The sequence below is a fragment of the Paenarthrobacter sp. 10L412 genome, from assembly GCF_056395565.1.
This window is the reverse complement of sequence record NZ_JBFTJT010000015.1, coordinates 1-57,671: the sequence shown is the minus strand read 5'-3', so window position 1 is coordinate 57,671 and position 57,671 is coordinate 1. Positions and strand designations below refer to the sequence as shown.

45 protein-coding genes and 1 pseudogene (1 of these 46 running past the window's edge) are annotated in these 57,671 nt (G+C 62.7%); 21 read left to right on the top strand and 25 right to left on the bottom strand.

What is annotated here, in order from left to right; all coding sequences use genetic code 11:
- Nucleotides 1-754, bottom strand: the 5' portion of a protein-coding gene (locus tag AC1DD7_RS19600) for a helix-turn-helix transcriptional regulator (RefSeq protein ID WP_477516250.1). 143 nt of this gene lie to the left of the window's left edge; only the first 754 of its 897 coding nucleotides appear in the window; the start codon lies at nt 752-754; its stop codon lies beyond the left edge, outside the window.
- A gap of 133 nt (nt 755-887) precedes the next feature.
- Between AC1DD7_RS19600 and AC1DD7_RS19595 the strand changes: the two genes are divergently transcribed.
- The 3 genes from AC1DD7_RS19595 to AC1DD7_RS19585 all read left to right on the top strand — a co-directional run bounded on the left by AC1DD7_RS19595 (nt 888) and on the right by AC1DD7_RS19585 (nt 3,115).
- Nucleotides 888-1,223 carry a carboxymuconolactone decarboxylase family protein gene (locus AC1DD7_RS19595; protein ID WP_431119745.1) on the top strand — a complete coding sequence of 112 codons (336 nt, stop codon included), beginning with the start codon at nt 888-890 and terminating at the stop codon, nt 1,221-1,223.
- A gap of 172 nt (nt 1,224-1,395) precedes the next feature.
- Nucleotides 1,396-2,235, top strand: coding sequence for a shikimate dehydrogenase family protein (locus AC1DD7_RS19590; RefSeq protein ID WP_477516249.1), 840 nt, complete (start codon nt 1,396-1,398; stop codon nt 2,233-2,235).
- A 40-nt stretch (nt 2,236-2,275) separates the two neighbouring features.
- The gene (locus AC1DD7_RS19585; protein WP_477516248.1) at nt 2,276-3,115 is read left to right on the top strand and encodes an MBL fold metallo-hydrolase; all 840 of its coding nucleotides are present in this window, start codon (nt 2,276-2,278) and stop codon (nt 3,113-3,115) included.
- Between the two features lie 228 nt (nt 3,116-3,343).
- Here AC1DD7_RS19585 and acnA read toward each other — a convergent pair whose 3' ends face one another.
- The 3 genes from acnA to AC1DD7_RS19570 all read right to left on the bottom strand — a co-directional run bounded on the left by acnA (nt 3,344) and on the right by AC1DD7_RS19570 (nt 9,760).
- Nucleotides 3,344-6,154, bottom strand: a complete 2,811-nt coding sequence (acnA, locus tag AC1DD7_RS19580; RefSeq protein ID WP_477516247.1) for an aconitate hydratase AcnA — start codon at nt 6,152-6,154, stop codon at nt 3,344-3,346.
- 265 nt (nt 6,155-6,419) lie between these two features.
- A complete protein-coding gene (locus AC1DD7_RS19575) occupies nt 6,420-7,787 on the bottom strand; it encodes a class I SAM-dependent RNA methyltransferase (RefSeq protein WP_477516246.1) in 1,368 nt (455 codons plus the stop codon).
- Complete coding sequence (locus tag AC1DD7_RS19570; RefSeq protein ID WP_477516245.1) at nt 7,784-9,760, bottom strand: APC family permease; 1,977 nt, start codon at nt 9,758-9,760, stop codon at nt 7,784-7,786. Before AC1DD7_RS19570 ends, AC1DD7_RS19575 begins: the two co-directional genes overlap by 4 nt.
- Before the next feature lie 115 nt (nt 9,761-9,875).
- Between AC1DD7_RS19570 and AC1DD7_RS19565 the strand changes: the two genes are divergently transcribed.
- Complete coding sequence (locus AC1DD7_RS19565) at nt 9,876-10,547, top strand: potassium channel family protein (RefSeq protein WP_442017531.1); 672 nt, start codon at nt 9,876-9,878, stop codon at nt 10,545-10,547.
- Entirely contained in the window at nt 10,547-11,281 is a 735-nt protein-coding gene (locus AC1DD7_RS19560) for a potassium channel family protein (protein ID WP_477516244.1), read from the top strand. The genes AC1DD7_RS19565 and AC1DD7_RS19560 overlap by 1 nt, the downstream gene beginning before the upstream one ends.
- Here AC1DD7_RS19560 and AC1DD7_RS19555 read toward each other — a convergent pair.
- The 4 genes from AC1DD7_RS19555 to dut are packed head-to-tail and all read right to left on the bottom strand — an operon-like array spanning nt 11,251 to nt 13,739.
- Nucleotides 11,251-12,033 (bottom strand): DUF3159 domain-containing protein, encoded by a 783-nt coding sequence (locus AC1DD7_RS19555; protein WP_477516243.1) that lies wholly within the window; start codon nt 12,031-12,033, stop codon nt 11,251-11,253. The genes AC1DD7_RS19560 and AC1DD7_RS19555 overlap by 31 nt on opposite strands.
- On the bottom strand, nt 12,030-12,407 hold the full coding sequence (locus tag AC1DD7_RS19550; RefSeq protein ID WP_477516242.1) for a hypothetical protein: 378 nt from the start codon (nt 12,405-12,407) through the stop codon (nt 12,030-12,032). Before AC1DD7_RS19550 ends, AC1DD7_RS19555 begins: the two co-directional genes overlap by 4 nt.
- Nucleotides 12,400-13,173: a DUF3710 domain-containing protein gene (locus tag AC1DD7_RS19545; RefSeq protein ID WP_477516241.1), complete on the bottom strand. Its 774-nt coding sequence runs from the start codon at nt 13,171-13,173 to the stop codon at nt 12,400-12,402. The genes AC1DD7_RS19550 and AC1DD7_RS19545 overlap by 8 nt, the downstream gene beginning before the upstream one ends.
- A gap of 56 nt (nt 13,174-13,229) precedes the next feature.
- A complete protein-coding gene (dut, locus tag AC1DD7_RS19540) occupies nt 13,230-13,739 on the bottom strand; it encodes a dUTP diphosphatase (protein ID WP_477516240.1) in 510 nt (169 codons plus the stop codon).
- 79 nt (nt 13,740-13,818) lie between these two features.
- On the opposite strand from dut, the gene AC1DD7_RS19535 reads away from it, so the two are divergent.
- Complete coding sequence (locus AC1DD7_RS19535) at nt 13,819-14,310, top strand: DUF3093 domain-containing protein (protein WP_477516239.1); 492 nt, start codon at nt 13,819-13,821, stop codon at nt 14,308-14,310.
- A 38-nt stretch (nt 14,311-14,348) separates the two neighbouring features.
- On the opposite strand, the gene AC1DD7_RS19530 is transcribed toward AC1DD7_RS19535, so the two are convergent.
- Nucleotides 14,349-14,648 carry a DUF4193 domain-containing protein gene (locus AC1DD7_RS19530; protein ID WP_216923072.1) on the bottom strand — a complete coding sequence of 100 codons (300 nt, stop codon included), beginning with the start codon at nt 14,646-14,648 and terminating at the stop codon, nt 14,349-14,351.
- Nucleotides 14,649-14,954: 306 nt separating this feature from the next.
- Here AC1DD7_RS19530 and sepH point away from each other — a divergent pair, with 306 nt between their 5' ends.
- Entirely contained in the window at nt 14,955-16,346 is a 1,392-nt protein-coding gene (sepH, locus tag AC1DD7_RS19525; RefSeq protein ID WP_477516238.1) for a septation protein SepH, read from the top strand.
- Nucleotides 16,347-16,348: 2 nt separating this feature from the next.
- Here the strand turns inward: sepH and AC1DD7_RS19520 are convergent, their stop codons facing one another.
- The 4 genes from AC1DD7_RS19520 to AC1DD7_RS19505 all read right to left on the bottom strand — a co-directional run bounded on the left by AC1DD7_RS19520 (nt 16,349) and on the right by AC1DD7_RS19505 (nt 21,826).
- On the bottom strand, nt 16,349-17,113 hold the full coding sequence (locus tag AC1DD7_RS19520; protein WP_477516237.1) for a thymidine kinase: 765 nt from the start codon (nt 17,111-17,113) through the stop codon (nt 16,349-16,351).
- Nucleotides 17,106-18,335: an alkaline phosphatase family protein gene (locus AC1DD7_RS19515; RefSeq protein ID WP_477516236.1), complete on the bottom strand. Its 1,230-nt coding sequence runs from the start codon at nt 18,333-18,335 to the stop codon at nt 17,106-17,108. Before AC1DD7_RS19515 ends, AC1DD7_RS19520 begins: the two co-directional genes overlap by 8 nt.
- Nucleotides 18,332-19,057, bottom strand: a complete 726-nt coding sequence (locus tag AC1DD7_RS19510; RefSeq protein WP_477516235.1) for a DUF5998 family protein — start codon at nt 19,055-19,057, stop codon at nt 18,332-18,334. The genes AC1DD7_RS19515 and AC1DD7_RS19510 overlap by 4 nt, the downstream gene beginning before the upstream one ends.
- An 81-nt stretch (nt 19,058-19,138) precedes the next feature.
- Complete coding sequence (locus AC1DD7_RS19505) at nt 19,139-21,826, bottom strand: bifunctional acetate--CoA ligase family protein/GNAT family N-acetyltransferase (RefSeq protein WP_477516234.1); 2,688 nt, start codon at nt 21,824-21,826, stop codon at nt 19,139-19,141.
- Between the two features lie 54 nt (nt 21,827-21,880).
- Between AC1DD7_RS19505 and AC1DD7_RS19500 the strand changes: the two genes are divergently transcribed.
- A complete protein-coding gene (locus AC1DD7_RS19500; RefSeq protein WP_477516233.1) occupies nt 21,881-24,406 on the top strand; it encodes a DNA gyrase/topoisomerase IV subunit A in 2,526 nt (841 codons plus the stop codon).
- Nucleotides 24,407-24,496: 90 nt separating this feature from the next.
- Here the strand turns inward: AC1DD7_RS19500 and AC1DD7_RS19495 are convergent, their stop codons facing one another.
- A complete protein-coding gene (locus tag AC1DD7_RS19495; protein WP_477516232.1) occupies nt 24,497-24,880 on the bottom strand; it encodes a VOC family protein in 384 nt (127 codons plus the stop codon).
- Nucleotides 24,881-25,008: 128 nt separating this feature from the next.
- On the opposite strand from AC1DD7_RS19495, the gene AC1DD7_RS19490 reads away from it, so the two are divergent.
- Nucleotides 25,009-25,527: a DinB family protein gene (locus tag AC1DD7_RS19490; RefSeq protein ID WP_431119716.1), complete on the top strand. Its 519-nt coding sequence runs from the start codon at nt 25,009-25,011 to the stop codon at nt 25,525-25,527.
- A gap of 10 nt (nt 25,528-25,537) precedes the next feature.
- Here the strand turns inward: AC1DD7_RS19490 and AC1DD7_RS19485 are convergent, their stop codons facing one another.
- The 4 genes from AC1DD7_RS19485 to AC1DD7_RS19470 are packed head-to-tail and all read right to left on the bottom strand — an operon-like array spanning nt 25,538 to nt 32,722.
- Nucleotides 25,538-26,560: a GNAT family N-acetyltransferase gene (locus AC1DD7_RS19485; protein ID WP_477516231.1), complete on the bottom strand. Its 1,023-nt coding sequence runs from the start codon at nt 26,558-26,560 to the stop codon at nt 25,538-25,540.
- A 9-nt stretch (nt 26,561-26,569) separates the two neighbouring features.
- Nucleotides 26,570-30,010, bottom strand: coding sequence for a thiol reductant ABC exporter subunit CydD (cydD, locus tag AC1DD7_RS19480; protein ID WP_477516230.1), 3,441 nt, complete (start codon nt 30,008-30,010; stop codon nt 26,570-26,572).
- 7 nt (nt 30,011-30,017) lie between these two features.
- Complete coding sequence (cydB, locus tag AC1DD7_RS19475) at nt 30,018-31,094, bottom strand: cytochrome d ubiquinol oxidase subunit II (RefSeq protein ID WP_477516229.1); 1,077 nt, start codon at nt 31,092-31,094, stop codon at nt 30,018-30,020.
- A 17-nt stretch (nt 31,095-31,111) separates the two neighbouring features.
- The gene (locus AC1DD7_RS19470) at nt 31,112-32,722 is read right to left on the bottom strand and encodes a cytochrome ubiquinol oxidase subunit I (protein ID WP_477516228.1); all 1,611 of its coding nucleotides are present in this window, start codon (nt 32,720-32,722) and stop codon (nt 31,112-31,114) included.
- Nucleotides 32,723-33,003: 281 nt separating this feature from the next.
- On the opposite strand from AC1DD7_RS19470, the gene AC1DD7_RS19465 reads away from it, so the two are divergent.
- Genes AC1DD7_RS19465 through AC1DD7_RS19455 form a run of 3 tightly spaced genes read left to right on the top strand, consistent with a single transcriptional unit; the run spans nt 33,004 to nt 35,702 of the window.
- Nucleotides 33,004-33,390 (top strand): BlaI/MecI/CopY family transcriptional regulator, encoded by a 387-nt coding sequence (locus AC1DD7_RS19465; protein ID WP_189016115.1) that lies wholly within the window; start codon nt 33,004-33,006, stop codon nt 33,388-33,390.
- Nucleotides 33,391-33,395: 5 nt separating this feature from the next.
- Complete coding sequence (locus tag AC1DD7_RS19460) at nt 33,396-34,397, top strand: M56 family metallopeptidase (protein WP_477516227.1); 1,002 nt, start codon at nt 33,396-33,398, stop codon at nt 34,395-34,397.
- A 57-nt stretch (nt 34,398-34,454) separates the two neighbouring features.
- The gene (locus tag AC1DD7_RS19455; protein ID WP_477516226.1) at nt 34,455-35,702 is read left to right on the top strand and encodes an MFS transporter; all 1,248 of its coding nucleotides are present in this window, start codon (nt 34,455-34,457) and stop codon (nt 35,700-35,702) included.
- A gap of 2 nt (nt 35,703-35,704) precedes the next feature.
- Here AC1DD7_RS19455 and AC1DD7_RS19450 read toward each other — a convergent pair whose 3' ends face one another.
- Nucleotides 35,705-37,813 (bottom strand): DNA gyrase/topoisomerase IV subunit B, encoded by a 2,109-nt coding sequence (locus tag AC1DD7_RS19450; protein ID WP_442006487.1) that lies wholly within the window; start codon nt 37,811-37,813, stop codon nt 35,705-35,707.
- A 220-nt stretch (nt 37,814-38,033) separates the two neighbouring features.
- Between AC1DD7_RS19450 and AC1DD7_RS19445 the strand changes: the two genes are divergently transcribed.
- Nucleotides 38,034-38,255: a DUF7455 domain-containing protein gene (locus AC1DD7_RS19445; protein ID WP_021473125.1), complete on the top strand. Its 222-nt coding sequence runs from the start codon at nt 38,034-38,036 to the stop codon at nt 38,253-38,255.
- A gap of 228 nt (nt 38,256-38,483) precedes the next feature.
- Here the strand turns inward: AC1DD7_RS19445 and AC1DD7_RS19440 are convergent, their stop codons facing one another.
- From AC1DD7_RS19440 to AC1DD7_RS19425, 4 genes are all read right to left on the bottom strand, one after another.
- Complete coding sequence (locus AC1DD7_RS19440) at nt 38,484-39,803, bottom strand: RNA polymerase sigma factor (protein ID WP_431119705.1); 1,320 nt, start codon at nt 39,801-39,803, stop codon at nt 38,484-38,486.
- Between the two features lie 254 nt (nt 39,804-40,057).
- Entirely contained in the window at nt 40,058-41,326 is a 1,269-nt protein-coding gene (locus AC1DD7_RS19435) for a DUF4192 domain-containing protein (protein ID WP_477516225.1), read from the bottom strand.
- Between the two features lie 120 nt (nt 41,327-41,446).
- Nucleotides 41,447-42,808, bottom strand: a complete 1,362-nt coding sequence (locus tag AC1DD7_RS19430; RefSeq protein WP_431119703.1) for an MFS transporter — start codon at nt 42,806-42,808, stop codon at nt 41,447-41,449.
- Between the two features lie 35 nt (nt 42,809-42,843).
- Nucleotides 42,844-43,782: a proteasome assembly chaperone family protein gene (locus AC1DD7_RS19425; protein ID WP_216923036.1), complete on the bottom strand. Its 939-nt coding sequence runs from the start codon at nt 43,780-43,782 to the stop codon at nt 42,844-42,846.
- Nucleotides 43,783-44,117: 335 nt separating this feature from the next.
- Between AC1DD7_RS19425 and AC1DD7_RS19420 the strand changes: the two genes are divergently transcribed.
- The 5 genes from AC1DD7_RS19420 to AC1DD7_RS19400 all read left to right on the top strand — a co-directional run bounded on the left by AC1DD7_RS19420 (nt 44,118) and on the right by AC1DD7_RS19400 (nt 50,346).
- Complete coding sequence (locus AC1DD7_RS19420) at nt 44,118-45,641, top strand: leucyl aminopeptidase (RefSeq protein WP_477516224.1); 1,524 nt, start codon at nt 44,118-44,120, stop codon at nt 45,639-45,641.
- A gap of 298 nt (nt 45,642-45,939) precedes the next feature.
- Nucleotides 45,940-47,322: a dihydrolipoyl dehydrogenase gene (gene lpdA / locus AC1DD7_RS19415; RefSeq protein ID WP_431119701.1), complete on the top strand. Its 1,383-nt coding sequence runs from the start codon at nt 45,940-45,942 to the stop codon at nt 47,320-47,322.
- 114 nt (nt 47,323-47,436) lie between these two features.
- Nucleotides 47,437-49,194 (top strand): 2-oxoglutarate dehydrogenase, E2 component, dihydrolipoamide succinyltransferase, encoded by a 1,758-nt coding sequence (gene sucB, locus AC1DD7_RS19410; protein WP_477516223.1) that lies wholly within the window; start codon nt 47,437-47,439, stop codon nt 49,192-49,194.
- A 182-nt stretch (nt 49,195-49,376) separates the two neighbouring features.
- The gene (locus tag AC1DD7_RS19405) at nt 49,377-49,730 is read left to right on the top strand and encodes a hypothetical protein (protein ID WP_477516222.1); all 354 of its coding nucleotides are present in this window, start codon (nt 49,377-49,379) and stop codon (nt 49,728-49,730) included.
- A gap of 187 nt (nt 49,731-49,917) precedes the next feature.
- Nucleotides 49,918-50,346: an OsmC family protein gene (locus tag AC1DD7_RS19400; RefSeq protein WP_026005506.1), complete on the top strand. Its 429-nt coding sequence runs from the start codon at nt 49,918-49,920 to the stop codon at nt 50,344-50,346.
- Nucleotides 50,347-50,420: 74 nt separating this feature from the next.
- Here the strand turns inward: AC1DD7_RS19400 and AC1DD7_RS19395 are convergent, their stop codons facing one another.
- Nucleotides 50,421-53,930 (bottom strand): S41 family peptidase, encoded by a 3,510-nt coding sequence (locus tag AC1DD7_RS19395; RefSeq protein WP_477516221.1) that lies wholly within the window; start codon nt 53,928-53,930, stop codon nt 50,421-50,423.
- Nucleotides 53,931-54,027: 97 nt separating this feature from the next.
- Between AC1DD7_RS19395 and AC1DD7_RS19390 the strand changes: the two genes are divergently transcribed.
- Nucleotides 54,028-54,927, top strand: coding sequence for a TIGR01777 family oxidoreductase (locus AC1DD7_RS19390; RefSeq protein WP_477516220.1), 900 nt, complete (start codon nt 54,028-54,030; stop codon nt 54,925-54,927).
- 56 nt (nt 54,928-54,983) lie between these two features.
- On the opposite strand, the gene AC1DD7_RS19385 is transcribed toward AC1DD7_RS19390, so the two are convergent.
- A complete protein-coding gene (locus AC1DD7_RS19385; RefSeq protein ID WP_477516219.1) occupies nt 54,984-56,621 on the bottom strand; it encodes a serine/threonine protein kinase in 1,638 nt (545 codons plus the stop codon).
- 149 nt (nt 56,622-56,770) lie between these two features.
- On the opposite strand from AC1DD7_RS19385, the gene lipB reads away from it, so the two are divergent.
- Together lipB and AC1DD7_RS19375 are read left to right on the top strand one after the other, a co-directional pair.
- Nucleotides 56,771-57,439, top strand: a complete 669-nt coding sequence (gene lipB / locus AC1DD7_RS19380; RefSeq protein ID WP_431119695.1) for a lipoyl(octanoyl) transferase LipB — start codon at nt 56,771-56,773, stop codon at nt 57,437-57,439.
- Nucleotides 57,436-57,671, top strand: a pseudogene (locus AC1DD7_RS19375) (lipoyl synthase); the annotation flags it as partial. The gene lipB and the pseudogene AC1DD7_RS19375, both read left to right, overlap by 4 nt.

Here is a 57,671-nt window from a genome sequence, read left to right as displayed (position 1 = left end):
GCTCGGCGGTCAGCTCGAGTCCTTCGTACGTGAGGGTGAGGTCGCCGACCTCGTGGTGGTGAAAGTCCTTCGTGCCCGAGCCGTGGCGGCGGACGTTGTGCGCACCCCACCGCGTACGGAACGCGTCACTGCGGGTGGAGAGTTCACCGACAAGGTCATGCAACTGCTTGTCACGAGGATCATGACCGGCCTCCGTGCGCAGGATCGCCACGGTGACGTCGGCCGCCGCCTCCCAGTCCGGGTAGAACGTCTTTGCTCGCTCGTCGAAGAAGCAGTACCGGGCGAGGTTCCCCTGCCCGGGCCCGTCGAAGACCTCGTCATAGAAGGCGCGACCCAGGGCGTTGGTCGCCAAGATGTCCATCCGTCCGTTGCGGACGAACGCCGGACCGTTCACGATGACGTCCAGCGCACGGGTCAGGCTATCCCGCGCCACCCATGTCTTCGACTTGCGCCGGCGCACGTGCTGCGCTCCTCCGTTTGCGGCCCGGGCGAGATCAAAAAGGTGCTCGCGCTCGGCATCGTCGAGCTGCAGGGCCTGGGCGACCGACTCCAGCACGGAGTCGGACACCCCGGCGAGGTTGCCTCGCTCGATCTTGGCATAGTACTCCGGACTCACGTCCGCAAGCATCGCAACCTCCCCCCGCCTCAAGCCCGCGACGCGACGGTGCCCCGAGACGGTCAGTCCGGCCTGCTCGGGGCTGATGTTCGCCCGACGGGATATGAGGAACTCCCGTGCTTCGTCCTTGGTGTTCATGCAGGCAACGCTATTCGGGTCACCGGCTTGGAGGGAGTCCCCGCTGGTACACCCTTCACTAGAGACTCCCCTCCCCTGCCGCAGTGGCGATGGAATAGAGGCATTCGTGCAACTACGACGAAGGAGAAAGACGATGAGCAATGAAGAGCAGAGCACCGGCTGGAGCGGCGGGAACAACGCCTTCGGCGACTTCGCACCCGGAATGGTCCATTACACCGACCGTGTCCTCTTCGATGAGGTCTGGGAGCGAGAGGAGCTGTCCAAGCGCGATCGGAGCCTGATCACGGTCGCTGCGCTGACCGCACTGGGCAAGATGGACCAGCTGAAGTTCCATCTCGGTTTCGCCCGCCAGAACGGCGTCACCGACGAGGAACTCAAGGAGGCCTTACTGCACCTTTCCTTCTACGCCGGCTGGCCCAACGGGATGGGCGCGACGACCGTGCTGAAGAACGTCGTGGAGGACGCCTGACACCGGGCTCTGGATACACGCGAAACACCCGACGCGGCGGGGAAACCCTCACCGCACGGCCCGGCACCGGCCGCGGTGCTGTGGCTGTGCAGCCCGGCAGCCAGCTTCGTCGTCCGCGTCGCGTTGCCCGTCGACGGCGGCTACACCACCCACTAAGAAGGAGACACCACCCATGACCACATGGATCCCGGACGGAACAGCAGAGACGCCGCAACGTCTCAGCGGAGCCACCCGCTTGTTTCCCATCATCGGAGACCCCATCACGCACGTGCAGTCCCCCATATGGCTCACGCGGACTTTCGCCGAGCGCGGCCATAACGGGATCTGCATACCGATGCATGTACCCGAGGGCGCACTCGATGCTGTCATGACCGGACTCACAGCAACGCCGAACGTCGACGGGATCCTGGTCACGATGCCGCACAAGCACGACGCCTTCACCTATTGCTCCACCAGCACCGACCGTGCGGGCCGCTCTGGCGTCGTCAGCGTCATGCGCCGCAACCCGGACGGCACCTGGCACGGGGACATGCTCGACGGCCTCGCGTTCGTAAAGGCGCAGCAGGACCACGGCGCGACCATCCACGGCTCACGAGCGCTGCTAGTAGGCACCGGAAGCGCGGGCAGCGCGATCGCAATCGCCCTCATCGACGCCGGGGTGCGGGAGCTCGTGGTCCACGACGCTGACCTGTCGCGCGTGAACGGTGTACTGGACCTGCTGGAGATGATGGATCCTGGCCGGGCGCGTGCCGGGACGGCCGACCCAACGGGCTTCGACCTGGTCTTCAACGCGACCCCTCTGGGGATGGGAGCCAAGGACCCGTTGCCGGTGGATCGCTCATTGCTGACCTCCTCAATGTTCGTCGGCGACGTCGTCTCGGGACACGGCACTACACCTCTCATTGCTGCAGCCCGTTCTGTTGGCTGCGGAACTGCCGCCGGTGAGCATATGGTTGAGGCCGTGCAAGATCTTATGGCTGATTTCATGCTCGGTCGCCGGAGTGAACAGTGACCACTCCCATTGCACCGGAGAACAGACCCAAGGAGACACGATGAACCATGCGCACCCACCGCTCCGGCACAGCCCCCGCGGGCAGGCCATGGCCCCGACAACTATGCCAATTCGTGCTGATGCCTTCGATGACCCGCACGGCACCGTCCTTTACTGGCTCGGCATGGCGGGATTTCTGATCAATGCACGGGGGACGCTGATTATGGTCGATCCGCTGCTCCAGGACTTTGACATGCCTGTGCTCATCGACTTCCCGCTCCAGGCGGCAGACGTCCCCCGACTCGATGGGATCCTGGTCACTCACGCGGACAATGACCACTTCAGCGTGCCGACATGTAATGCCTTGAATGAAGTCACCCAGCGGTTCCACTCGACCCGCTACGTCTCCGATCTGATGCAGGAACTGGGCATGCCCGCCGAGGGCCACGGCATCGGCGATGCCTTCTCCATTGGCGGGGTCCGGGTAACGGTCACACCGGCCGACCATGCCTGGCAGAATGCCGCGCCCCAGCCGGGGCAGCGCACCTTCCGCGATGAGGACTCGTGCGGCTTCTGGATCGAGACCCGTGACGGCGTGATCTGGGCACCAGGGGACTCACGGCTGATCCGCGAACACCATCTGACCATGCCGACCCCGGATGCGCTGCTGTTCGACTTCTCGGACAGCGAGTGGCACTTCACCTTCGACGGCGCCGTCGAGATAGCCAATGCCTATCCCGACGCGGACCTGCTCCTGCACCACTGGGGCTCGGTGGACTCCCCCGATTTCTCCCCGTTCAACGCCGACCCGGACACGCTCTGGGACGTCGTGGTCAACCCCAAGCGCATCCGTGTACTCGCACCGGGCGAGCCTTTCCGGCTGGGCGGCGCGTCCGCGTAGGCGCGAAACAGTCAGCGGTTGAGGCAACCGAGGTGGCGGCCGTGACGGTTGCCGCTGCCAATTCACGAATGGGTCGAGCACCCCGGCACCCTGAACCGCGAGTCGGACCGACAAAGCACAGGTGCCCCGCCAAGCCGAAGCCTGACGGGGCACTTATGCGAGACTCCAGTGTGACCGCCGGTGACAGCAAGTCAGCACCCAGATCCTCTGGTATCCGAGCCAATCAGCTCAAGAACCGCTAATTTGCCGAAGCACGTACTGCAGGATGCCACCGTTGCGGTAGTAGTCCGCTTCACCCGGCGTATCGATGCGCAGGACGGCGTCGAAGGACTTGGACGTGCCGTCCTCGGCCGTTGCCGTCACCTTGAGCGTCTTGGGCGTGGTGCCGTTGTTCAGCCCCGTGACGCCTTCAACCGAGAACGTCTCCGTACCGGTAAGTCCCAGCGTTGCTGCAGACTCGCCAGCGGGGAACTGCAGGGGAAGAACGCCCATGCCGATGAGGTTGGAGCGGTGGATGCGCTCGTAGCTCTCGGCGACGACGGCCTTGACACCCAGGAGCGCAGTACCTTTGGCTGCCCAGTCACGGGAGGATCCGGAACCGTATTCCTTGCCTGCCAGGACAACCAGCGGCGTTCCCGCGGCCTGGTAGTTCTGGGCGGCATCGTAGACGTAAGCCTGCGGTGCACCTTCCTGGCTGAAGTCGCGGGTAAAGCCACCCTCGACGCCGTCCAGGAGCTGGTTCTTGATGCGGATGTTGGCGAAGGTACCGCGGATCATGACTTCGTGGTTGCCACGGCGCGAGCCGTAGGAGTTGAAGTCCTTGCGCTCCACACCATTGGCCAGGAGGTACTGCCCTGCCGGTGTGTCCGACTTGAAGGAACCAGCCGGGGAGATGTGGTCCGTGGTGACGGAATCGCCCAGCTTCAGCAACACACGGGCGCCCTGGATGTCCTGGACGGGGTCCGGCTGTGCCTTCATGCCCTCGAAGTATGGGGGCTTGCGGACATACGTGGAGTCCTCGGCCCAAGCGAAGGTGTCGCCTGCAGGAGTGTCCAGTGCCTTCCAGCGCTCGTCGCCGTCGAAGACGCCCTCGTAACCCTTGGCGAACATGGCCTTGTCGATGGAGGAGTCAATGACTTCCTGCACCTCGATGGGGTTGGGCCAGATGTCCTTCAGGAAGACTTCATTGCCCTCGGAGTCGGTGCCCAGGGCATCGGTGTCGAAATCGAAGTCCATGGAACCGGCCAAGGCGTAAGCGATGACCAACGGCGGAGAAGCCAGGTAGTTCATCTTGACGTCCGGGTTGATACGGCCTTCGAAGTTGCGGTTGCCCGAGAGGACAGCCGTCACGGAGAGGTCGTTGGCCTGGATGGCTTCGGAGATCTCCGGCTCCAGAGGGCCGGAGTTGCCGATGCACGTTGCGCAGCCGTAGCCCACGATGTAGAAGCCAAGCTTCTCCAGGTACGGGGTCAGGCCGGACTTCTCGTAGTAGTCCGTGACAACCTTCGAGCCCGGGGCGACGGAAGTCTTGACCCACGGCTTGGACGTCAGGCCCTTGTCAACAGCGTTGCGTGCAAGCAGGGCTGCAGCCAACATGACAGACGGGTTGGAGGTGTTGGTGCAGGAAGTGATCGAGGCGATCGACACTGCACCGTGGTCCAACTCAAACTCGCGGCCGTCGGCGGTCTTCACGTGCACCGGGGAGGACGGGCGGCCATGCGCACCATTGGCGGCGGACGCAACGCGTGCCGTCTCCGTGGTGTGCGAGTCGGCGTGCGTGAACGACGGTGAATCGGAAGCCGGGAACGATTCATCCAATGACTCGTCCACACTGCCGTCTTCGATTGCAACGTAGTTGTGGATGTCCTTACGGAACTGCTCCTTGGCATCCGTCAGCTCGATGCGGTCCTGCGGACGCTTCGGACCGGAGATGGACGGAACAACGGTGGACAGGTCCAACTCGAGGAACTCGGAGAAGCGCAGCTCGCGGGAAGGATCGTGCCAGAGGCCCTGTTCCTTGGTGTATGCCTCCACAAGGGCGACATTCTCCTCGGAGCGGCCGGTGAGGCGCAGGTATTCAAGGGTGACGTCATCGATCGGGAACATGGCGGCCGTTGAGCCGAATTCCGGGCTCATGTTGCCGATGGTGGCGCGGTTTGCCAGCGGCACAGCGGCAACGCCTTCACCGTAGAATTCGACGAACTTGCCCACCACGCCGTGCTTGCGCAGCATTTCGGTGATGGTCAGCACAACGTCCGTTGCGGTGGCACCGGCCGGGATGCTGCCGCTGAGCTTGAAGCCCACGACGCGGGGAATCAGCATGGAGACGGGCTGGCCAAGCATGGCAGCCTCGGCTTCGATGCCGCCGACGCCCCAACCCAGGATGCCCAGGCCGTTGACCATGGTGGTGTGGGAGTCGGTTCCGACGCAGGTGTCCGGGTAGGCACGAAGCACGCCGTCGATCTCACGGGTCATGACGGTGCGGGCCAGGTACTCGATGTTGACCTGGTGGACAATGCCGGTTCCCGGGGGAACAACCTTGAAGTCATCAAAGGCCGTCTGGCCCCACCGCAGGAATTGGTAGCGCTCACCATTGCGCTGGTACTCGATCTCCATGTTGCGCTCCAGTGCGCCGGAGTTACCGAAGGCGTCGATCTGGACGGAGTGGTCGATGACCATTTCGGCGGGTGCCAGGGGGTTAACGCGCTTGGGGTCGCCGCCAAGTTCTTTCACGGCCTCGCGCATGGTGGCGAGGTCTACAACGCAAGGTACGCCGGTGAAGTCCTGCATGATGACCCGGGCAGGGGTGAACTGGATTTCCGTGTCGGGCTCCGCATTGGGGTCCCAACCGGCCAGGGCGCGGACGTGGTCAGCCGTTATATTGGCGCCATCCTCAGTCCGCAGGAGGTTTTCAAGCAATACCTTGAGGCTGAACGGAAGGCTGTCTGCGCCCTCTACGGAGTTCAACCGGAAAATTTCATAATCGGTGCCGGCTACATTCAGTACGCCTTTGGAACCGAAGCTGTCCACAGTGCTCATGGCAGGACTCCTCTCGCAACAGTTTCATCTTTGTCGCGTGGTTGGCCGCTAGCCAGTTAGGCGCACCTTACTTAGCCGGGCGGCACTCTCAGTTGGTCAACCCCTGTCCCCGCGCGGAACCATGCGGAGTGGGGCTGCTATGTGGGACTACTATGCCCATCGTAGTGGCATCGATCATGTTCAAGCACCGCTCCAGGGCAGCTCCACGAAATGCCGCACCCCACGCATCGCCCGCCATCTGGTGGCGTGGCGGGCGATAGCCGGCCTAACCGGCGGGAACGATGAGGCTGACGGTCTCCAAGTGATGCGTGTGGGGGTACAGATCGAATGCCCTCAACGACTCTAGGCGCCAACCGCCTTGCTGGAAGTAACCCAGATCACGTGCAAAAGAAGCCGGATCACAGGACACATAGGCAATTGCGCGGGGGTGTGAGGCCATGAGTTGGTTTATCACGGCTTTTCCAGCCCCCACGCGCGGCGGGTCCAGCACCAGGGAATCGAAGTTCCGGGGACGCTGGTGCAATACCCGCTCCACTCGTCCCTGCACGATCTCAACATGGGATTCTCCATGCAGGTTCTTGCGCGCATCACGGCTGGTGCCGGGCGATCCTTCAACGGACAATACCGAACCCGTAACGCCTACCGCATCAGCCAGGGGTGCAGTAAACAGGCCGGCACCGGCGTAGAGGTCCGCCACCGCAGCACCGGGTTGGAGATACCCTCCACCTGCGAGGTAGCCGGTCACCGCGTCCACCAGGGTGTCCGGCGCGTCCTTATGAATCTGCCAGAAGCCCTCGCCTGTCACACGGTATTCATGCCCTGCCGCAGATTCCTGTACCCAGGTCCGTCCCCGAAGCTGCAACACCTGGCCCTTGCCGGGATCGAAGCTGGCTACGGAAACTTCGTGCGGCAATTGCGAAAGGATGCTGTGCAGCCGCTTGGGACTGGTCGTTTCCTCCGGCGCCAGCAACACCAGCGGCCTGGAGCCATTGGCCGGCGCCGCCACTTCTACGCGTGCTATCCCGCTGAGATCGAGGTCCCACAACTTGAGGTCGTTGATTCCGGGAAGCGCCAACGGCATCTCCCGGATGGGCACCACGACGTCGGAACGGTGGGCATGCATACCCAGCCGCCCCTTGGAGGTCACAGCAAAGCTGGCGCGCGTACGCCAGCCGAGTCCGCCGTCGTCGTTGGCACCTACGCCCTCAACCTCGACCGCGAGGTCCAGGCCAGCGAGTCTCTTGAGCTGTTCGGACAACACTTCAGCCTTCAGGGCACGCTGCCGCTGCAGGGAAATGTGGCCGAGCTCGGCACCGCCCACGGGTGGATTCCCGTGCTGCCAGGCCGTCAACGAATCGGCCGGCTTCCAGAAGTGCTGCACGCGGTCCGGCGAGGCTTCCAGGACCTCCACGACGTCGGCACGCCAGAAGCGCGACGAGTCGCCGGAGTCGGTCAACCGGATCCGGACCTTCTCCCCCGGAATGCCGTGGCGTACAAAGATGACGCGGCCCTCATGGCGTGCGACGAAATGCCCGCCGTGCGCGATCGGGCCAACGTCAGCAGTCAGTTCGGTGCCGGGCGTACCTTGGCCTCCGCTGTTGTCGGTAAGGGGGGAAATGCTGTGGGAGGTCATTGGGTATCCTGCAGTGCCTTTGCTTCTTCGGAGGACTTGAGCTGCCACGGAACGCTGGCAACCATGACTCCAGGTTCAAAGTGGAGCCGCGTCTTGATTCTGAGTGCCGTCTGGTTGTGGACCAGCTGCTCCCACCATTTGCCCACGACGTACTCAGGGATGTACACGACGATCAAGTCCCGGGGTGAGTCTCGTCTCATGTTCTTGATGTACTCCATGATGGGAGTCACGGTCTCACGGTAGGGGCTGGCCAGGACGGTGAGCGGTACTGGAATTTCCAGCTTCTCCCAATCCCGAACGGTATGTTCTGTCTCTTCGGAGTTGATATCCACGGTAATCGCATCCAGTCGCGACGGCCGGGACGCCCGTGCGTAAGCCAATGCCCGCAGTACAGGCTTGCGGACGTGCGAAACAAGCAGGACAGCGTGGACACGGGTAGGTAGCGCGCGGGGCGATGAATCCTCGTCGACAGCCAACTCCTTGGCAACATTGTCATAGTGCGCCCGGATACTCCACATGATGAGGAACAGCACGAACATTGCCAGTAGCGCAATCCAGGCACCCTGCTCAAACTTCGTGATGAGGACGATGACCAAGACCAGTGCGGTCATGCCGAAGCCCACCATGTTGATGGTCCTGGACTTGATGATCCTGCGGCGGACCGCTTTGTCCCGCGCCAGTTTCAATTCACGGCCCCAGTGCCGGACCATGCCGAGCTGGCTGGCGGTGAAGGAAATGAAGACACCCACGATATACAGCTGGATGAGCTTGGTGACATCGGCGTTGAACGAAAGGATGAGGACCAGCGCCCCGGCAGCCAACGCCAGCACGCCATTGCTGAAGGCCAACCTGTCGCCGCGGGTGCGGAGCTGGCGGGGCAGGTAGCCGTCCTGGGCCAGGATGGACCCAAGCACCGGGAAGCCATTAAACGCGGTGTTGGAAGCGAACACAAGAATAACGCCGGTGGCAGCCACCACTATGTAGAACGGAATGGAACCGGCCCCAAAAATGGTGTCGGCGATCTGGCTGATGGCCGGATTCTGGATATAGCCCTCGGGCAGCGGCTTGCCGTCAAGGAGGAATTCCTTGGCGGGATCCAGAACAATGTGGACCTTCGTGGCGTTGGCCAGGTAAAGGATCCCGGCAAGCATGGCTGCTGCGATCGCGCCAAGTAACAGCAAAGTAGTGGCAGCGTTCTTGCTCTTGGGCTTTTGGAAGTTGGGCACGCCGTTACTGATCGCCTCCACACCCGTCAAGGCAGCAGCACCCGAGGAAAAGGCACGCAGCAACAGGAACGCACCGGCAAGGCCAACGAGGCCTTCATCGAAGCCGGCCTCGGGCACGATGGTGAAGTTGGCGGACGGCGCCTGGCCCAGTTGTCCCGTCAGCGCCTGGAAGATGCCCACGAGGGTCATGCCCAGGATGGACGCCATGAAGATGTAGGTGGGAACGGCGAAGACCGTGCCGGCCTCCTTGATTCCCCGCAGGTTGACCAAGGCGAGAATGATCACGCCCACAGTCGCGATCATCGCCTGTTGGCCGTGCAACGAAGGGATCGCCGTGGTGAGATAGGCGGCGGCGGAGGACATCGACACCGCAACGGTCAGGACGTAGTCCACCAGAAGGGCCGCAGCGACAGTGAGCCCGGCATATTTGCCCAGGTTGACGTTGGCGATCTCATAGTCGCCTCCGCCCGATGGGTAGGCGTGCACGTTCTGCCGATAGGAGGCGACCACTGTGAGCAACACCACCATCACGGCCAAGCCGACGAAGGGGGAGAACGCCACGGCGCTGACACCGGCCAAAGCCAGGGTCAGCAGGATTTCATCCGGCGCATATGCCACTGAAGACAGGGCGTCCGAGGCGAAGATCGGCAAAGCGATGCGTTTGGGCAAGAGGGTGTGGGATAGGCGGTCATTCCGGACTGGCCGGCCCACCAACACACGCTTCGCAGCATTCAGTATTGTCAACACTTTCGCAAAACTACTCTGAATCCCCAGCGATGTCATGACGGCGGTCTCCGCCTTACGCCCATCGCACCGGTAAAGTCATACGCAGCGGCACGGTAAACACACATAAGGAGACACGGTGGCTCACTTCGTGATCATGGGTTGCGGCCGTGTTGGCGCAACCCTGGCACACACTTTGGAAGACGCCGGCCATTCGGTGGCCATCATCGACCAGGACGAGCGGGCGTTCCGTCGGCTTCGCAACACGTTTACCGGCCGCAAGGTCACCGGCGTAGGTTTCGACAGGGACACGCTCAAGCAGGCAGGCGTGGAAGAGGCTTACGCCTTCGCCGCAGTTTCCAGTGGCGACAATTCCAATATCCTGGCCACCCGGGTAGCACGTGAGACCTTCCACGTTGGACACGTCGTGGCGCGGATCTACGATCCCGGACGCGCCGAAATTTACCAACGCCTCGGCATTCCCACCGTGGCCGCCGTGCGCTGGAGCGCGGACCAGGTCCTCAGGCGCATCCTTCCCGAACAGCATCTCGCCGGCGATTACCGGGAGCCATCCGGGCGGCTCGTCCTGGCGGAGGTGGACCTGCACGAGGGATGGATTGGCCATAGCGTGACGTCCATTGAAGCTGCCGCGGGCATCCGTGTCGCCTTCCTGACGCGTTTTGGTGAAGGCCTCCTGCCCCTGCCGGGCACGGCCTACCAGGAAGGCGATACCGTCCACGCAATGTTGAGCCTGGACAGGACCTCGGAGATCAGCCGCGTCCTCGCCAAAGCACCGGCCAAGGAGTCTTAGTGAAAGTTGTCATCGTTGGCGCAGGCAGCGTCGGCTCGTCCATTGCCCGTGAGCTCCTGGCCCACAACCATCAAATCCTGCTCATCGACCTCAAGCCTGAAGTCATTGGCCGCAGCGGCCTTCGGGGTGCGCGCTGGCTGGTGGGCGACGCCTGCGAACTCAGCACGCTGCAGGACGCCAAACTTGAGGATGCCGACGTCGTGGTTTCCGCTACGGGTGATGACAAAGTGAACCTCGTGGTGTCCCTGCTGGCCAAGACGGAATTCGCCGTAGGCCGCACTGTCGGACGCGTCAACAACCCCAAGAACGACTGGATGTTCAATGACTCCTGGGGTGTGGACGTCGCCGTCAATACTCCCCAGCTCATGACTGCCCTGGTTGAGGAAGCCGTGGAAATCGGCGACATCGTACGGCTCTTGACTTTGCAGACCGGCGTCGCCTCGATCGTGGAATTCACCGTTCCCCACGACTCCCACGTCATTGGGAGCACAGTGGGCGCCATTGACTGGCCGGAAGACGCCACGTTGGTGGCCATCCTGCGCGATCAGGCACCCATCACCCCAAGCCGGGACGATGTCCTCGACGGTGGTGACGAACTGTTCTTCGTCACCACCATCCAGGCAGAGGACGGCCTGCGGGCACTGTTGTCACCGGCGTCGATGGCTGGCCAAGGACCCCGTGACGGCGCTGGCGACGTCGCGGATCAGGCGGAGGACGACGGCTTCGACGGTTGAGGTGCGGGCTTGGTAACAAGCCAGGCCACCCAAAGGCCGAGGATGTAGAGCGGCGCACCCATGAGGAGCCGGGTAGTGGCCAACGCCGTCAAGCCTGGCTCACCCAGGAAGTACAGCGGCACCTGCACCACCAGCCGCAGCGCAAGCACCGCCACAACAATCCAGGTGCCAAGCTGGTACGCCCGCAGGCGTTCCGGATCCTTGCGCCATTCGAGACCCTCGTTGCGGACGAATCCGAACAGCAACCCGGCAAGGGGCCATTTGAGGACGACGGAAAGCACCATGCCCGCGATATAGGCAATGTTGGTGAAGAAGCCGAGAACGTAGAAATCCTCAGCCTTCCCTGTGGTGTTGGCCAACCAGGCAGAAATCCCGACGCCGACCACACCGGCAAGTGCCTGCGTCAACGGGCGTCGTTGGATCAGGCGGACAACTGTGAAGATTGCTGCCGTCGCCAACGCCGCGACCAGGGAAACCGTCAAGTCGCGGCTTATGGTGAAGGCCACGAGGAAAACGAGGCCCGGCAGGATACTCTCCGCGATGCCTTGCACTCCCCCTGCAGACTTCAACATGTCTACATGGCCGGCACTGTTGCGCTGAAGCCCTGCCTTTTCTGCATAGCCCGCAGCCAAATCCGCGACCCCCGGGGTTTCGGCCACCGGGGTCTTGGCTGACCCTGTGGCCGTGGTTTCATCCCCGCCTGGCGTAGGCTGTGCGGAATCCTTCGGCTCTGATCCATTGGCCACGGTCATAGGTGCTCCTGACGGGAAAGTATTTCGTAGCGTGGATTGAACATCGCAGGCAGGCCGTCCAGTTGCGTCACCATGCCGTTCAAGCGCAGCTCCACTCCTGCTTCAATCCCAGGTACACGGTTCCTGCCCAACCAGATCACGCGCAACCGTGCATCCTGCCTTTTCACTCCCCCGCCACCAACTGATGGTTGGGAACTGTGCTCCAGCGCGTCCACGACAACCGCTGAAAAGAAGGGTTGCTCACTTGGCGGCTGGTACGTGACGGATTCGATGAATCCAGTGCAGGTGGCCCTGCCGCGTGCAGGGAGATCACGGACGCCGTGTTGCTGGGACTGCTGCCCGGCGGATCCTGGCGAGCCGGGCGTATCAGCCAATCTGGGTGATCTCCGGTCCCCGCTCCGGCTGGTGCAGGGCGGGACCACCTTGCTGTGCACCGGGGTCTGGGGCTCCAGCGGGGGCCTGGGCTGGGGCTTGGGTAGCAGCGTCCTTGGGCAGACGCAGCTGCAACAGTTCGCGCGGCGGCATCGGATTGTTGCCGCGGACAACAACTACGCGCCGGAAGAGCTCCTCGAGGGCTGCCGCGGCGTCCCGGTCCAGGGCGGCTTCGCCGCCGAGGACACCACGCAGGAACCAGCGGGGACCGTCCACGCCCATGAAGCGGGCGGCGCGGAAACCCCGGCTGCCGTCGGTAGCTTCGGCGGGGAGCTTGGCGACGAGCTCTGTGCCAAACGTTCCAGATACTTCTTCTGTCTCGCCACCCTGGCTGGCTACGGATTGGCCGATCTGCTCGCGGATCTCGTCCCACAGACCCTCCGAACGCGGAGCAGCGAACGCTTGGAGCTGAAGGCTTGAGCCGGCCAGGTCCATGGTCACGGCCACCACGCGCTGGGTAGCTTCTTCCACTTCCAGCCGCAGCTGGAGTCCGTCAGCGGGTGCAATCAGCAGTGCGCCGAGGTCCACAAATCCATCGCGGTCCTCGATCTCATCGATGTCCCAAGGACCTTTGCCAAGCCGGAAATCACCCTTGGTACCGGACGCGCCGGTTGCAGGGGCTGTTGCCTCAGCCGCGTCGTTTTCCTCGACGGTGCCAGCGGTTTCCGGCCGCTCGGCCTTGGACTTTTTGCCGCGCCCAAAAAGCATTGGGTTGTCTCCTTAGTAGTGGTCTATCCCCAAGTAAACCGCAACCCCGTGGGTTATCAGGCCACCGGTGCGTTGAATCCGCCAGTGGAACCAAAGCCGCCCGTACCGCGGGCGGAGTCGGATAGATCATCAACCATCACGAAGCGCGCGTACTCGACGCGCTGAATCACCATTTGGGCAATTCTATCGCCGCGCTTGAGCTCAATGGCGTGGTTTTGGTCAGTGTTCAACAAGGTGACCGCGATTTCGCCGCGGTAACCTGCGTCCACAGTCCCGGGTGCGTTGACAACGGTGAGGCCATGTTTGGTCGCGAGGCCGGACCGCGGGTGGATCAGGGCCACGAAGCCGTCCGGGAGGGCAATCGAAACGCCCGTAGGAACCATTTTCCGTTCACCCGGGGCCAGTTTCACGTCCTCGCGGGCACGCAGGTCCGCACCGGCATCGCCCGGGTGCGCGTAGGACGGTGCTTCCAGCCCGGCGTCGAGCATTTTCAGCTGAACGTCCAAAGTGGGCGCGCCATACGCTGCGGTGGTGTCATTACTGAATACTGCGGTCTCGTTGCTCACAGTGGACCATTCTACGTGGGGCACCTCCATGCGGGCACTCCGGGCAGATAGCCGGCCCAAGGGCCGATAAGCTGGACCCATGCCTACGTCTGACCAGTCCGCCCCCATGCCTGCCCGGAATAGTCCCTCCGCCTCCGAGGTGCTGTTCACCGAGAAATTATGGCCGACCATCTGGATCTGGGTTGTCGTCGTGGGCCTCTCGAGCGCTGGAATCCTGATGTTCGCACCCATCAGTGCCGCCGCAGGCATCATCGCCGCCCTGGTGCTTCTGGCCGTCATGACCACCCTGTTGGTGGTTACAACACCTACCATCACCGTTACGCGGGACAGCCTTAGGGTGGGACGCGCCACTATCGACCGCAAATTCGTCGGCACGGCCGAGGCATTCAAAAAAGACGAGGCCACCGCCGAACGTGGAACCCGCCTCAATGGCCTCGCTTACATGTGCTTCCGCGGGTGGATCGATGCCGTAGTTAAAATCGACATCACTGACCCCGCCGATCGGACGCCCTACTGGCTCGTGTCTTCGCGCCGCCCGGACGAACTCGTCGCTGCGCTGGGCGCGCACTAGCGCTGTGCTGGGTGGGCATTAGCGGTGCGCTGGTCCTGCTAGCTCTCGCATTCCGTGCAGTACAGGTGTCCGTCCCTCTCAGTGGCAATCTGGGAGCGGTGCTTCACAAGGAAGCAGTTGTAGCACGTGAATTCGTCAGGCTGTGGTGGCATGACCTGAATCAGGAGCTCTTCTCCGGAGAGGTCCGCTCCCGGGAGCTCGAAGCCATCGGCAAGATCGGTCTCATCGACATCCACCGCAGAGGATTGCTTCCCCGACTGGCGCGTCTTGAGTTCCTCAATCGAGTCCTCGCTGACGTCTTCCTCGGTCTTTCGAGGGGCATCGTAATCCGTGGCCATGGTCCTTCTTCATCCTGTCGTACTTGCTCCGGGTAGGACTCCGGCCTGGCGGATTTCCTGCCCGCCGCCGGTCTAAGGGTGTAACGCCGGACGCCCCGGATTTGTGCCCGATATCGGCCAGATTGTCCTCCCCTGTCCAGCGATTGTCCAGAGGCGGCACATTGCGCTCGGATTGCGGGGAAGGATCCGCCCGATAATCTGCCACTTTCGCCGGAATATCACGGCACGCCCTTTGTCCTAGTAGGAAAAGGGCAATGGGGGTGGCAGAGTTTCGAATGTCAGTTATGCCATGTGGTGGAGGGTGTTATGCAGGATCTACGGCTGGTAGGCGTCCACGACGACGGCGGGCATCTGCTCCTGAGCGGACCCGGCGGTGCGATGTTCCAGCTTCCGATCGACGAGGCACTTCGTGCCGCGACGAGCAGGACCCCCGCCCAGGTCGCTGCGCGGGCGTCAAACACCCCGATTGCCATGTCCCCCAGGGATATTCAGTCCAGAATTCGCAGTGGAGCCACGGCGGCCGAAGTAGCGGAGTTGTCCGGGCTGCCCCTTGCCAACGTGCAACGTTACGAGGGTCCTGTCCTGGCCGAGCGTGAGTACGTTGCGCGGCAGGCCAGAAACATTGAAGTAGCTTCCCCGGCCCCGGGCCAGGACATCTATCGCTCTGCCTTTGGCGACAATCCAGCGACGCTCGGCGAAATGGTGGCCCACCGCCTGTCCGCGCACGGCATCGATTCTTCAACGGTTGAATGGGACTCCTGGCGCCGTTCGGATGGTTCCTGGACCGTCGTCGCGCGCTTTGAAACGGTCCCCGGTACGCACGGAAGCATCGGCGAGGAGCCACCGGCGATGTGGACGTTCAGTCCGCAGCGTAAATCCCTGCAGAACGCCAACCGCTGGGCTCAGCAGCTCAGTGAACTGGAGCCGCTGGACGGCCCTGTGCCTGCACGCCGGCTTGCCGCCGTCTCGGATCGTCCTTTCGACTTCGAGACCGACGCCGAAACCGCGGCGCGCGCGTCAGCAAAGGAATCCGACAGCCTCCTGGAAATGCTCCGCTCACGCCGCGGGCAGCGCCTGGGCGTGGACGAAGACGGCGATGACGCCTTGGCCGTCCTGCTCAGCAACGTTCCGGCAGCCCACCCGCGTTCTGGTGGCGAAGATCAACAGCCGGCCGAGGAACCTGCCGGGGATCAAGCAGAACCGGAGGTTTCTCCTGTGGCTGAGCCTGCGCGGAAGGACGGACGTCCGTCCATGCTGTCCCGGCTGAGCCTGGCGCCCCGGAACCATGACTCAAACGACGACGACTCACTGAAACTCCACGACGGCGTCAGCACGGAGACGCGCGAAATAACCGTTGTGGCCAGCCCATTGCGGCCCGTGACTTCCTTAACCGACCGCAAGCCGGGGGTGGCCAGTGCTCCTGAGCCCAAGGACGCGGATCGAAGTGATTCCGGGACAAACCAGACGCCACGGGCAGGGCTGGACGAACTGCTTGGCGGGGCCACATCCCCGCAAACACAGACTGATCGTGCTGCCTCGCGCGCAGAGACAGCCGCACAGGACAGGGCACCCCTCGAAGCCGGGGACCATAACACGCACAAGGATGCTGAGGCACCCGTAGAGCGCCAGCCCTCCCGTCCAAAACGGTCAAGCATCCCCAGTTGGGACGAGATCGTCTTCGGCGCCCGCGGCGACTAGCCCTAGCGCGGCGTCAAGCCGGAGCCAGTGCCGGAGCCGGCTCCGGGCCACAGGCAGGCATCGACGTCGAACGGAAGAGTCTGGTCTCCCCCGGCCATCAGGTTGGCCCCGTGGGCTGTCACGCGGCGCATGTAATGGCGTCGGCACAAGGTCTCATAGCCAACCACGGGTTCGTGGCCAACAGCTTCCCCTGTCTGAACTTGATCGCTCACGCCCGGGACGTCGCCGGCAGTCTGGGGAGCGACATCGCCAACCATGACCTGGTCCCCTTCCACCACCATGATGCCGTCCACCGTTCGGGCATTTTGAGTTGCCCGGCGCCCGCACCAGCACAGTGCCTCGACCTGTAGCACCTGTACTTTGTCGGCGAGTTCGATCAGACGTTGGGAGCCGGGAAACAAAGTGGTTCGAAAGTCCGAGGTGATCCCGAACGCGAAGACGTCCACCTCCATCTCATCCACCAGGCGCGCCAACTGCTCCACTTGGGAAGCGGAATAAAACTGCGCTTCATCGCAGATCAGATAGTCCACACGGAGCCCACTGGTCCGGCGTACAACCACTTCGTCCCAGAAGTCCGTGTCCGCATGGACTTCAACGGCGTCTGTCCTGAGGCCCAACCTGCTGGAAATCGTCGAATCACCTGCGCGGTCGTTGCAGCTGAAACGTACCCCGCCTCTGCCCCGCGCGCGGTGGTTGTAGTCCATTTGCAAAGCCAGTGTGGACTTACCGCAATCCATGGTGCCCGAGAAGAAGACGAGTTCAGCCACGTTTGCCCTTTTTACCGGCTGCCGGGAAGCAAAGGAATGGCACTTCGCGTTCCGCCTTCGTCAAGGAACCGTGTTGGCCGATTACTTCCAACGACGCCGGACGGACCCTGCGGGTGTCGTAAAGGGCAAGGGTGTCCCGGGCGGCGATCATGACATCGCCGATGCGCGGCGCCACCGCCGGCTGGACGTCACCGAACAACCCGGCGCCTATCGCCTGCTCCCGGGTGAAAGCCCAGATGCGTTCGCCAAACCTTGCCCGCCAGGCCGAGATGAGTGACTCGCGTTGCGTATCCGGGAGGCCGGGCTCAAGGTAAAGATGAACCATGCGGGGCTCGCCTGCAGTGTGGCGGACCCCGGCAACGAGTGAAGCATCAGCTGAGTAGTCAATGCGCTGGGACTCGGGAACGTCCAGCATTCCGTGATCCCCGGTCAGCACGATGGTGGTTCCCGGGGGCAGCGTCGCGGACAGTCTCTTGACGGTGGAGTCGAGCTCTTCAAGCTGGTGTTCCCAGCGGTCGGACTGGCAGCCGTAGCGGTGACCGGCTTTGTCCAGCTCGTTGACGTAGAAGTACATCAGGGAGCGGCCACCACCGGACATTGCCTCTGCTGCGGCGGCTGTGCGCGCATGCAGGCTTGTGCCGCCCACGAAACGGCTGCCCCGGAGGGCTGCCTGCGTCATCGGGGAATTCCCGAACTGCGGGAGGCTCACGGTGACGACGTCGACTTCGGCCCCTATGCGTTCGAACACGGTAGCGTGCGGCTGCCAAAGCGCAGGGTCCACGTGGGCGTCCCAGTTGCCAAGCAGGTTCACTACTTTGTCCTGGGAAGGATCCAGGACGTCGTAGCCCACCATGCCGTGCTGCCCGGCGGGAAGCCCTGTACCCAGGCTGGCCAGGGAAGCCGCGGTGGTGCTGGGAAAAGCGGAATCAATCCAGTTGGGGACGCTGCCCTGTCCGCCGGACAGGATGGAACGCAGGAACGGTGTGTGAGAAGCCTTTTGCTTGAGCAGGCTGCGGCCCAGGCCATCGGCGAGGACTACACAGACACGCTGGGCGGCGGGCAGGTGAAGCTGGTTGGCAAATCCGGGGATGCCCATGCTCGCGGCAGCACTGGTGAAGACTTCGGCGATCGATCTGCTCCCAAAAAGCGGGGGCGAAGGGAGCTCGGAGGCCGGCGCCGTACCGGACATTGGCTGCGTGTGCTCCTGGGCGGTCACCCTCAACGCTGGTGTCCGCGGCTCAAGCGGTTGCTGAAGACCCCCGACCGTGGCCGGGGCGCGGGGATGCCGGCGTGTGGGACGGGTGTGGGATTTGCCGTGTTCACGGCACGAAGGGCGCGCGCGAAGACCTTGGCATCCTGGACCGCTTGGAGGCCGTCCGCTTCGGCACTGATGCGCAGGACGATGTCCTCCTGCGCGATGGTTCCGCTGTAGCCGTGGTCCGCTTCGCACTGCGGATCACCGCAGCTTGCCGGGCCCATATCCAGGCGCTGCCCACCGGACCAGGCAATGGACACTGTCATTTCCCGAACGGGATCCGACGGCTTGTAGTCCTGTGGCTGGGAATACATGTAGCTAAGGACCACAGAACGGATCTGCGCCACGGGTACGGATTCCGTGGAAATCTGGGCGACGATCTGTTCCCCGGCTTCATCGAGCTGTTGATCGTCAACGTGGGTGATCACCAGCATGTCTTCGGTGAGTACCAGCACTGTGATGTGACGGCGAACCTCGGCGCGATCGAAGTGCGTCTCAAGGTGCACCAGGTGTGACAAGCAATCGCGGCCATCCAAGGCGTCATCCACGACGTCGGCCACCAGCCTGGGGTAGAAACCAGCCTGTTGCAGCGCTTGGTCCAGGCTCTGTCCCTGCAAGCTGTGGTTATGGGCGCTGTGGTGCCCGGCATTGGACGGACGGGACTGAGGCGTCGGAGACTGGGTGCTCATTCCCCCATTTTCACAGATCCACTGGGGACTTCCTAACTGCCGGCTCCGCCACTGGGCCGGTCGCTGGCGTGCAGGGAGCGCCTAACCACGCATTGCCCTGCGAGCGCTGTCGGTGCGCCTGGCTGCGTTACCTATCCACACATCGGCACCCAGAATCGTTGCACCGGCGGGGCCGGCGAGCACGGGGTTGAACTCCACCAGGGCAATTCCGGGGTGGTCATCCTTGAGTTTGGCCAACCTGGCGGCGATGTCCTCAAGGGCAGGTACGTCCACGGCTGGGAGGCCTTGGTAGCCGAACAGTTTTCTGGAAGCCCGCGGTGAGCGGATGAGGTCATGCAGATCTGCCGCGGACAACGGTGGGACCCGGTGTGCCCAATCGTCCAGCAGATTCACTGCGTCCCCTGCCAAGCCGAATGACACCACTGGACCCAGCAAGGGATCCTCCATGGCACGGAAGGTGCACGCCTGGCCTACCGGGGCCATTGCCTGAACTTCAAGCGACGGCGAACCGTAAGGTTCCAGTGCACGCTTCATCTGGGCGATGTTCTGCAGCAAGGACTCTGCATCTTCAATGTCCAGCCGGACCCCGCCCAGGTCCAGGCGGTGCCTCAGGGCGGGATCAGTGGTCTTCAGAACCACTGGCCAGCCCACGCGTTCGGCTGCTTCAACAGCTTCCTCCGGTGTCCCGAAGCCGATTGTGGGCACCACGGCGATACCGTAGCGAGCGAGTAATTCTGCGGCAGCACCGGCGTCGAGCTTGCGGAGTTTCTCGCCCGTCACGCCGGTCAGCATCCTGGCCAGGGTTTCCTGGGTCCCTTCGACGTCGCAGCCACCGGGCTCAACGAAAAGGCCTTGGTCGCGATCCAGCCATTGGGCGTAGCGAACGATCGCGGCCAGGGCGCCTACTGCGGCACCTGCGTTGGAATAGCAGGGCAGTAACGGACCATCGGAGCTGCCGATCATTCCTTCCACGGGGATGGAGGGGTCCAGAATTCCGGTGAACACTGCCACCACCGGCTTGCCGGCTTCCGCCGCACACTCGGCCAGGACACCGGCCAGCGCTTCTACAGTGAGTCCGCGTGCAGGCAGGAGTGCGGCCACGATGGCGTTGACAGATTCGTCCGCGAGGCTTGCCCGCAGGCTCTCCCGGAGCGCTGGGAGGGCGAGTGACATACCGGCGTCGAGGTCCACGTCCGTTACCATCCGGTTGACATCGAGCCCAAGGGGTCCGGCACTGTCAGCGACGACTTTCGCCAAGGCGACGGAATTGGAGTAGACAGCCACACCGGGGCCGGCGGGCAATGCCTGGGAGGAGACGATCTGGGCGATATCCATCAATTGCTCGATGGTTCCCACCCTGATGACGCCTGCCTGCCGCATCATTGCATCCACTGCGGCGGCGGGTGCTTGCGTGGTCCGGACTTCATGTCCGGGCGGAAGGCGGAGGCCGGTGACGTCGGATTTTGCGACGATCACCGGTTTGCTCCGGGACAGCCTGCGGGCCAGCCGGGAGAACTTACGGGGATTCCCGATTGACTCAAGGTACAGCCCTACTGCGGAGGTATCGGCGTCGTCCTCCCAGTACTGCATGGCGTCGTTGCCCGAGACATCCGCGCGGTTCCCGGCGGAGAGAAATGTGGACAGGCCCAACCGGCGCCGCCTGGCCGCCGCGTAGACGGCAACACCCACGGCCGCTGACTGGCTGAAGAGGCCCAGGCCCCCGCGGGGCGGCATGCTCGGAGCCATGGAGGCGTTGAGCGATACAGCCGGATGAGTGTTCAGTATCCCCAAGGACTCGGGCCCAATCACCCGCATGCCATTGGCCCGGGCGCGCCGCACCAACTCATGTTGGCGCGCAAGGCCCCTCTCGCCGTCGTCGGCGAATCCGGCGGTTGCCACCACGATGCCCTTGACGCCCGCCGCTGCGCAGTCGTCCACTACCTTGGGCACTTCCTCGTAGGGAACTGCGATGATCGCCAGCTGCACGGGCCCGGGGATCTCCGATAAGCGGGCAAAGGAGATCATGCCGGCGAGCTCGAAGGCCTCGGGGTTGACCGCATAGACCGGGCCCTCAAAGCCACCCTCAATAATGTGTTCCAGGAGTTGGTAGCCTACTGTCCCCCATTTGCGGCTGGCACCAATGACAGCCACCGACGACGGCGCCAGCAGGTCGCGCACGCTGCGGGCCTCTGCACGGTGTTCGCGGGACTCCATCACCGCCCGCGATTTCTCGGTGGGGTCGATATTGAACTCGACGCTCACCACGCCGTCGTCAAACCCGCGCTTGAGGTCGTAGCCGGCATCAGCGAACACCATGAGCATCTTGCGGTTTTCGGGCAAGACCTCAGCGATGAATCGACGAATACCTTTCTCGCGGGCGGCCGCGGCGAGATGCTCCAGGAGGATCGAGCCGATACCGCGGCCCTGATGGGCGTCCGAGATGTTGAAGGCCACCTCGGCTTCGTCGGGGTCCTCCAGCCGGTCGTAGCGGCCCACGCCCATGATTTCGCCACCGATCGTAATGACGAATGCCACCCGGTTCACATGGTCCACTTCAGTGAAGCGCCGCACTTCTTTTCCGGACAGTTTGGGCTTGAAGGAGAAAAACCGCATATAGATGGAAGCCTGCGATTGACCGGCGTGGAAGGCCTGCAGGGCGTCTGCGTCCTGGGGGCGGATGGGACGGAGGTGGGCTGTCCCGCCGTCGCGCAGGACGACATCGGCCTCCCAATATTCCGGATAAATGCCGACGCCGGGCTGATCCACCATAGGCTTAGCCTAGCTAAAACATCCGCAGTACATCTTTAAGGATCCACCGACCCCATGGCCCGCAGCCAAACTCCCGCACGCAAAGGCGAGCCTCTCGGCGATTTCACCGAGAACATCGTCGACATCGACGTCACTTCCGAGATGGAGGGCTCCTTCCTGGAGTACGCCTACTCGGTGATCTATTCTCGAGCCCTTCCTGACGCACGGGATGGCCTTAAACCGGTTCAGCGCCGCATCCTCTACATGATGGCGGACATGGGTTTGCGCCCGGACCGGGGCCACGTCAAGAGTGCGCGCGTCGTGGGCGAAGTCATGGGAAAACTCCACCCGCATGGCGATGCCGCAATCTATGACGCCATGGTCCGCATGGCCCAGGACTTTTCCCTGCGCCTGCCGTTGATCGATGGCCACGGCAACTTTGGATCGCTCGACGACGGTCCTGCCGCCCCGCGTTACACCGAGGCGCGCCTGGCAGCGGCGGCGCTGAGCATGACGGACCACCTCGACGAAGACGTCGTGGATTTCGTCCCCAACTACGACAACCAGTTGACCCAGCCTGAGGTCCTTCCGGCAGCGTTTCCCAACCTGTTGGTCAACGGCACTACGGGCATTGCAGTCGGCATGGCAACGAACATGGCTCCGCACAACCTCGTTGAGGTCATCGCGGCCGCACGTCATCTGATCGCGAACCCGGACGCGACGCTGGATGACATCATGAAGTTCGTCCCGGGTCCGGACCTTCCCACGGGTGGCCGCATCGTGGGCCTGGACGGCATCCGCGATGCCTACGCCACGGGCCGCGGTTCCTTCAAGACGCGCGCCAAGGTGGAAGTGGAGCAGCTCTCTGCCCGCCGGACCGGCCTGGTGGTGACCGAGCTGCCCTACATGGTTGGCCCGGAAAAGGTCATCGAAAAGATCAAGGACGCCGTCAACGCCAAGAAGTTGACCGGCATCAGCGATGTAGTGGACCTCACGGACCGCAACCATGGCCTGCGCCTGGTCATCGAGCTGAAGAACGGCTTCAACCCCAACGCCGTGCTTCAGCAGCTGTACCGCTATTCGCCCATGGAAGATTCCTTCGGCATCAACAATGTCACCTTGGTTGACGGCCAGCCGCAGACCCTTGGCCTGCTGGAGCTCCTGCAGGTTTACGTGGACCACCGTCTGAACGTGGTCCGGCGGCGGACGGCTTTCCGCTTGGGCAAGAAGAAGGACCGCCTGCACTTGGTGGAGGGCCTGCTGATCGCGATCGTCGATATCGACGAAGTCATCCAGATCATTCGTTCCTCTGATGAAGCTTCCGCAGCCCGTGAACGGCTGATGTCCATCTACGACCTCACCGAGATCCAGGCCAACTACATCCTGGAACTGCGCCTACGGCAGCTGACCAAGTACTCCCGCCTTGAATTGGAGAAGGAGCAGGACGAGCTTCGCCGCGAGATCGAAGCCCTTGAGGCCATCCTTGCCTCCGACGAGCTGCTCCGCGACCTCGTTTCCGGTGAGCTGGCCGAAATCGCCACGAAGTACGGTACTCCCCGACGCACCGTGCTCCTGGAGTCCGAGGCAGTCTCACCCACGGTCGCCGCGGCCCTTGCGGCTGCGGTACCTGGGCCCAAGGGCAAGGCCGCAGCCCTCCCCCTCGAAATCCCGGACGACCCCTGCTGGGCCCTCCTCAGCGTGTCCGGACAGATCGCACGGACAACCAACCAGGAACCGCTGGCCGAGGCTGGTCCGCGGGCGAAGCACGACGTCTTCCGTTCGGTAGTGAAGACCACGGCTCGTGGTGAGATTGGCGCCGTCACTTCCCTGGGCCGGATGTTGCGCCTACAGGTCATGGACATGCCCGCCCTACCCCCTGTCGGAAGCCTTCCAAACCTGGCCGGTGGAGTGCCGGCCAAGGATTTCATCACTCTTCTCAAGGGCGAGACGTTGGTTGCATTCGTTCCGTTGGATGCCATCCTTGCCGTTGGAACTGTGCAGGGCGTGGTGAAGCGTGTTCAGCCCGAGTACCCCCTGAACCGTGAGGACTGGGAAATCATTTCGCTCAAGGACAAGGACACCGTTCTTGCCGTGGAACCCGCCCAGGAGGACGACGTCGAACTCGTCTTCGTCACCAAACAAGCCCAATTGCTGCGGTTCAGTGCGTCAAACGTGCGTCCGCAAGGCCGGACGGCTGGTGGCATGGCCGGCATCAAACTCGCTGACGGCGACGAAGTCATCCACTTTGGCACCGTGCGCCCGGACGATCCCGCCGCCGTCGTTGTCACTATTGCAGGAACAAACGGCGCCCTGCCGGGCACGGCGCCGGGGACCGCGAAGGTGACTGCTTTCGACGAATATCCATCCAAGGGACGCGCCACCGGCGGTGTCCGCGTACACCGCTTCCTCAAGGGCGAGGACACCCTTCTCCTTGCGTGGGCCGGACACGGACCAGCAAAGGCGTCATCGGCCGCCGGTGTGGCCAGGGCACTGCCCCACGAGCATGGCCGCAGGGACGGCTCAGGCGTGCCGCTGTCACAGCCGGTGGAGGCGATCGGTCCGAGCATGGCCTGGGAGGAAACGGCTGCGGCAACCGAGTAGTAATCCTGCAAGGAAATACAGCAGGGCCGGCGGTTACAGACCACCGGCACTGCTGTTGCTTTGGCCCCTGTCAGGCCATTTCGGGCTGGGCTAGGCGTTCTGGTTGATGCTCAGTATGTTTCCCTCGGTGTCCAGGAACCAGGCTGCTGCGCTTCCGTCCGGCATCGTCGCGATGCCGTTTTCAGTCTTGAGCCCCGGGAAGTCGTAGTCTTCGAACTCGACGCCCTTCTCGCGAAGTTCCGCCATCGTGGCCGCGACATCACTGACCATCCAGCCCATCTGGGTGTTCTTGGCCGTACCTGCATTGGATGTTTGGTAAATGAAGAAGCCGGTCCCGTCCCCGCACCTGTACTGGAGGTTGTCGTCGGCGTCTGGATTTTCTGGTTCGAGTCCGAGTTTCTCGCTGTAATACGCGCGGGCCCGGGCAATATCCGATGCCGGAAGAACGGCACCCACTTGCTGATCCTTGAGCATGTTTTTCTCTTTCCGACTCTCTCCCCGGAGCGAACTTTACTCCTGGGCGGCAACGAAGTCAGGGGCAAACAGATGTTGGTTTTACCCCATGCCTGAGATTGCCGGCGGTGACCCTTTAGACTGGCGGCATGCCGATCATCCCTGACGAAAAAGACTGGACGTGGGTGCTGTCAAAGCCCTGCCCCGAATGCGGCTTTGACGCCTCCACAGTGACGCCGTCCACGGTCCCGGGGACTGTGCTGAATATGCTTCCAAGGTGGCGCGCCGTCCTGCGCCGCGAGGACGTCGCGGTACGCCCGAATGACCACACGTGGTCTCCCCTGGAATATGCCTGCCACGTTCGCGATGTCTTTAGCCTCTTCGATAAGAGGCTGAATCTGATGCTGAGTGATGACAACGCCGAATTCGCCAATTGGGACCAGGACCAAGCGGCCATCGACGGCGAATATGGACGTTCGGATCCCCGCACTGTCTCTGACGAGCTGATCGCGGAAGGGGAGCAGATCGCCGAGTCCTTCGCACGTGTTGTGCAGGATGAATGGCAGCGTACAGGGCGGCGAAGCAACGGTTCCGAGTTCACAGTGCTCACGTTCTCGCAGTACTTCCTCCACGACGTTGTCCATCACCTCCACGATGTGGACGGCTAACGGCGCCGGGCTATAGCATCTTCTCCCACGTCATGCTCCGGTTCACCGGGCTGTACCCCATGCCAAGGTAGAGTGCCAGGGCACCGGTTGGATTGGCAGAATCGACGTCCAGCGATGCAATGTCCATCCCGGCGGCGGTGAATCGTCGCAGGGCATCTGCCAGCAGTGCTTGCGCTATTCCCCGGCCACGGAACGCACGCCGGACACCAAGCAGTTCGGTATAGCCCTCCTTGAAACCCCGGTCAACCGCTGAAGCCGGATCGTAGCTGGCCAGCTGGTATCCAGCTACCTCGCGCGTGGAAGCGTCAATCACCACGGCGCTCCAATCAGGCCGTGCTGTGGGTTCCTCAACGGTAAACCGCCAGGTTTCTTCGTCGCGTGGCTCGCTTCCCCAGTGGTCCCTGAAGGCATCGTTGTGGGCCAGGCGAACGGCCTCGTGCAGGGATGGGTCAAACGTGCATAGTTCCAATTCGGGCTCAAGCCGTGCTGCTGGAGCAGGTTGGGAAGCAGGCCCTGACAACGGCCTATGCATTTCATTGAACCAGCGCACAATGTCATAGCCCCTGGCCCGGAGTACCGCCGCCTGGTGCGGGTGTTGTTCTTCCGTTTGAATGCGGAGGCGGGGCGGCGCAGCACTATGCCCTGCTGCCTTGTCAGCGTGAAACCTTCTCCGGGTCTGTGCTTCCTGCCAAGCGAGGACAGCCGCACCGACGCCGCGGCGTTGCCAGTCCGGGTCTACGCATCCCATGCCTGTGGCTTTGTCCCCTTCGGGGTTTTTCGTGATTCTCCCGTACGCTCGGGCAACGCCATCCGCATCGAATCCCAGAAGCGTGTTGGTCCTGGGATCATTCTTGGTGGACTCCAGGACGTGGACAAGGTCGCCACGCTTTTCGAACCAGACAGGATGCTCGACGGCGGCAGTCCGGGCGATCAGTTCCGCCCAGTTGTCCAGGTCTGCAGTTGTGGCAGGCCGCCACTGCAGGCCCGTTTGGCTGGCATCGGGCTGAATAAGGGGTGGAACCTCAGAAGGCATGCCAACAGGCTACTGGGGAGTAGGCACTCGCACCAGCTCAGCCGCGCTGGGGAGCTCGAGCCTGGCATCGGCTGGATCGATGTCCTCGGAGTTGTGCGTCACCAACACCACCGTGACGTTCCGTAAACCCCGGCGAAGGGTGGCCATCATTTCGCGTGCAGCTGCAGCGTCAAGGTGCGCCGTAGGCTCATCCAGCAACAGTACGCGCGCGCCGGTCAGGAGTGTCCTGGCCATGGCGAGGCGCTGCCGCTCTCCACCGCTGAGGAATGCCCCGCCTGATCCAATGCGCGTGTCGAGCCCCTCCGGCAAAGTGTCCACCAACACGTCAAGCCCCACGTCCTGCAAGGCCTCGCGCATTTCCTGTTCGTTGGGCTTGTTCCCCGCGGGCCTCGCCAGAAGGAGATTCCCCCGGATGGTGGAGTCGAAGAGGTGGGCTTCCTGGGGGCACCACGCCGCGGTTCCCGTGAGCAGGGCCCTGCCTTCCTTCACAGGCAGGAAGCCAAGGAGGACGGAAAGCAGCGTCGATTTGCCGGCTCCCGAGGGGCCGGTGACTGCCAGCCATCGGCCTGGCCTGGCCTCAGCGGTAACTCCTGAGAACACCGTGGGGCCACCTGGCCATGCAGCGGCAATTCCGTTCAACTCCAGCCCCGCCTTGCCATCGCGGTCAGGCAAAGGGTGCGTACCGGCGTCGTTTTCTGCGTTGTCCACCTCGGCGGGGGCGGACAACGCCCCAGTAGCTGCCACGCGCCCCAGGATGTCTGCGAGCGCAGGGCCTTGGCGGACGGCGGAAACGGTTGCCGCAAAAGGCTCCACGAGGGCCAGTTGCATGAGCACAATCACGGCAACCAGGGCAGGAGCGGCGGAGCCATCCTGAACGGATTCGGCGCCCAGGAGTGCCGCCCATAGGGCGGCGAGCGAGCAGGCGAGGACGGTGACGGCTTGGCCGAGACCTTCGGCCCAGGCAGAACGTTGCGCCGAAACAGTAGCGACACGATCCTTCTCCCTGAGTGCGGTCAGGATGCGTCCGGCCACACCGTTGGCGGTTAGTTCGGCGCGGGCATCGAGGGCGGCCGCAACATCGCGGAGCACCACCGAGCGCAGCTGTTGTTCTGCCTTGGCGGCGTTCCGGTCAGCAAGTACGGCAAGGAGCGGCGCAACAATGAGTCCCACTACGGTGGCAGAGGCAACGGCGGGCACGGCAACGGGCAACACCATGGCAGTTGCGACGACGGCCGCAGCGCCCACGCCCACGGCAGTCAACGGAGGCAGGGCGACCCTCGGGAGAAGGTCCCTGAGTGTGTCAACGTCGTCCACGATGGAGCCCAGGACGTTGCCGCCTTGCAAAAGCCGGCGAAGTGACAGTGCACGGCGGCTCAGGTTCGCCCAGAGCGTCCCGCGCAGGCGTGTCATCGCGGCAAAGACGGCGTCGTGAGTCAGGAGCCGCTCGCAGTAGCGAAGGACGGCCCTGCCGATGCCGAAGAAACGCACACCAACGATCGCTCCCAGGAGGTACAGAATGGGTGGCTGTTCGCTGGCCCGGATGATGAGCCACCCTGACAGGCCGGACAGGGCGACTGCGAAAAGTGCGGCGAGGACTCCTACCAAGGCCGCCGCGGCGAATTTGGCCTGAACCGGCCGGAGGACCAGCGCGAGCCGTTGCACGTTGGGAAGCCATCCCTGGTTGAAGGCTGTGCGAAGGGCCCCGTTCTGTGCTTTCAGGCTGCCTGAGTTCGCCCCGGCAGTGACAGTCAGGGAGGTCTGATATGCGGTGGTTGAAACGACGGTGGCGGTAGAAGCAGCACTTCGTTCCGGCACGCCCGTAGGCCGCTTCGCTGCGGTTAAGTGCTCCACCCGGACTACGTGTTCGGCGAGCGCCCTGGTGCCGGAGTCGTGTGCTACCAGGATTACGGTGGCAGAGCCTCGAAGGGACGTGATGGCAGAGCGGACAACGCTGGCTGAGTAGTGATCCAGATGTGCGGTGGGCTCGTCCAGAAGCAGCACGGCAGCACCGGACTCGAGGCGGGCCAGACCGCGGGCAAGTGCCACGCGGCGCAACTCCCCAGGGCTGAGTTCGGCAGGGTGCTTGGCGGCCAGGTGGTCAGCAGAGACCCTCCGCAGGATGCTTGCCACAGCCTGTGCGGTATCTGCTGTGTGCTGCCCGCCAAGGTACAGCTCGATTTCCTCTCGCACGGTATCGGCCACCATCACGGGGTGTTGCGGTACCCATGCCACGGTGCCCGTTGCCACGCCATTTACCGTGCCGGTCACGGATGCGCTGGGGCCCGGCCCGATAAGGCCTGCCAGGACACCCAGGACTGTGCTTTTTCCGGCGCCGCTGTCTCCGTCCAGCGCCGTGACCGAGCCTGCGGGGGCGGTAAAGTCCAAACGCTCGACGGCGGGTGTGGACCGTCCGGTGTAGGTCACCGTGAGGCCTGTGACCACGATGTCAGCCAGCCCCGCGCGGGATGTCTGGTTGTCGGTAAGTGGCTGGTTATCGGCAAGACGCTGGTGGGTGGGCGCCTTCAACACGGTGTTGGCAGTTCCCAAGGCCGCCCTGCCGTCATCGCTGGCATGGTGGGCGGTACCGAGCTCACGCAGGGGCAAGTAGCAGTCAGGAGCAAGGATCAGTGCCAAAAGCCCGGCTTCCAGGGCCATGTCTCCGGCAACCAGCCGCACGCCGATGAAGACCGCTACGACAGCGACTGAGATGGTTGCTATGAGTTCCAGGGCAAGAGCCGAGAGGAACGCCGTGCGGAGCGTGACCATGGTCCGGCTGCGGTACTGCTCGGAAATGTCTTCGAGTGCGGCACGTTGCTCGCTGGCCCGTCCCAAACCCACCAGCACAGGTAGGCCTTTGGCCAGTTCAAGGATGTGCCCGGACAGTCTGCGCAGTGTAGTTTGGGCGTCCCTGACGCTGTCTTCCGTGTGGCGGCCTATCAGGATCATGAACAGCGGCACCAAGGGAACGGTCAATACGATGACCACGGCGCTCACCCAGTCGGCAAACAGTATCCGTGCGCCGATGAGCAGTGGAACGGTGGCGCAGTTCACCAGGGCGGGCAGGTATTGGGTGTAGTAGTCGTCCAGTGCGTCCAGGCCCCGCGTGGCGAGGATCGCCAGCCCGCCGTCGTTGGTGCCCGCAACGGCAGGTGTTCCGCCCTCCGCCAACGAGCGCTTGAGAAGCTGCGACCGCAGTTCCTCTTTGACCCCCAGCGCGGCACGGCGCGACGCAACGCCCTGGCCCCACACGCTCAAGGACCGTAGCACCGCTCCGACGGCCCCCCACACCAGCCCGTTGGTCCAATCGGACGGACTTCCGGCCAGACCGGCCAGTGCACCGGCCACCGCCTGGCCCATGAGTACCAGCGAAAGCGCCTTAAGGGCTGAGAGCAGGCCTATTCCGTAGAGCGCGGATCGAGTGGCCGGGCCGGAGGGGAACACGGGCTTCATGAGGCGGTTAGGCTCCCGGGTTGGAAGGGTTGGTGTTTTCCTTGGCAACCAACACCTTGGCGGCGATGGCCGGAAGGAAACCGTGCGCTTCGGGAATGTGTGCTGCGCTGACACGGCGCCGGAACACCCAGTATGTCCAGGCCTGGTAGGCAATAACCAAGGGAAGCCCCACCGCAGCCACGATGCTCATCAGGCCCAGCGTGTAGTCCGAGGAGGAGGCATTGGAAATAGTCAGGCTGAACGCGGGATCCAAGGTTGAGGGGATGACCACCGGGAATGCTGCACCGAAGATCGATGCCGTGGCGCACACCACGAAAGCTCCGATCGCGGCGAACGCCCGGCCCTCGGATCCGTTGCGGGCCCACTGCCAGGCCAAAACCACGGACACGACTCCAGCCACCACGATGGCCCAGGTCCAGGCCTCGCCGCTCAGGAGCTGCACCGCAACCATCCAGGCGAGCATGGGCAGGACGGCAACCGGCACCAGCCGCACAAACCAGCGGCGGGCACGCAGCCGCACCTCGCCGTCGGTCTTCAACGCCAGGAAGGCCAAGGCGTGAACCAAGGCGAAGGCGACAACACCGAAGCCGCCCAGGAGGGCGTAGCCGCTGAACCAGGCGAACGGTCCACCGCTGCGGTCCCCATTGGCATCCAACGGCAACCCCGTGGTGGTAAGCGCCAGCGCTGCTCCGATGCCAAAGGCGGCCACAAAGGATCCAATGGCGATTGCCCAGTCCCAGGTGGTGCGCCAGCGTTCAGTGTCCACTTTGCCCCGGTATTCGAAGGCGACCGCCCGGAAGATCAAGGCCACCAGGACGCACAGGAGCGGAAGGTAGAGTGCCGAAAACAAGGACGCGTACCAGAGGGGGAACGCTGCGAAGGTGGCTCCGGCTGCAGTGAGAAGCCACACCTCGTTGCCGTCCCAGACGGGGCCGATGGTATTGAGCAGTACGCGCCTGTCCGTGTTGTTGCGCGCAAACAGCTTCATGAGCATGCCTACCCCGAGATCAAAGCCCTCGAGGAAGAGATAGCCGGTCCACAGTACTGCGATGGCCACGAACCAGATGGTTGGCAACAGTTCCATTGTCTATTCCTCTGTTTCTAGTACGCGAACGCCAGGACGTCGTCGGCTTTGTCGGTGCCGGGTGCGCCGTCGTCGTCGTGGTCACGTTCCTCATCCCTGACGGGGTGCTCGCCCTTGGCGTGGGCGAGTTCGGGCATGGCGGAGGCGACGCCGCCACGGACGTACTTGACCAGGAGCTTGACTTCCACCACCAGCAGGACGGCGTAGATCGCGGTCAGGACAACCAGGGAGGTCATGAGCTCGCCGGGACTGACACCGGGTGAAACGGCAGCGGCGGTGAACATGAAGACCTGGTCTATACCGTTCATGTCAGGATTTGGGGCTACGACGAAGGGCTGCCGGCCCATTTCCGTGAAGATCCAGCCAGCGGCGTTGGCCCCGAACGGTGCCAGGATTCCGAAGACGGCAAGGCGCATGAGCCACTTTGATCCAGGGACGACGCCCTTGCGGGTAACCCACAGGGCCACCAGCGCTGCCAGTGCGGCGACGCCCCCGAAGCCGATCATCATCCGGAAGCCCCAGTAGGTGACTTCCATGACGGGCACGTACTGGATTTCCTGGCCGGCCCGGTCGCCATACAGCGGATTGTCCGGCAAGTGCGTGCCGTACTTCTCCTTGTACTCCCCAAGCAGGCTGTTCACACCCTTCACTTCGGTGGTGAAGTCGCCCTTGGCGAGGAAGGAAAGGATCCCGGGCACTTCGATGACAGCCACGATGTCGTCACAGTTCTTGGCACCCAGGTTGCCGACGCTCAGTACGGAAAAACCGGTGCCGTCGTGGCATGCTGCCTCCGCGGCGGCCATTTTCATGGGCTGCTGCTCGAACATGAGCTTGCCTTGCAGGTCTCCTGTGAGGGCGGTGCCGGCGAAGGAGATCATCGCCACCACGGCGCCGATCCGGAGGGAACGCATCCATACGGTGTAGTCACCCTTGTCGCGGCCCGGGATGTCAGCTTCTCCGACAACCAGCCGGCCGTCCGCGCCAACCACGTCAATGCCGTCATGGCGGCGGCGCCACAAGTGGTACCAGGCGATGCCGAGCAGGAAGGCACCGGCAACACCAAGGGCACCGAAGAGAGTGTGCGGTACAGCAACCAGTGCAGTGTTGTTGGTAAACACCGCCCAGGCATCCGTCATGACAGGCCGGCCATCCACCATCTCAACGCCCACAGGGTGCTGCATCCATGAATTGGCCACGATGATGAAGTAGGCGGAGAAGACGGAACCGATCACGGCGATCCAAAGGCATGCCAGGTGGACACCGCGTTTGAGTTGCTTCCAGCCAAAGATCCAGAGTCCAAGGAAGGTGGACTCTACGAAAAACGCGAGAAGGGCTTCGAGGGCAAGCGGTGCGCCAAAGACATCACCAACGAACCGGCTGTATTCGCTCCAGGCCATGCCGAACTGGAATTCCTGGACGATGCCGGTTGCCACACCCATGATGAAGTTGATGAGGAAGAGCTTGCCCCAGAACTTGGTCATCCGAAGATACTCGGGCTTTCCCGTGCGGTACCACAGCGTCTGAATGACGGCCACCACCAGGCCAAGGCCGATAGTAAGGGGCACCATCATGAAGTGGTAGACGGTGGTGATCCCGAATTGCCAGCGTGCGATTTCCAAGGCGTCCATGGCTGTCCTTTGTCCGGCGGCCCGAAGTGCGGTGTACTTACTTCTACGTTGCGTAGAAAACTAATTCTTCTACACAGTGTAGAACAAATAGCCGAACCACATGCCCATTCTTCAAGTGGCGTTACACACCCGCAAGGGTGAATCGACGTCCGCGGCGCGCCGATAGTTCTACCTCACGTAGAATGAAGTGCCGAAAAGCGGTAGATTTGTTGTGGAATGTTGGATCATCGCTCCCGGGTTGCGGCTTTTGCCACCGGGACGCGGAAGGTAGGGAAGTATTGATGGCGAGTCTTGGGGAACTGGAACGGGCAGTGATGGACCTGCTCTGGGCGGGCCAAGAGGCTGCAACTGCCAACACTCTGCGTGACCTTCTCGCGCAGGACTCCGAAGCCGGGGACGGCACAGCAGGACACCAGGGCAAGGACCTGGCAGTGACCACAGTCCTGACCGTGCTCTCCAGACTGGAGAAGAAGGGCCTGGTGGAACGCGAACGCGGGACCCGGCCACACCGCTATCAGGCCGTTTCGAGCCGTGCGGACCACACCGCGGAACTCATGCACGAAGTCCTTGGCTCGGCTCCCGACCGCGAAGCGGTCCTTGCCCGCTTCATTGGCTCTGTCTCCGAAAGTGAAGCCGCTACCCTGCGCAAACTGCTCGGCTACAATTAGCCAGTATGTTCTGGACCTCATACTTCCTGGCGGTCCTGGCATTGATACTGGCGTGGCCGGTACCCGTTTTGCTTTCGCGCGCGCAATGGCCTGCCCGCTCCCCCTTCACCGCAATGGTCCTCTGGCAGGCAATTGCCCTCGCAGGTGGCCTGTCCATGATCGGCGCAATGCTGGTCTACGGACTGGAACCGATCGGCGAGAACCTCCTCGCGGGGCTCAGGAGCCTGGCCGGCATGGTTTTCAACAACGAGCCAACCACGGCGCTGGGCTTCTGGCACCTCTTCGCCCTGTCTGCGGCCGCACTCCTAACGGCGCACCTGGTCTTCACTCTGCTCTTGACCTACTACAAGATTGAACGGCAACGCAGGCGACACCGCGAATTACTGACTCTTCTGGCATCACCCTCGGACGACGGCCCGGGCACCGTAGTGATCAACCACGACTCCCCTGTGGCTTACTGCTTACCCGGCGGCGCGCGCTCGGTGACAGTCTTGTCCGACGGCCTCATGGCTGCCTTGGAACCTGCGGAGTTGCGGGCTGTGCTCATCCATGAAAACGCCCACCTTTCCCAGCGTCACGATCTCCTGCTCTGGGCGTTCGCAGCATGGCGGCAGGCACTCCCCTGGTTCCCCACCACACGGCTTGCCCAGACAGCCGTGAACTCCCTGATCGAAATGCTGGCGGATGACGTCGCCCTCAGGACCGAAAGCAAAGGCACCTTGATCAAGGCCATCGCCATTGTCTCCAGCGGGTCCTCAACGCCAGGGCGTGGCGGCCAGGCACTCAGCCCGCAGGCACTCGGCGGCGGGGGCGCCGTCGTCGAGGGTGGCAGCATCAGCGCCACCGGCGGGGCAGATTCACCCCGCACGACGGCGTCACGCGTCAGCCGCCTTCTCTCGCCACTGCCTCCACTCGCCACGGCTCTTCGCGCCCTGGTGCTGGCCACCTCAGCCTTGCTCCTCGCTGTCCCCACGGGGCTCCTTATCGTCCCGGGATTGCTTGGTTAAGGACGAAGGTCCGCGCTGGCGGTGTTGTTTCACGGCGGTGTTGTTACATTGAGGGGCGTGAACGTCGATAAGTCACGCTTGAGTGCAGACATCTCCCCCAGCCACCGATGGCCCCTCTATGCGGCCGGCTTCACCACCGCTTTTGGCGCCCATGCCGTAGCCGCCGGACTTGGCGCCGAGAGCGCGGACATCGGTTTGAGCCTGCTTGGCCTGGGCGTCCTGTTGGCCCTGTACGACATCGCGGAAGTCTTCCTCAAACCGGTCTTTGGGGCCGTCAGCGACCGCATCGGGCCCAAACCCGTGATCATCGGAGGGCTCCTGGCCTTCTCCGCCGCGTCCCTGATCGGACTGTGGGCTGATGAACCCCTCATGCTGGCCGCAGCGCGTCTTGGCCAAGGCATGGCTGCTTCGGCGTTTTCACCGGCATCTTCTGCCGGCGTTGCCAGGCTGGCGGGCAAGCACACGGGACGCTACTTTGGCCGTTACGGCTCATGGAAGGGCCTTGGATACGCGATCGGTCCTCTATTGGGCGCTGTCGCGATCATCGCAGGCGGGTTCAGTCTGCTCTTCCTCATCCTCTCCTTATTGGGCTTGGCAGTAGCCGCGTGGGCGGCCATCTCGGTGCCGCGCATGGTGCCCCTGCCCCGACCCAGATACACCATCATTGACGTCTGGAAGCAAAGTACCGAGCGATCATTCCTTGGACCTACCGTGGTGCTGGCGGCCTCGACTGGCGCCTTGGGGGCAGCAGTAGGCTTCCTCCCGGCGCTGGCGGCAAGGGAAGGGCTCGGCACCGCCGGCAGTGTCGCCGTCGTCACGGTATTGGCCTTGGCGTCATCCCTGGTCCAGCCAAGGATCGGACGATTGCGTGACCGGGGAGTCCTCGCAGACCGACCAGGCATGGTGGCCGGTCTGCTCGCCATAGCCCTCGGCGTACTCATCGCGGGCCTTCTACCCGGAGCAGTGGCCATGGACGGTGCAATTTCCATGTATCACGCCGTGCCGATCTACTGTGCTGCCATTTTTATCGGCCTGGGAATTGGCATTGCCACCCCACTGGCCTTCGCGCACTTGGCCGACGCGACTCCCGCTGAACGCCTCGGCCGCACCATGGGTTCGGCCGAACTTGGCCGGGAGCTTGGCGACGCCGGCGGCCCCTTGTTGGTGGGCGGGGTTGCCGTAGCCGCGGGTCTCCCTTGGGGCCTGGGGGCGCTGGCTCTGGCCGTAGGAGCAGCGGCCTTTGCGGCACCAGCTTCGGCGGCTTCGGGCTCCGTTACGAAACCAAGCCGGAAACCGCGGGTCTGAACCTAGGCGTCGATGCGTTCCCGGTCCAGCGTCGCTGCCCCTGCGATGATGAATTCCTTCCGGGGCGCGACGTCAGAACCCATGAGGAGATCGAAAACCTCTTCCGCACGCTGGGCGCTGTCAATGCCCACCTTCCGAAGGGTCCGGTGGCGCGGGTCCATGGTGGTCTCGGCGAGCTGTTGTGCGTCCATTTCGCCCAGGCCCTTGTAACGCTGGATGGGCTCCTTATAGCGCTTGCCCTCCTTGGCCAGGTTGGCCAGGAGAACATGCAATTCTGCCTCGGAGTACGTATAGATCATCTCGTTGGCCTTCTGGCCCGGATTGATGACCTCCACGCGGTGCAGGGGTGGAACTGCCGCGAACACCCGGCCCGCCTCGACCATGGGCCGCATGTAGCGGAAGAAGAGCGTCAGCAGCAGCGTGCGGATGTGCGCGCCGTCGACGTCGGCATCTGTCATCAGGATGACCTTGCCGTAACGCGCTGCATCGAGGTCGAAACTCCGGCCTGAGCCTGCGCCGACTACCTGGATGAGTGCAGCACATTCTGCGTTGGAGAGCATGTCCCCTACAGAAGCCTTCTGGACATTGAGGATCTTGCCTCGAATAGGGAGCAGGGCCTGGAAATCCGAAGACCGGGCAAGCTTGGCGGTACCGAGCGCGGAATCACCCTCAACGATGAAGAGTTCGGATCGCGCCACGTCATCAGTGCGGCAGTCGGCAAGCTTTGTGGGCATCGAGGAGGTTTCCAGTGCGTTCTTTCGGCGCTGGGTCTCCTTGTGCACCCTGGCCGAAATGCGCGACTTCATCTCCGCAACGATTTTTTCCAGCAACAGCGCCGACTGTGCTTTGTCATTGCGGTTGGCAGAGGACAACCTGCTCGAAATTTCCTGCTCCACCACCTTGGCGACGATGGCGCGAACAGCGGACGTGCCAAGGATTTCCTTGGTCTGGCCTTCGAACTGTGGCTCGGCCAAGCGGACGGTGAGCACAGCGGTGAGGCCGGCCAGGACGTCGTCCTTCTCGATTTTGTCGTTGCCCGCCTTGAGCTTCCTGGCGTTCGTTTCCACGGCCTTACGGAAGGTCTTCAGCAGGGCTGCCTCGAAGCCCGCCTGGTGCGTGCCACCCTTTGGGGTCGCGATGATGTTGACGAAGCTGCGCATCGTGGTCTCGTAACCGATCCCCCAACGCAAGGCAATATCGACTTCGCAATCGCGTTCAACTTCGGCGATCTTGCTGTGCCCGTTTTCGTCAAGGACAGGGACCGTTTCCTTGAACTTCCCCGAACCGTGGAGACGCCACACGTCAGTCACTCCGGAGTCGGCCGCGAGGAACTCCACAAATTCCGAAATGCCGCCGTCGTGGTGGAAGACTTCCTCGTGCACACCGTTCTCACCAGGAGTGCCCGCAAGCTTGCGCTCGTCGCGGACCGTGATCTTCAATCCGGGGACCAGGAACGACGTCTGGCGTGCACGCGAGGCGAGGTCATCGTAAGAGAACTTGGCATCGGGAGTGAAGATCTGGCGGTCGGCCCAGTACCGCACCCTGGTACCGGTGACGCCGCGTTTGGCCTTGCCAACCACGTCCAGCACAGAGTCTTCAACGAAAGGCTCGAAGGTCGCGTTCGGGCTGGGCTTGGCGCCGGCATCAATGAAACGTCCCGGCTCACCACGGCGGAAAGACATCTGGTAGGTCTTGCTGCCACGATCGACCTGAACATCCAGCCGGCTGGACAAAGCGTTGACCACGGAGGCGCCCACGCCATGGAGGCCACCGGAGGCCGTGTAAGAACCGCCGCCGAACTTGCCGCCTGCGTGCAGCTTCGTAAAGACAACCTCGACGCCGGAAAGTCCTGTCTTCGGTTCGACGTCTACGGGGATGCCCCTGCCGTCGTCATGGATTTCGACCGAATTGTCAGCATGCAGGATGACCTTGATGTCATGTCCGAAGCCGGCCAAGGCCTCATCAACGGCGTTGTCGATGATCTCCCACAGGCAGTGCATAAGGCCACGGGAGTCGGTGGAACCGATGTACATGCCCGGGCGCTTGCGAACGGCTTCCAGGCCCTCCAGGACAGATAGATGCCGGGCGTTGTATTCAGAACTCGGTGCCACTCGCGGTGTGCTCCTTCGGGGTATATCTCAAGGCAAACACTGCCCATCTTAGGCTAGTCGCGGTCCCCCATCGGCACCGGTTGCCACTCCCGGAAACCGGTATTCTACTTCGTTACGTTACGCACATGTGATACGCGGACAGCGAAAGTGATCCATCCTTGCCATGGTTCTGCTCCGAATACTGGTTATATGGATGTACAGAACTACTAAGGAGGCCGACATGACAACAGCAGTTGCAGACCGCACACTGAACGCAGCTGACCGATGCGATCGTTGCGGGGCTCAAGCATATGTCCGCGTTGTACTCGAGTCCTCCGGCGGTGAGCTGCTGTTTTGCGGCCACCACGCACGCGCAGTTGAGGCCACGCTTCGGCCCCTGACCTCCGACTGGCACGATGAGACCGAGCGCCTCAACGAGAAGGCACCGGTTCCGGTCGACTAGACAGGAGTGGCGGTAAGGCTGGACACTCTCCTGCCACATCACTTCGAGCAAGAACAGGGCTCCTCCCATCCGGGAGGGGCCCTGTTTAGTTTGAAGCCAGGATCGCTTTTTGTTGAATCGGGAATCGCAAACAAAGCCAGGATGCCCCACACACTAACGGCCCGATCGGATACTCCGACCGGGCCGTTACGGTTTGACTGTGGACTCTTTAGTCCAGATAGTCCTTCTTTAGTCCAGGTAATCCCGCAGGACCTGCGAGCGGGACGGGTGCCGCAGCTTGGACATGGTCTTGGATTCGATCTGGCGGATGCGTTCACGCGTAACGCCGTAGACCTTGCCGATTTCGTCTAAAGTCTTAGGCTGGCCATCGGTCAAGCCAAAGCGCATTGCTACGACTCCGGCCTCGCGCTCGGACAGTGTGTCCAGAACCGAGTGCAGCTGCTCCTGGAGGAGCGTAAAGCTCACGGCATCAGCCGGAACAACAGCTTCAGAATCCTCGATGAGGTCACCGAACTCGGAGTCGCCATCTTCACCCAGCGGAGTGTGGAGCGAAATCGGTTCACGGCCGTACTTCTGGACCTCCACGACCTTCTCAGGCGTCATGTCGAGTTCCAGCGCCAATTCTTCAGGCGTGGGTTCACGGCCCAGGTCCTGAAGCATCTGCCGCTGGACACGGGCGAGCTTGTTGATGACTTCCACCATGTGCACCGGGATGCGGATGGTGCGGGCCTGGTCAGCCATGGCACGCGTAATGGCCTGGCGGATCCACCACGTTGCATACGTGGAGAATTTGAAGCCCTTGGTGTAGTCGAACTTCTCCACGGCGCGGATGAGGCCCAGGTTGCCTTCCTGGATGAGGTCCAGGAAGAGCATGCCACGGCCTGTGTAGCGCTTGGCCAAGGAAACAACGAGGCGAAGGTTGGCTTCGAGCAGGTGGTTCTTGGCCCGCTTGCCATCGTGGATAACGAATTCAAGTTCACGCTTGAGCTTCGGGTCCATGGAACCGTCGTCAGCGTTGATCTTTTCTTCGGCAAACAGGCCGGCTTCGATGCGAAGCGCCAGATCGACTTCCTGTTCAGCGTTCAGCAAGGCGACCTTACCGATTTGCTTCAGGTAGTCCTTGACGGGGTCAGCCGTGGCACCGGCCGACATGACCTGCTGGACAGGGGCGTCGTCGTCATCGGCGTCCGAGTAGACGAATCCGGATCCGGAGGGCGCTGCCTTGTCTTTGCCGGTTGCGGCGCCGTCCTCGACATCGTCGTCTCCGACTTCAACTTCCTCAGCTGCTGCGGGATCGAAATCTTCGTCCTCGACAGCCACTTCTTCGGTGTCGGCCTCGGAGTCCGAAGACTTGTTCGCGGCTTCGGCCGCGGCCTTGGCGCCGGGCTTGGGTCCACGCTTCTTTGGTGCCGGCTTGTCAGAGGTGTCCTCTGAGGCCTTGGTGGCAACACGTGTCGCCGCACGCTTTGCCGAAGTGGCCGCCTTGTTTTCCTCAGCGGACAGTTCGGCCTGGGCGGCGGGTTCCTTCTCGACGGAAGACGGGGTCACAGAAAACCTTTCTAGCGGCGGTCTGTGGAATCACCATGCGGGCAACACCACTATGACCCTGTCAAGTCCGCGATCAATTTCAAATGCGATCGCCGTCTGCAGAGTCACTATGTACAACTGCCAACGACACCGTAATGTTCCCGGATTCCGGGCTCATTGCGGGCATTCAAACGCGGACCCAACCGGGTCTCGGCATCCATTGTCTCACGGTTTTATGAATCCCACGCTTGATGAAGCGTAAAGGCTACTAATGGCTACCGAAGGGATCCTTTGTAGGTTCCCCATGCGGACTCGGGACGACTTGCCCAGGCGCAGATGCTTCCCTGCCCCAGAATCTCGTCCAGCAATTCGGCGAGCCTGTAGCCGGGGCTGGCCGAATTGGCGCGCATAAGGCAGGCGTGTGCAGAGGACCCACTCCCCTTGCACCAGGCAATCCAGCCTTGCAAGGTCAATGCAGCAGCAGCAACTTCCCCCATTTCTCCTTGGACGCACAGGTGCGACAGGACGCGCTGCAAGGCATCAAGCTGGCTCCAGTCAGGAATAGCTGGTTCAACGCCTAGAAGGATGTCTGCGTAGGTAAAGACGCTGAGTATCCCATCTTCTTCAAGGGCAGTGCCAGCCCCTTGGTGGGTGCCAGTCGGCGGCAGTGCCAGCTCTCCGGCGTCGAAGGGAAGTGCCCCAAAGTCGTCGTCGCCACTGCACAATCCGAACGCTGCTGCCCCTGCCTTCGCGGAGCCGGTTCCAGCTGCTGCCATGATCATGACAGCGTCCCGCCATGCAGGAACACCGAGGGTCGACCTGAGGAAACCCGCGAGTTGCGGGGTCAGCACATCCACCGTTTCACTGTCGGGACGGATCCGGGCGTCGTCCAGCACCTTCCGCCACACCTCCAGCACGGCATCAAAGCACCTCCCACTGCGCCATGACGTTCGCATCCGCTTTGCAAAATCTGATTCGGCCTCTGACACGGCGGGATCGAGGGCACCACGACATTCCGGAACGGGTGGATTTTGCTTGTTCCTTGGAGAAGCTCCGATGGTGCTGCCTCGATAGACCATCTCTGCGCTGAGCCGGCTGTTCCGGATTCGTTCTATCGGCAGGCCCGGTGCCGGGCAGCACTCCTGGTCGGCGCAGAACGCGCCGCGCCAATACTCAGGACCAACCAACCACCCATCCCGGACAGGCAAATCAGCGTGGCCAAGTGTTTCTTGAAGTTCAGCCAGCAGTGGGAGTGTCCTGGTGACAACCATGCCGTCGTCCCAACCGTCGTCGGTGTAAAGGGCAAGCACCACGCCGTCGGCAAGGGTGTCCGCCGCCAAGTAATGACGTACATGCTCCGCAAAATCAGCAAGCACACGGCGCGAAGCCCGGGCAGGCAGGTCGACGCGGAGAGCGGCTCCAAGCAATTTCCCCTGCATCGTGATGGCCACAAGGCTGTCCTCGGGCCAATAGCCCAACAAATGCGGGATGTAGCCCAGGATGTCTTCTGGTTGATGAATGCTCAGCGTCTCTTTGGTGGTCATGCTTCAAGCTTGGGCAACACCAATGGTTGAAAACAGGGACCATCACGCCTATGTGGATAAAGGTGGCCACATATGGGCAAACCACCGAAACTGCCCCTTACAGGAGGATGGTGCCTGCAGTTATCCCTTGTTGCCTTCATCGGACTGTGCACGTGCCGCACGCCGGCGCTCGATCCTTTCGCGGCGCTGCCGGGCCAAGGTTGCAGCCAACGGAGGCACGTGGACGCCCTGCTCGGCCATCTGCAACCTCACCTTCCGCCGGGTCAGCATAATAAGGACCGTCCCGATGCCCAGCAGGACAAACTGGACGCTGAGGGCTACACGGAACGGATCAAGGCCGTACAAATCCCCGCCTGAGAATCCGCTCGCATTCAGGACGTCCAGGACCAGGCCAATGAGGTAGATCGCCACCAAGGCAGCGATGAACCCGCCCACGTTGACGATCCCTGTCGCGGTACCAATACGGTGGGAAGGATTGAACGTCCGCGCGAAGTCGAAGCCAATCATGGAGCCCGGGCCGCCAACTGCCAACACCACCACCAGGATCACGAGGAGCCACAGTGGCGCGCGGTCCGGAAGGATCAGCACCGCTGCCCAAGCCAGCGCAGTGGACGCAGTGATCAGCAGGACCATGGCCGAGCGGCGCATGGGGTGTTTGGAGACGAACCGTCCAAATCCAGGCCCCGAGACGATGGCGGTTGCCACGAACAAGGCCATCAAAGCTGAAACCGTCCCCGCATCAAGTCCCTGGGCAGAGAGGAGGAACGGATAACCCCACGTCATCGCAAAGAGGTTGCCACTGAACTGGACGGTGAAATGGCTCCACAAGCCAAGTCGGGTGCCTGGCTGCTTCCAAGCACGTGACAGGGAGACTCCGGTAGCCCGAAGGCCCTGCCCCGTTTCCCGAGGCGGATGCCCGGGAGGCTGGTCCCGCAACAGCACGAGGACCAGGACGACAGCCAGCACGGACATCGCCGCGAGTGACATGAACGCGGGCGTCCAGCCGGCAGAGTGAAGAAGCAAGGCGAAAGGCACCACGCTGAAGAGCTGGCCCAACTGCCCGCACATCCCGGTCAGCTGCGTAACAACGGGGACCCTGGCCGGGCTGAACCACAAGGGAACGAGCCGGATGACGGAGATGAATGTCATGGCGTCACCGGCTCCCACCAGGACGCGCCCCAAAACCCCTCCAGGGATGCTATCGGCGAAGGCGAGCTGCAACTGCCCCAGTCCCATCAGGATGGCACCGCCGGCAATCATGACCCGCGATCCGAACCTGTCCACCAGGACGCCTACCGGAATTTGTAAGCCGGCGTAGACAAGCAACTGCAATACGGTAAAAAAGGAGATGGCCGAAGCACTGGCATGGAAGCGTTCTGTTGCTTCCAAACCCGCGACACCAAAGGAGGTTCGCTGTGCTACGGCCACCAGGTAGGCAAAGACGCCGATCGTCCAGATGAGCCAGGCGCGGGGAGCAGTCACTCCTCAATTATGCCCGTCTAGGGTTCAAAGCTGATTTATTGAGGCGAGTCTTTACGCGCCAGGTACGCCTCCACAGCCGCTCCGATGTCCTCGGCGTTGGGCAGTTCGTCGTTCTCATCGGCGAGCAACGAACGCCGGACGATTCCCTCGGATTTCTCGTCGTACCGGGCCTCCAAGTTGGCGACTACAGCCTGCACTTCCTCCGAGGCTTCAATCTGTTCGGCAATCTGGCGGCCTACTTCCCGGCCGGCTTCCCGGAGCCGGTCAGTGGGAAGCATCAGGGATGTGGCCGCTCCGAGGTACTCCAGCCCTGCCACGGCCGCTGGAGGATATTCGGCCTCGGCCAGATAGTGGGGCACATGAATGACGTAGCCAGCAACATGGCGTTCGGCCTCGGTGAGCCGGAGTTCAAGGATGTGGCCAATGGCGGCGGGAACTTCCACCGTTGGCTTCCAACTCGAGATGCCTTCGATGAGTTCGGGCCGGTTGCCGTGAACGGTCACTCCCACTGGCCGCGTATGCGGTACGGGCATGGGAATGGAGTGAATCCAGGTCACCAGGTTGACGTCGAGCTTCTCCACGATTCCCACGACTGCACGGGAGAATCGCTCCCACTGCAAGTCGGGTTCGAAGCCGGCGAGCAGCAGGAACGGCTGGCCCAGGCCGTCCGTGAGCTTGTAGAGCGCCAGCTTGGGTGCCTGATAGTCCTGCAAATGGTCTTCGACGAAGCTGATGTGGGGACGCCGCGAGCGGTAGTCGATGAGCTGGTCGGCGTCGAACATGGCTACGACCTCAGCGTCGAGTTGGTCCAGGAGTTCCGCGTTGATCTGCCTGACCACATGACCGGCATCGGCAAAACCCGTGAAACCCATGACCATATTCAGCCCCCGCAGTTCCGGGCTGTGGAAAATCTCGATGTTGCTCGCATAGAGCGCCTCGGGGTCCAGGAGGGAGCCGGATATCCGTTCAAACACGGCATGTTCCTTTCGCAGTGGCAAAGTTCCGTGTCCCATGCACCACTGGTCATGGCGTCGCTGACTCCATGAATGTGGTGTGGGGACTCTGTGTCTCCTTGTACAACGCTGCACGTCCAGTAGGCATTCCTGCCCTTGGTGTGCCGCAGCTCTCATTTAATTGCTGTCAGTAGCCTGCGAGAGACTACGATCGAAACGGGCCGACGTCCTTTTGCGACGCTGGACCTGAAGACCAAGGCCGTCGTCGGAACAGGACGTCGGGCGCGTACCGGGGGCAGGCCCGCCAAACATGCGGCCCCGCCATGCAATGCAGAGAGAAGTGAGGAAACATCCTCGTGGTCAAGACTACTGACATCATCCTCGGCGTCATCGCCAAGGACCTGAAAAAGTCACCCAGCGACGCACTTGTGATTGGAGTTGCCCAGGGCTCGGACGGACCAGTGCTGCTGGAGAACCCGTTGAGTGCCAAGGCCGCCGAATCCGTGGAGGGATCACTGAAGCTCCTCGGAATCTCGGGTGCCCCCGACCAGGCGCACCGCCTTCCGGGTTTGCCGGAGACCGGCTCAGGAATCCTGGTCCTGGCAGGCGTGGGCAAATTGTCCGAGGACGGCACCATCCCTGAAGAAGCGCTGCGCCGGGCGGCCGGTTCCGCGGTCAGGCAACTTGCCGGAATCCCCTCAGTGACCTTGGCGTTCCCGACGGCGTCCGTCACCGACGTCGCCGCAGTCGCCGAAGGTGCCGCCATGGGCGCCTATTCCTACACTGAACACCGTTCCAGCAAGGACGGGCTCAAGGACCCGGTTGCCAAGGTTCTGATCTTCACCGGCGTTGACGCCAAAGCTGCCCAGCCTGCACTTGACCGGGCAACAGTACTGGGCAGGGCCGTCAACGCAACGCGTACGCTCGTGAACCAGCCGCCCAGCCACTTGTACCCCGAGTCATTCGCCGAATCTGCCAAGGAACTCGCAAAGGGTCTTCCCGTAAAGGTGACGGTCTGGGACGAAAAGCGCCTGGAAAAGGAAGGCTTCGGCGGCATCCTCGGCGTTGGCAAGGGTTCAACCCGTCAGCCACGCCTGGTCAAGGTCGAATACGCTCCGGCGAAGGCCACCCGGAAGATCGCGCTCGTTGGCAAAGGCATTACCTTCGACACCGGCGGTATCTCCATTAAGCCCGCCCTCGGCATGGGTGACATGAAGAGCGATATGGCGGGCGCCGCCGTCGTTCTTAATACAGTCCTTGCCATCGCCTCGCTCGGCCTGCCCATCAAGGCGACCGCTTGGCTTTGCATTGCAGAGAACATGCCGTCCGGCGCTGCCCAGCGGCCCGCTGACGTCCTTACTGTCTATGGCGGAAAGACAGTCGAAGTCCTGAATACCGATGCCGAGGGCCGTCTGGTCATGGCCGATGGCCTGGTGGCCGCCAGCTTGGAAAAGCCGGACGCAATCATCGACGTCGCAACACTCACAGGTGCCCAGCTCATCGCGCTCGGATTGCGCACGGCAGGAGTGATGGGTTCCGATTCGGTGACAGCAGCATTGAAGTCCGCCGCTGACAGGGCAGGCGAGCTTGTCTGGCCAATGCCGCTGCCCGAGGAACTGCGCCCCAGCTTGGACTCCCAGGTGGCGGACCTTGCCAACATCGGCGAACGTAACGGCGGAATGATGACAGCCGCCGTCTTCCTGCGTGAATTCGTGGGCCAGAACGGCGACGGCCAGCAGATCCCCTGGGCCCACGTCGATATTGCCGGCCCATCGTTCAACAACGGCAGCCCCTACGGCTACACCCCGAAGCAAGGAACCGGATGCACAGTCCGTACCTTGGTGGCCTACGCAGAGGATCTGCTGGCAGCCTCCGCGTAAGCAACCCACTCCACTGTGGTTAAAACGGGCAGTGCGGGTAGGGCGGATGGGTCCGCGCTACCCGCACAACCCCGGAATTATGCGGTGTGTAGCGCTGTGTCACAAGTGAACGTGAGTCTGGACACAAGCGCTCCACAAACGCCCGTAGAGGGTGGAGCATGGGTAGGTGGTTCGCTAAGGTGAACTCGATAGTCACAAATGCAAGAGAACTTAGGTGCTGGCATAATCACGGCAGAACAAGTTCCAAAGACCCGATGACACCAGTCCCGTGTCATCATTCACGCGAGGGAGCGTTTTAGTGGCCGATCAGGCAACTGCGCAAGAATTCGACATCCTGGTACTCGGTGGCGGCAGCGGCGGCTACGCCACAGCTTTGCGGGCCGTACAGCTTGGGTTCACCGTTGGCCTTGTGGAAAAGGCAAAACTCGGTGGAACCTGCCTGCACAACGGCTGTATCCCCACCAAGGCACTCCTGCACTCGGCTGAACTGGCCGATCACGCACGTGATTCCGCCAAGTACGGCGTGAACGTCACGCTCGACGGCATCGACATGTCGGCCGTCAACGCGTACAAGGACGGCATTATTGCCGGCAAGTTCAAGGGCCTCCAGGGACTCATCAAGTCCAAGGGCATCACCGTCATCGAGGGTGAAGGCAAGCTCCAGGGCAATAACACCATCGTCGTGAACGGCACCGCGTACACGGGCAAGAACATTGTCCTGGCAACCGGTTCGTACTCGCGCTCCCTCCCGGGCCTGGAAATCGGCGGCAGGGTCATTACGTCTGACCAGGCCCTCACCATGGACTACATTCCCAAGAGTGCAATCGTCCTGGGCGGCGGAGTCATCGGCGTCGAATTCGCTTCCGTTTGGAAGTCCTTCGGCGTGGACGTCACCATCATCGAAGGCCTGCCCTCCCTGGTTCCCAACGAGGATGCCGCCATCGTCAAGAACCTGGAACGCGCCTTCAAGAAGCGCGGCATCAAGTTCACCACCGGCATCTTCTTCCAGGGCGTGGAACAGAACGACGACGGCGTCAAGGTCACCCTTGTGGACGGCCAGACGTTCGAAGCCGAACTCCTGCTCGTTGCAGTCGGCCGTGGTCCCGTGACCGCGAACCTTGGTTACGAAGAAGCCGGTCTGACCATCGACCGCGGCTTTGTCATTACCAACGAGCGCCTCCACACGGGCGTAGGCAACATCTATGCAGTCGGCGACATCGTACCCGGCGTCCAGCTCGCACACCGTGGCTACCAGCAGGGTATTTTCGTTGCCGAGGAAATCGCCGGCCTGAACCCCGCGATCGTCGAAGACATCAACATCCCCAAGGTCACGTACTGCGAGCCTGAAATCGCCACGGTCGGCTACACCGAAAAGGCCGCCAAGGAGAAGTTCGGCGACGACCAAGTGCAGACCCAGGAATACAACCTGGCCGGCAACGGCAAGAGTTCCATCCTTGGTACCGGTGGCCTCGTCAAGCTCGTTCGCCAAAAGGATGGCCCCGTCGTTGGCATCCACATGATCGGCTCCCGCATGGGTGAGCAGATCGGTGAAGCCCAGCTCATCGTGAACTGGGAAGCCTACCCCGAGGACGTGGCCCAGCTGGTCCACGCCCACCCCACCCAGAACGAAAGCCTGGGCGAAGCCCACCTCGCCCTCGCGGGCAAGCCGCTCCACGGCTAAGTCTTTACCCAAGACAAACGGAGAGGGTGCATGCGGCGGAATCTGCCGCATGCACCCTGTCCGGACCAGCAGAATTCATCCGCACAAAAGATCAATAAGGAGAACGGGGACGACATGTCTGAATCCGTTAACTTGCCCGCCCTCGGTGAGAGTGTCACCGAAGGAACCGTCACCCGCTGGCTCAAGCAGGTTGGTGACCGGGTAGAGATCGACGAGCCGTTGCTCGAGGTTTCCACCGACAAAGTAGACACCGAAATCCCTTCTCCGATCGCAGGCGTCATCGAAGAAATCCTCGTCGCTGAAGACGAGACTGCAGAGGTTGGCGCCCCCCTGGTACGCATTGGCGACGGCTCCGGCTCCGCCGCACCGGCTGCTGAGGAAGCACCCGCCGCCCAGGAAGCACCCGCCGCTGCCGAGCAGGCTGCGCCCGCCGAAGAGGCTCCCGCTGCCCCGGCTGCTGAGGAAACCCAGGCTGAAGCTCCTGCCGCCTCCGGTGGCGAAGGCCACGAAGTAACCCTCCCCGCCTTGGGCGAGAGCGTTACCGAAGGCACCGTCACCCGCTGGCTCAAGGCTATTGGCGACACCGTAGAGGTGGATGAGCCGCTTCTTGAGGTTTCCACTGACAAGGTCGATACCGAGATTCCTTCCCCGGTTGCAGGCACCTTGCAGGAAATCCGCGTCAACGAAGACGAAACCGCCGAAGTTGGATCGGTTCTGGCTGTCATCGGCTCCGGCGCGGCCGCCCCCGCTGCGGCTCCGGCACCCGCGGCTCCTGCCGCTGCACCGGCTCCCGCTCCGGCACCTGCTGCTGCACCGGCTCCGGCTGCTGCCCCCGCACCCGCTGCTGCACCGGCTCCGGCTCCGGCTGCTGCACCGGCTCCGGCTGCTGCCCCCGCACCCGCTGCTGCTGCACCTGCAGAAGCCGGGTCGTCCTCCGAGTCGGGCTACGTCACTCCCCTGGTGCGCAAGCTGGCAAACCAGCAGGGCGTGGACATCGCATCCGTGTCCGGCACCGGCGTCGGTGGCCGCATCCGCAAGCAGGATGTCCTTGCCGCTGCCGAAGCCAAGCAAGCCGCCGCAGCAGCGCCAGCCGCGGCTCCTGCTGCAGCTCCTGCCGCCAAGGCTGCGGCACCCGTTGTTGCCTCCTCCCTGCGCGGCACCACCGAAAAGGCTCCGCGTATCCGTCAGGTCATCGCCCGCCGCATGCGCGAGTCGTTGGAAGTCTCCACGCAGCTGACCCAGGTGCACGAGGTCGACATGACCAAGATCGCCAAGCTCCGCCTCAAGGCCAAAAACTCGTTCCAGGCCCAGAACGGCGTGAAGCTGACGTTCCTCCCGTTCATCGCCAAGGCTGTGGCGGAAGCACTGAAGCAGCACCCCAAGCTGAACGCTGCCTACGACGAGTCCAAGCAGGAAATCACCTACCACAACGCCGAACACCTGGCCATTGCGGTAGACACCGACAAGGGCCTGCTGGTGCCGGTCATCTCCGACGCCGGCAACCTTAACCTCGCAGGTCTGGCCGGTAAGATTGCCGACGTCGCAGGACGCACCCGCGATGGCAAGATCGGCCCGGATGAGCTCTCCGGCGGTACGTTCAGCATCACCAACATCGGTTCTGTTGGCGCCCTGTTCGACACCCCGATCATCAACCAGCCGCAGGTAGGCATCCTGGGTACGGGAGCAATCGTCAAGCGCGCGGTGGTGGTGGCCGACGAAAATGGCGACGACTCGATTGCCATCCGCTCCATGATGTACCTGTCCCTCACGTACGACCACCGTTTGGTGGACGGCGCGGACGCTGGCCGCTTCCTCCAGACCCTCAAGGCCCGCCTTGAGGAAGGTGCCTTCGAAGCAGATCTTGGTCTCTAAGCCCAAGCGTTAGCAGAGACCCCCTCACGGAGGGCGCTCTGGTCAACCAGGCGGGGCAGGCTCCGGGGAACCCGGTAGCCTGCCCCGCTTCGTTGTTCCACACGGTTTTGTCCGCCGCGCTGTTTCTCTGCCTAAGCGTGGCTTTGCTACGGGACGTAGAACCAACTGGATAAGCTGGGGCCATGAGTATTCTCTTCAGCATCCTGGTGTTCTTGCACATCGTCGGCGCAGCCATGATTGTGGGCTACTGGATCGCCACCATCAAGACGCCTACCGTCCACCCCCGCCAGCGGGATGGCGCATTCCTTCAGCTGCTCACGGGCATTGCCATGATGGGCCTCCTGCCACTGATGCCGGATGCCGATCCCAACTACTTCAAGCTCGGCATCAAGTTCGCCATCGGTGTGGCTGTTGCCGTTCTGGCCGTGATCGGCTCCCGCAAGGTCAAGAACGGCGAACCGGTCTCCACCGGCGTGGCTCACGGCGTTGGCGGACTGGCTCTGGTGAACATCGCCATCGCAACACTCTGGAACTGAACGTACGCAGAAGCAGCCCATCCGCCTTTGTCGGGCGGGTAGGCTGCTTTCTTCAAGGCAAGCCAGGGGTCACAATCCACTGACAGCGGAATGACAGTGCAGCGCAGCCGGCAAATCCATAGGATTGATCCCGGTGGCATCCGGCGATGGCTGGTTGCCGACGCACAAACGACCCCAAGGAGTGGACATGGCAGCAACACGCACCGCACACACGGTTTGGAACGGCAACCTGATCGAGGGCGCTGGAAACACGACGCTGGATAGCTCAGGCCTGGGCACCTTCGATGTCACCTGGAAGGCACGCACCGAGCAGTCCGGTGGCAAGACCAGCCCGGAAGAGTTGATCGCTGCAGCCCACTCTGCATGCTTCTCCATGGCGTTCAGCCACGCTCTTGCCGGCGAGGGATTCACGGCTGAAGAAGTTCAGACCAAGGCTGACGTTACTTTCGTTCCCGGCACAGGCATCACGGGCAGCCACCTGACCATGACCGCGAAAGTTCCGGGCCTGTCCGAAGAGGACTTCCGCCGTATTTCCGAAGACGCAAAGACGGGCTGCCCCGTTTCCGGCGCGCTGGCCAGCATCGAAATCACCTTGGATGCCACCCTCGCGCAGTAATACCATCTTCAAAGCAAAAGAGCCCCGCCACTCCCCTCAGGAGAGTGGCGGGGCTCTTCTGCGCTCACCTGTTGCTAGCCCTCTTGCGGACGGGCGGGCAAAGGTGCTGGCCGCACCTGTCGGTAGCCTTCACGCAACGGCGGGCGGTCAGTGGGTAGCTCCTGGATCATCTCCTTCAGGGCACCAATGCCATACTCGAGTTGCGGATCGCTGCCTGCTGCATAGGCGTGCGGCGGGAAGAGCACCTCGATGTCCGGCTCTACCCCACGGTTTTCAACATCCCAGCCGATCCCACCGCCAAACCACGTGGCGTAGCGGGGCTGCGTCACCCCGGTACCGTCGGCCAGCGCAAAGCGGTTGTCAATGCCCACCACGCCGCCCCATGTCCGTACTCCGATGACAGGGCCAATGCCCCTCAGTTTGGACACTTGGGTGATGATATCGCCATCTGATCCGGCAAATTCGTCTGCCAGGATAATCACTGGACCGCGGGGAGCATGGTGGGGGTAAGTCCGCGGCTTCTCGCCACGCGGCATACTCCACCCAGTGACCTTCCGGCCAATGAGCTCGGCCACGAGCTGTGAGGTGTGGCCCCCACGGTTACGCCGTACGTCTACGATCAACCCGTCCAAGGCGGTTTCTGTATCGAGGTCACGATGCAACTGTGCCCAACCATTGGCCATCATGTCCGGGATGTGCAGGTAGCCGAACTTCTCGCCGGATGCCTCACGCACCGTACGCCGGTTGGCCCGGACCCAGTCCTGGTAGCGCAACCGCTCCTCGTCCCGGATGGGGACAACGGCAACGCGCCGCTGGGCACCCGCAGCTCCGCCATGTCCTGGTCCATTCAAGAGCGTCAATTCAACGGTTCTCCCCGCTGCACCCACCAATTGCATGGCGGGCGTCAGCGCAGCGGAAAGCTCGACGCCGTCAATCGCCAGGAGGACGTCACCCACCTTCGCATCCGCGCCGGGACGCGTTAAGGGCGAGGTCGCGAGGGGATCGGAAGACTCTCCGGCCAGGATTCTGGTTATCTCCCAGCCTTTGCTGCCGAGCTGAAACTCCGCGCCAAGCCTGCCTTGGCCGTTACGACCAGGTTCAGTCACAGCGGCGGGCCGCACATAGGCATGCGATGTTCCCAGTTCGCCGTGGATCTCCCACAACAGGTCCACGAGGTCGTCATGGGACCCCAAGCGGTCCACGATCGGACGGTAGCGTTTGTAGACGGAATCCCAGTCCTGGCCAGCCATGTCCGGAGCCCAGAAGAAGTCCCTCTGCAAGCGCCATGCTTCATCAAAGGCCTGGCCCCAGGCAGCCACGGGATCCAGGATCACGCGGATCCTGTTCAGGTCCACTTTGACCAGTTCCCCGGATTCCTCGTCCACTTTGCTTTCTGACGGGACTGACATGATCTGCTTATCAAGGACGTAGACAACCCTCTTGCGATCGCCAGACAACCGGTAGCTGTCCACAGCAGCGACGAGGGTGGTTTCCTTGCGCTTGGCAAGGTCAAAGCGCACCAGGGAGGGGGCTGTCTTCTTGTCCTGCAGAGTGCCCTTTCCTTCGCCGGTGACACCGGATAGCTCAGTATCAAGCCACAGCAGCGCCCCGTCACCGGCAGCGAGTCCGGAGTAGTTTCCCTGTGGCACGGGAACCGTAATGACACGGTGTGCAAGGCCTTCTGCGTCCACTCGCACAACTGGCGCGTCGCCGTCGTCGTGCTTTGCTGTTGTGGCCGGTGCGTCCTCAAGGGTGTCCACGGACGGACCGAAAGGAGACGGCGTATCAGCGGCCAGGGCTAGCAGGTACGGCTTGATGGGACTCGGGAAGGAGAGGTCGAACGAATGGCCGTCATAGACGGGATCGAAGCTCCTGTTGGACAGGAACGCCAGGAACTTCCCGTCGGGGGTGAACCGGGGTGATTCATCGCAGAAGCGTCCGTCGGTGGCATCGATGATGCCGGCGTCGGATGCCGAGGGCCTTGCCAGGCGAAGTTTGCTGCGGGAACCGAAGGACGTCACCGGCTCAGACCAGGCAAGCCACTGCGAATCAGCGGACCACGACAATTGATCCACGCTGCCTTCGCCAATGCTGACCAAACGAGTCAATGCCCCGGAGGCAGTGTCAGCTACGAAAACGTCACCAAAAGCCGTGCCGATGGCCAGCCAACGGCCATCGGGGCTGGCCTCCAGTGCGCTCGTCCTTGTAGGTGCAGGGAAGTCCAGCCGGAGATCGTCCGCTTGATCTTCTCCTGTGGATGCGACAGGTACCGCTGTTCCCCCCACGGTGTCTGGTGAGGGGTCCGCATGGGCGGCTTCATCCGAGGGCTCGGCCGCTTGGCCCATATTCACGGACTGGTTGGCTGGCTGGTTGGCTGAGGAATTGTGCCCCAGGACGTTGGAGGCCGAGACCGGCTTAGGGAGTCCGTCGGCTTCACCGGAAACGACGGCGGGTTCCGCGGCCTTCGGCACCTCAACAACTCCGGACAAGCGTGCGGCGATGCGCTTGACGTACAAAGCCTCCACTCCCCCGTGGTCAGCCACATAGGCGATCCGACCATCCGTCAACGGACGCGGAAGGCGGGCCCGGACACCCGGCGTCGCCTCGACCACCCGCGATGGCCCGTCCTTATGGCGGAGCCAGTGGATAGTGCCATGTGACTCCACGGCGCTGGCTGTTCCTGCAACGTTCGGAAATACATCGCCCAAATGGGCAGATGCTTTCAGCGGGGCGGGACGCCGCGCCGGTGACGCAGAACCGAGCGTGATCTCCAGCTTCACAGCTTCAGCATCGGCATCGAGCGAGGGCAGGATCCAGAGTTCACCGGCAGATTCGAAGATAACCCGCTGGCCATCCGTGCTGGCGTGCCGAACATAGAAATCCTCATGGTCCGTGTGGCGGCGCAGTCCTGACCCATCAGGAAGAACGGAGTAGAGGTTTCCGTAGCCTTCGTGGTCCGAAAGGAAAGCGATGCGCCCCTGGATCCACAGCGGGTCAGTCAGGTTGCCCTCAATTTCGGGGATCAAGCGCTCGAACTCACCATTGCCGTCGGCATCGATCCACAACTTGCCGGCAGTGCCGCCCCGGTAACGCTTCCACCAAGCCGGTTCACGGGAAAGGACGCTCGCCAGGACCACTGGCTTTTCGTCACCGATTTCGGGACCGAAGGCAACGCCCTCCACCGGTCCGAACGGAAGTTCGACGGCGGCGCCTCCCTCCAGGGGGAGGCTATAGGCGTACGTGTGGCGGCTCTCGGACTGCTGGAACGCGCTGGTCACCAGGACGTTCCCAGCAGGCGTGAAACCCTTGACCCGGGTTGTGGCGTGTCCAAAGTAGCTCAGCTGCTTGTACCCGCCACCATCGACGTCCGCGGTGACAACCTCCGGTGAGGTACCAACAACAGCAGTCCACACGAGCCGCTTGCCATCGGGAGTGAAGCGTGGGTTCCTTGCCGGCATTTGCTGGGACGAAACACGCCAGGCCCGGCCACCTGAGACGGGGGCGATCCAGATGTCGTCTTCGGCCACGAACGTGACCAATTCGCCATGCACATGCGGGAAACGGAGGTAGCTGGAGGAGGTCATTGTTCGATCATAGTCAAGAGGCACCGTGTCAAGAGGCACCCGCCCCGCGCTTCGCACGCTGTTTCTGCCTCATGCTTGGGTCGTGATGAGATGAGTCATGCGAATCGTAATGTCCGGAGCCTCAGGGATGATCGGGACGGCAGTGTCCGAGCACTTGAAAAGTGCAGGTGACGATGTCATCCGCCTGGTGCGGCGGCCTGCAAAGGCTGACGACGAAAGGACATGGGATCCAGCCAAGGGAGTCTTGGACGAGACCGTCCTGGACGGCGCGGACGCTGTGGTCAACTTGTCCGGCGTCGGCATAGGCGACCGGCCTTGGACCAGGCGCAGAATTGCAGTCATTCGTGACTCGCGCCTTCAGGCCACCCGGACACTCACTGCGGCCATGCGTCGCCTTGGCCAGCCTGCGTTGTCCTTCGTCAGCCAGTCAGCGTCGGGCTACTACGGCGCCTCCCGGCAAGGCCCGCTCCGCGAGGACTCGGGCCCAGGTGCGGGGGTGCTGGGCTCGCTATGCGTCGAGTGGGAGCAAACTGCCAGAACCGCTCCATCCAGCGTGAGGGTAGTGACACCCCGGACCGGAGTGGTGCTGAGTACTTCCGGCGGTGCGCTCGGACCGTTGCTTCCGCTGCTCAGGATTGGGCTTGGCGGGCCCTTCGGAAACGGGCGACAATTCTGGCCGTGGATCACCCTTGCCGACGAAGCCGCGGCCCTTGCCTTCCTCCTCAAGTCCGATCTGGAAGGTGCGGTCAATGTATGCGCCCCGGAAAGCGCAGACGTCAACACCATCGTCGGGCGGCTCGCGAAAGCGTTCCACCGCCCGGCCTTCGTACGCATTCCCCGGCCCGCCCTCCGGCTTGTCCTTGGCCAGCTTGCTGACGAACTCGTCCTGGCGAACCAAAGAATGGAGCCAGCAAAGCTTGCCGCCGCTGGTTTTCACTGGCAACACCCTGGGCTCGATGAAGCCATGGAGTGGCTGACGAGTAAGCCCTCCAGCTGAACCGGTCCGCATCTCAAACCCCACCCCATGTCAACGAACGACCCATGACAGTACGGCTAACCAGGACCGAGAATTTCCGAGATGCTCCACTGCCCTGCCAATCTGACAAGGACGAGGCGCAATTGCTGGGGCTCCCCGGCGGGCTGGGACTTCACCAAACGATCCGACCGGTCGCGCTCCTCGTAGCCGGAGGTCGTTGCGGTCAGGGCAACGACGGCGCGACCAACCTCGTGTGGACCCAGCACCGACACATTGCTCAAGCTGGTGGTGAGTCCGGCAAAGTGGATACCGTCAGCTCTTAATTGCTGCCCCAACGTCTCATCTGCAGCTTGGGCAGGTGATCCTGCTGCGTTGACGCTTGCAAGCAATTCAAGACGATCCAGCCCCAGCGCGATGTCGCGAACGGCCGATAACGCGTGCACGGCGATGGTCGGATCCTCAGAGCGGAGCGCATCCAAACGCGCGTCCGGAATGGGCTGGGTGGCTTCGGCTGCCTGGGTCGTTGTCCCTGTATCTATTACGGACGTCGAACCCGTCGCGGGCTCTTGGATTCCCAGCCAGAAGGCCCACCCAACCGCACCAACCGACACTCCCGCAGCCACCAGCAAGCCGACCCGGATGCTTAACCGTCGCCCACGCTGCGGTTGCGTTCTCCGCTGCGGTAGCCTTTTTCGCGTTCGACGTTCGGGACGCGGAGTCATTGCTGTCCGCAAGGGCCGAAGCCGCAACACAGCCCCGGTCAGTGGACTCCCGCTCAGTGGACTTCTCCGCTGAGGTCGTCCACCGGCCTGCCGGCGCGTGAGCAGCTCCGGAATGACGGAGGAATGGACGGACCCAGCCAGATCCACGGGCTGTGCGGCGGCGCTGCGATAGATAGCTGTTCCCAGCTCCCGGGCGGTGGGACGCGCCCGGGGATCAGGATCCAGTCCCGCCTCAAGGGCAGCGGCGAGCCCTTTGGGGACATCAGGGACTAGGAGAGGCAGTGGCGGGCGGTGCTTGGCGGTTTCCGGCGCCATGCCCGTCAAGCAATACCAGCCAAGCGCCGCCAGCGAATAGACATCCCGTTCCGGCTGCAGGGCTTCTCTGGCTCCATTATCGGGCCCGCCCCGGGCGGCAACAGATGTATCAACGAAGCCGTCAGTGCCGACGTCGAGGCTTTGATTCTCCTCACCCACAACGCCGGCCACGCCAAGGTCTGTCACCAGGGGCTTCCCCTGTGCCGTAAACAGCACGTTGCCTGGGGAAATATCCCCGTGGGCCGTTCCCTGGGCATGCAGGTAAGCCAAGACCTGTGCAACAGGGGTCAGAATCGTCACCGCTTCACCGACTCCAAGCTTGCGCCGGCCGCCCACCAGATTTGCAAGGGAACCTCCTGCGGCAAAGTCCATGACGAGCCCAAGGCTGCCCGCTCCCACGCCGTGCAGCTTCACGACGTCGTGAAGTCGTATGAGGTGCTCATGCTGGAGCCCGGACAGGATCCGCCCCTCACGGAAGCCACGTTCGGAATCTGGTCCCGCCGGGCCACGGGAATCCTCGCCGGGCCCGCCCGTGAGGCACTTGATGGCGAAGCGGGCACCGTCTTTGTCCCTGCTGGCAAGCCAGACTGTCGACGAACCACCACTACCCAGTGGGCGCAATGGCGTGTACCCCGGAATGTGCGGGACCAAGGGGGCAGGAGCATCCGTAGTTTCCATATCCAAGGTCTACCGGATGATCGGATTTCCCGCAGAAGTTATCCACAGGCAGGCTCAGGTGCTGGGCAAGAAAGCTACGCCGACGGATGCGACTGAGAGGTTCACCACAAAATCATGGTGAGTGACCTGCTGGGTCTAAGCTTGAACCCATGACTCTTGAGTTTTCAGAACTGGGTCTTGCCCCGGATTTCGTTGATTACGTGCAGGGCTGGGACCTACAGCGCGAGATCCACAACAAAGTTGTTGCCGGCGAGAAAAACAGCACCGTCCTGCTCCTTGAGCACTCCGCCGTCTACACGGCAGGCAAGCTCACCGAGGACCACGAACGCCCCTTTGATGGCACCCCCGTGGTCCCCGTGGATCGTGGTGGGAAGTTAACGTGGCACGGCCCGGGACAACTCATCGCCTATCCGATCCTCAAGCTCAAGAACCGCGCGGGAATCCGGGACTATGTGGAGCGGCTCGAAGCCACCATGATCGCCGTCATGACGGACTACGGAATCCCGGCAGTCACGGTGAAGGGCCGGGCAGGCGTATGGATCCTCGCCGATGACAAGGGACCGGACCGCAAGATTGCCGCAATCGGCATCCGCGTCCTTGACGGTGTCACCATGCATGGTGTTGCCATCAACTGCAGCAACGACCTCGCGCCGTATGCGCAGATCATCGCGTGCGGAATCACTGACGCCAGCGTCACCACCATGTCGCTGGAGACTGGCCGGACCATCAACCCGGCAGACATCGTTGACCGCTTCGTGGAAGAGTTCCGCAAGCATGAAGAAGCACTCGTTTCCACCCCAGAAGGAGCACTCCAGTGACCCTGGCACCTGAAGGCCGTAAGTTGCTGCGCGTTGAGCAGCGTAACTCGGCTGTCCCGGTTGAACGCAAGCCCGAGTGGATCAAGGCCAAGGTCCAGATGGGGCCGGAGTTCGTCGGGTTGAAGAACCTGGTGAAGAAGGAAGGCCTGCACACGGTCTGTGAAGAGGCCGGTTGCCCGAACATTTTCGAGTGCTGGGAAGACAAGGAAGCCACGTTCCTGATCGGCGGGTC

Coding starts and splice junctions, on each gene's coding strand:
- cydB (WP_477516229.1), bottom strand. CDS start 31,094: ATGGAACTGTTGCCAACCATCTGGTTCGTGGCCATCGCAGTACTGTGG.
- AC1DD7_RS19385 (WP_477516219.1), bottom strand. CDS start 56,621: ATGGAAACTACGGATGCTCCTGCCCCCTTGGTCCCGCACATTCCGGGG.
- AC1DD7_RS19505 (WP_477516234.1), bottom strand. CDS start 21,826: ATGGTGGATCAGCCCGGCGTCGGCATTTATCCGGAATATTGGGAGGCC.
- AC1DD7_RS19510 (WP_477516235.1), bottom strand. CDS start 19,057: ATGAGCACCCAGTCTCCGACGCCTCAGTCCCGTCCGTCCAATGCCGGG.
- AC1DD7_RS19545 (WP_477516241.1), bottom strand. CDS start 13,173: ATGCTTTTTGGGCGCGGCAAAAAGTCCAAGGCCGAGCGGCCGGAAACC.
- AC1DD7_RS19435 (WP_477516225.1), bottom strand. CDS start 41,326: ATGACCACCAAAGAGACGCTGAGCATTCATCAACCAGAAGACATCCTG.
- AC1DD7_RS19395 (WP_477516221.1), bottom strand. CDS start 53,930: ATGACCTCCTCCAGCTACCTCCGTTTCCCGCATGTGCATGGCGAATTG.
- AC1DD7_RS19555 (WP_477516243.1), bottom strand. CDS start 12,033: ATGACCGTGGCCAATGGATCAGAGCCGAAGGATTCCGCACAGCCTACG.
- sepH (WP_477516238.1), top strand. CDS start 14,955: ATGCAGGATCTACGGCTGGTAGGCGTCCACGACGACGGCGGGCATCTG.
- AC1DD7_RS19445 (WP_021473125.1), top strand. CDS start 38,034: ATGACAACAGCAGTTGCAGACCGCACACTGAACGCAGCTGACCGATGC.
- lipB (WP_431119695.1), top strand. CDS start 56,771: ATGACTCTTGAGTTTTCAGAACTGGGTCTTGCCCCGGATTTCGTTGAT.
- acnA (WP_477516247.1), bottom strand. CDS start 6,154: ATGAGCACTGTGGACAGCTTCGGTTCCAAAGGCGTACTGAATGTAGCC.
- cydD (WP_477516230.1), bottom strand. CDS start 30,010: ATGAAGCCCGTGTTCCCCTCCGGCCCGGCCACTCGATCCGCGCTCTAC.
- AC1DD7_RS19485 (WP_477516231.1), bottom strand. CDS start 26,560: ATGCCTTCTGAGGTTCCACCCCTTATTCAGCCCGATGCCAGCCAAACG.
- sucB (WP_477516223.1), top strand. CDS start 47,437: ATGTCTGAATCCGTTAACTTGCCCGCCCTCGGTGAGAGTGTCACCGAA.
- AC1DD7_RS19400 (WP_026005506.1), top strand. CDS start 49,918: ATGGCAGCAACACGCACCGCACACACGGTTTGGAACGGCAACCTGATC.
- AC1DD7_RS19465 (WP_189016115.1), top strand. CDS start 33,004: ATGGCGAGTCTTGGGGAACTGGAACGGGCAGTGATGGACCTGCTCTGG.
- AC1DD7_RS19595 (WP_431119745.1), top strand. CDS start 888: ATGAGCAATGAAGAGCAGAGCACCGGCTGGAGCGGCGGGAACAACGCC.
- AC1DD7_RS19470 (WP_477516228.1), bottom strand. CDS start 32,722: ATGGACGCCTTGGAAATCGCACGCTGGCAATTCGGGATCACCACCGTC.
- AC1DD7_RS19405 (WP_477516222.1), top strand. CDS start 49,377: ATGAGTATTCTCTTCAGCATCCTGGTGTTCTTGCACATCGTCGGCGCA.
- AC1DD7_RS19530 (WP_216923072.1), bottom strand. CDS start 14,648: ATGGCCACGGATTACGATGCCCCTCGAAAGACCGAGGAAGACGTCAGC.
- AC1DD7_RS19490 (WP_431119716.1), top strand. CDS start 25,009: ATGCCGATCATCCCTGACGAAAAAGACTGGACGTGGGTGCTGTCAAAG.
- AC1DD7_RS19535 (WP_477516239.1), top strand. CDS start 13,819: ATGCCTACGTCTGACCAGTCCGCCCCCATGCCTGCCCGGAATAGTCCC.
- AC1DD7_RS19500 (WP_477516233.1), top strand. CDS start 21,881: ATGGCCCGCAGCCAAACTCCCGCACGCAAAGGCGAGCCTCTCGGCGAT.
- AC1DD7_RS19590 (WP_477516249.1), top strand. CDS start 1,396: ATGACCACATGGATCCCGGACGGAACAGCAGAGACGCCGCAACGTCTC.
- AC1DD7_RS19575 (WP_477516246.1), bottom strand. CDS start 7,787: ATGACCTCCCACAGCATTTCCCCCCTTACCGACAACAGCGGAGGCCAA.
- AC1DD7_RS19460 (WP_477516227.1), top strand. CDS start 33,396: ATGTTCTGGACCTCATACTTCCTGGCGGTCCTGGCATTGATACTGGCG.
- AC1DD7_RS19585 (WP_477516248.1), top strand. CDS start 2,276: ATGAACCATGCGCACCCACCGCTCCGGCACAGCCCCCGCGGGCAGGCC.
- AC1DD7_RS19495 (WP_477516232.1), bottom strand. CDS start 24,880: ATGCTCAAGGATCAGCAAGTGGGTGCCGTTCTTCCGGCATCGGATATT.
- AC1DD7_RS19390 (WP_477516220.1), top strand. CDS start 54,028: ATGCGAATCGTAATGTCCGGAGCCTCAGGGATGATCGGGACGGCAGTG.